Origin of the sequence: Caulobacter hibisci (genome assembly GCF_016135805.1) — a bacterium.
Lineage (GTDB): Bacteria > Pseudomonadota > Alphaproteobacteria > Caulobacterales > Caulobacteraceae > Caulobacter > Caulobacter hibisci.
Window position 1 is genome coordinate 1 of the sequence record NZ_JADWOX010000002.1, and the last position, 54,959, is coordinate 54,959.

56 protein-coding genes (1 of these 56 running past the window's edge) are annotated in these 54,959 nt (G+C 70.0%); 37 read left to right on the plus strand and 19 right to left on the minus strand.

Annotated elements, in window-relative coordinates:
* The 3 genes from I4Q42_RS03295 to I4Q42_RS03305 form a co-directional block, all read left to right on the plus strand.
* On the plus strand, window positions 1-209 hold a 209-nt coding region (locus tag I4Q42_RS03295; protein WP_198574639.1), incomplete at its 5' end, for a hypothetical protein.
* A gap of 101 nt (window positions 210-310) precedes the next feature.
* Complete coding sequence (locus I4Q42_RS03300; protein WP_198574640.1) at window positions 311-1,696, plus strand: HEPN domain-containing protein; 1,386 nt, start codon at window positions 311-313, stop codon at window positions 1,694-1,696.
* Between the two features lie 203 nt (window positions 1,697-1,899).
* On the plus strand, window positions 1,900-2,430 hold the full coding sequence (locus tag I4Q42_RS03305; protein ID WP_198574641.1) for an antirestriction protein ArdA: 531 nt from the start codon (window positions 1,900-1,902) through the stop codon (window positions 2,428-2,430).
* Between the two features lie 191 nt (window positions 2,431-2,621).
* Here the strand turns inward: I4Q42_RS03305 and dinB are convergent, their stop codons facing one another.
* Window positions 2,622-3,722 carry a DNA polymerase IV gene (gene dinB, locus I4Q42_RS03310; RefSeq protein WP_198574642.1) on the minus strand — a complete coding sequence of 367 codons (1,101 nt, stop codon included), beginning with the start codon at window positions 3,720-3,722 and terminating at the stop codon, window positions 2,622-2,624.
* A gap of 637 nt (window positions 3,723-4,359) precedes the next feature.
* On the opposite strand from dinB, the gene I4Q42_RS03315 reads away from it, so the two are divergent.
* A complete protein-coding gene (locus I4Q42_RS03315; protein WP_198574643.1) occupies window positions 4,360-5,172 on the plus strand; it encodes a hypothetical protein in 813 nt (270 codons plus the stop codon).
* A gap of 223 nt (window positions 5,173-5,395) precedes the next feature.
* Here the strand turns inward: I4Q42_RS03315 and I4Q42_RS03320 are convergent, their stop codons facing one another.
* The 6 genes from I4Q42_RS03320 to I4Q42_RS03345 form a co-directional block, all read right to left on the minus strand.
* Entirely contained in the window at window positions 5,396-6,358 is a 963-nt protein-coding gene (locus tag I4Q42_RS03320; RefSeq protein WP_198574644.1) for a DUF6236 family protein, read from the minus strand.
* Window positions 6,359-6,421: 63 nt separating this feature from the next.
* Entirely contained in the window at window positions 6,422-8,323 is a 1,902-nt protein-coding gene (locus tag I4Q42_RS03325) for a hypothetical protein (protein WP_198574645.1), read from the minus strand.
* Window positions 8,323-8,895, minus strand: coding sequence for a hypothetical protein (locus I4Q42_RS03330; RefSeq protein ID WP_198574646.1), 573 nt, complete (start codon window positions 8,893-8,895; stop codon window positions 8,323-8,325). Before I4Q42_RS03330 ends, I4Q42_RS03325 begins: the two co-directional genes overlap by 1 nt.
* Window positions 8,862-9,989, minus strand: coding sequence for a dsDNA nuclease domain-containing protein (locus tag I4Q42_RS03335; protein WP_198574647.1), 1,128 nt, complete (start codon window positions 9,987-9,989; stop codon window positions 8,862-8,864). The genes I4Q42_RS03330 and I4Q42_RS03335 overlap by 34 nt, the downstream gene beginning before the upstream one ends.
* A 544-nt stretch (window positions 9,990-10,533) precedes the next feature.
* Complete coding sequence (locus I4Q42_RS03340; RefSeq protein WP_198574648.1) at window positions 10,534-11,019, minus strand: cupin domain-containing protein; 486 nt, start codon at window positions 11,017-11,019, stop codon at window positions 10,534-10,536.
* Window positions 11,016-11,969 (minus strand): alpha/beta fold hydrolase, encoded by a 954-nt coding sequence (locus I4Q42_RS03345; protein WP_198574649.1) that lies wholly within the window; start codon window positions 11,967-11,969, stop codon window positions 11,016-11,018. The genes I4Q42_RS03340 and I4Q42_RS03345 overlap by 4 nt, the downstream gene beginning before the upstream one ends.
* A 203-nt stretch (window positions 11,970-12,172) precedes the next feature.
* On the opposite strand from I4Q42_RS03345, the gene I4Q42_RS03350 reads away from it, so the two are divergent.
* The 8 genes from I4Q42_RS03350 (at window position 12,173) to I4Q42_RS03385 (ending at window position 22,013) form a co-directional block, all read left to right on the plus strand.
* Window positions 12,173-15,208, plus strand: a complete 3,036-nt coding sequence (locus I4Q42_RS03350; protein ID WP_198574650.1) for a sensor histidine kinase — start codon at window positions 12,173-12,175, stop codon at window positions 15,206-15,208.
* Between the two features lie 31 nt (window positions 15,209-15,239).
* Window positions 15,240-15,884 (plus strand): response regulator transcription factor, encoded by a 645-nt coding sequence (locus tag I4Q42_RS03355; protein WP_332873011.1) that lies wholly within the window; start codon window positions 15,240-15,242, stop codon window positions 15,882-15,884.
* A 159-nt stretch (window positions 15,885-16,043) separates the two neighbouring features.
* A complete protein-coding gene (locus tag I4Q42_RS03360) occupies window positions 16,044-16,670 on the plus strand; it encodes a DUF4129 domain-containing protein (protein WP_198574652.1) in 627 nt (208 codons plus the stop codon).
* Window positions 16,667-17,878 carry a hypothetical protein gene (locus I4Q42_RS03365; protein ID WP_232792840.1) on the plus strand — a complete coding sequence of 404 codons (1,212 nt, stop codon included), beginning with the start codon at window positions 16,667-16,669 and terminating at the stop codon, window positions 17,876-17,878. The genes I4Q42_RS03360 and I4Q42_RS03365 overlap by 4 nt, the downstream gene beginning before the upstream one ends.
* Window positions 17,865-18,821: an AAA family ATPase gene (locus I4Q42_RS03370; RefSeq protein ID WP_408611045.1), complete on the plus strand. Its 957-nt coding sequence runs from the start codon at window positions 17,865-17,867 to the stop codon at window positions 18,819-18,821. Before I4Q42_RS03365 ends, I4Q42_RS03370 begins: the two co-directional genes overlap by 14 nt.
* Window positions 18,818-20,131 (plus strand): DUF58 domain-containing protein, encoded by a 1,314-nt coding sequence (locus I4Q42_RS03375; protein WP_198574654.1) that lies wholly within the window; start codon window positions 18,818-18,820, stop codon window positions 20,129-20,131. Before I4Q42_RS03370 ends, I4Q42_RS03375 begins: the two co-directional genes overlap by 4 nt.
* Window positions 20,128-21,135, plus strand: coding sequence for a stage II sporulation protein M (locus tag I4Q42_RS03380; protein ID WP_198574655.1), 1,008 nt, complete (start codon window positions 20,128-20,130; stop codon window positions 21,133-21,135). Before I4Q42_RS03375 ends, I4Q42_RS03380 begins: the two co-directional genes overlap by 4 nt.
* Complete coding sequence (locus I4Q42_RS03385) at window positions 21,132-22,013, plus strand: RDD family protein (RefSeq protein ID WP_198574656.1); 882 nt, start codon at window positions 21,132-21,134, stop codon at window positions 22,011-22,013. The genes I4Q42_RS03380 and I4Q42_RS03385 overlap by 4 nt, the downstream gene beginning before the upstream one ends.
* Before the next feature lie 21 nt (window positions 22,014-22,034).
* On the opposite strand, the gene I4Q42_RS03390 is transcribed toward I4Q42_RS03385, so the two are convergent.
* Both I4Q42_RS03390 and I4Q42_RS03395 read right to left on the minus strand, forming a co-directional pair.
* Entirely contained in the window at window positions 22,035-22,820 is a 786-nt protein-coding gene (locus I4Q42_RS03390; RefSeq protein ID WP_198574657.1) for a glycerophosphoryl diester phosphodiesterase membrane domain-containing protein, read from the minus strand.
* Between the two features lie 75 nt (window positions 22,821-22,895).
* The gene (locus tag I4Q42_RS03395; protein WP_198574658.1) at window positions 22,896-23,600 is read right to left on the minus strand and encodes an ArsR/SmtB family transcription factor; all 705 of its coding nucleotides are present in this window, start codon (window positions 23,598-23,600) and stop codon (window positions 22,896-22,898) included.
* Between the two features lie 72 nt (window positions 23,601-23,672).
* On the opposite strand from I4Q42_RS03395, the gene I4Q42_RS03400 reads away from it, so the two are divergent.
* A complete protein-coding gene (locus I4Q42_RS03400) occupies window positions 23,673-25,040 on the plus strand; it encodes an MFS transporter (RefSeq protein ID WP_198574659.1) in 1,368 nt (455 codons plus the stop codon).
* 433 nt (window positions 25,041-25,473) lie between these two features.
* The gene (locus tag I4Q42_RS03405) at window positions 25,474-26,529 is read left to right on the plus strand and encodes an alpha/beta fold hydrolase (RefSeq protein ID WP_408611046.1); all 1,056 of its coding nucleotides are present in this window, start codon (window positions 25,474-25,476) and stop codon (window positions 26,527-26,529) included.
* Window positions 26,530-26,575: 46 nt separating this feature from the next.
* Here the strand turns inward: I4Q42_RS03405 and I4Q42_RS03410 are convergent, their stop codons facing one another.
* Together I4Q42_RS03410 and I4Q42_RS03415 are read right to left on the minus strand one after the other, a co-directional pair.
* Window positions 26,576-26,899 carry an antitoxin YezG family protein gene (locus I4Q42_RS03410; RefSeq protein WP_198574661.1) on the minus strand — a complete coding sequence of 108 codons (324 nt, stop codon included), beginning with the start codon at window positions 26,897-26,899 and terminating at the stop codon, window positions 26,576-26,578.
* A gap of 39 nt (window positions 26,900-26,938) precedes the next feature.
* The gene (locus tag I4Q42_RS03415; RefSeq protein ID WP_198574662.1) at window positions 26,939-28,072 is read right to left on the minus strand and encodes a DNA/RNA non-specific endonuclease; all 1,134 of its coding nucleotides are present in this window, start codon (window positions 28,070-28,072) and stop codon (window positions 26,939-26,941) included.
* 158 nt (window positions 28,073-28,230) lie between these two features.
* Between I4Q42_RS03415 and I4Q42_RS03420 the strand changes: the two genes are divergently transcribed.
* From I4Q42_RS03420 to I4Q42_RS03430, 3 genes are read left to right on the plus strand one after another with little or no spacing between them, the layout of a single operon-like run.
* Window positions 28,231-29,946 carry a LysM peptidoglycan-binding domain-containing protein gene (locus I4Q42_RS03420; RefSeq protein ID WP_198574663.1) on the plus strand — a complete coding sequence of 572 codons (1,716 nt, stop codon included), beginning with the start codon at window positions 28,231-28,233 and terminating at the stop codon, window positions 29,944-29,946.
* A 55-nt stretch (window positions 29,947-30,001) separates the two neighbouring features.
* Entirely contained in the window at window positions 30,002-30,391 is a 390-nt protein-coding gene (locus tag I4Q42_RS03425) for a hypothetical protein (RefSeq protein WP_198574664.1), read from the plus strand.
* Entirely contained in the window at window positions 30,388-30,909 is a 522-nt protein-coding gene (locus I4Q42_RS03430; RefSeq protein ID WP_198574665.1) for a hypothetical protein, read from the plus strand. The genes I4Q42_RS03425 and I4Q42_RS03430 overlap by 4 nt, the downstream gene beginning before the upstream one ends.
* A 38-nt stretch (window positions 30,910-30,947) precedes the next feature.
* On the opposite strand, the gene I4Q42_RS03435 is transcribed toward I4Q42_RS03430, so the two are convergent.
* The 5 genes from I4Q42_RS03435 to sctU form a co-directional block, all read right to left on the minus strand.
* The gene (locus I4Q42_RS03435; RefSeq protein ID WP_198574666.1) at window positions 30,948-31,451 is read right to left on the minus strand and encodes a hypothetical protein; all 504 of its coding nucleotides are present in this window, start codon (window positions 31,449-31,451) and stop codon (window positions 30,948-30,950) included.
* A gap of 28 nt (window positions 31,452-31,479) precedes the next feature.
* On the minus strand, window positions 31,480-32,247 hold the full coding sequence (locus tag I4Q42_RS03440; RefSeq protein WP_198574667.1) for a DUF6683 family protein: 768 nt from the start codon (window positions 32,245-32,247) through the stop codon (window positions 31,480-31,482).
* Between the two features lie 102 nt (window positions 32,248-32,349).
* The gene (locus I4Q42_RS03445; protein WP_198574668.1) at window positions 32,350-33,015 is read right to left on the minus strand and encodes a hypothetical protein; all 666 of its coding nucleotides are present in this window, start codon (window positions 33,013-33,015) and stop codon (window positions 32,350-32,352) included.
* Window positions 33,016-33,110: 95 nt separating this feature from the next.
* Window positions 33,111-33,482 (minus strand): flagellar biosynthetic protein FliO, encoded by a 372-nt coding sequence (gene fliO / locus I4Q42_RS03450; RefSeq protein WP_198574669.1) that lies wholly within the window; start codon window positions 33,480-33,482, stop codon window positions 33,111-33,113.
* A 30-nt stretch (window positions 33,483-33,512) separates the two neighbouring features.
* Window positions 33,513-34,634 (minus strand): type III secretion system export apparatus subunit SctU, encoded by a 1,122-nt coding sequence (sctU, locus tag I4Q42_RS03455; RefSeq protein WP_198574670.1) that lies wholly within the window; start codon window positions 34,632-34,634, stop codon window positions 33,513-33,515.
* 438 nt (window positions 34,635-35,072) lie between these two features.
* Between sctU and I4Q42_RS03460 the strand changes: the two genes are divergently transcribed.
* The 12 genes from I4Q42_RS03460 to I4Q42_RS03515 are packed head-to-tail and all read left to right on the plus strand — an operon-like array spanning window position 35,073 to window position 45,933.
* Window positions 35,073-35,597 carry a lytic transglycosylase domain-containing protein gene (locus I4Q42_RS03460; RefSeq protein ID WP_332873012.1) on the plus strand — a complete coding sequence of 175 codons (525 nt, stop codon included), beginning with the start codon at window positions 35,073-35,075 and terminating at the stop codon, window positions 35,595-35,597.
* Between the two features lie 13 nt (window positions 35,598-35,610).
* Window positions 35,611-37,632 (plus strand): flagellar biosynthesis protein FlhA, encoded by a 2,022-nt coding sequence (locus I4Q42_RS03465; protein WP_198574672.1) that lies wholly within the window; start codon window positions 35,611-35,613, stop codon window positions 37,630-37,632.
* A 13-nt stretch (window positions 37,633-37,645) separates the two neighbouring features.
* On the plus strand, window positions 37,646-39,562 hold the full coding sequence (gene sctC, locus I4Q42_RS03470) for a type III secretion system outer membrane ring subunit SctC (protein WP_198574673.1): 1,917 nt from the start codon (window positions 37,646-37,648) through the stop codon (window positions 39,560-39,562).
* A 4-nt stretch (window positions 39,563-39,566) separates the two neighbouring features.
* Window positions 39,567-40,739, plus strand: coding sequence for a SctD/MshK family protein (locus I4Q42_RS03475; RefSeq protein WP_198574674.1), 1,173 nt, complete (start codon window positions 39,567-39,569; stop codon window positions 40,737-40,739).
* Window positions 40,740-40,781: 42 nt separating this feature from the next.
* Window positions 40,782-41,087, plus strand: coding sequence for a hypothetical protein (locus I4Q42_RS03480; protein ID WP_232792841.1), 306 nt, complete (start codon window positions 40,782-40,784; stop codon window positions 41,085-41,087).
* A gap of 27 nt (window positions 41,088-41,114) precedes the next feature.
* Window positions 41,115-41,513, plus strand: a complete 399-nt coding sequence (locus I4Q42_RS03485; protein ID WP_198574675.1) for a hypothetical protein — start codon at window positions 41,115-41,117, stop codon at window positions 41,511-41,513.
* A 9-nt stretch (window positions 41,514-41,522) separates the two neighbouring features.
* Window positions 41,523-42,266 carry a type III secretion system inner membrane ring lipoprotein SctJ gene (gene sctJ, locus I4Q42_RS03490; protein WP_198574676.1) on the plus strand — a complete coding sequence of 248 codons (744 nt, stop codon included), beginning with the start codon at window positions 41,523-41,525 and terminating at the stop codon, window positions 42,264-42,266.
* Entirely contained in the window at window positions 42,263-42,832 is a 570-nt protein-coding gene (locus I4Q42_RS03495) for a hypothetical protein (protein ID WP_198574677.1), read from the plus strand. The genes sctJ and I4Q42_RS03495 overlap by 4 nt, the downstream gene beginning before the upstream one ends.
* Window positions 42,829-43,425: a FliH/SctL family protein gene (locus I4Q42_RS03500; RefSeq protein WP_198574678.1), complete on the plus strand. Its 597-nt coding sequence runs from the start codon at window positions 42,829-42,831 to the stop codon at window positions 43,423-43,425. Before I4Q42_RS03495 ends, I4Q42_RS03500 begins: the two co-directional genes overlap by 4 nt.
* Window positions 43,422-44,756: a FliI/YscN family ATPase gene (locus I4Q42_RS03505; RefSeq protein ID WP_198574679.1), complete on the plus strand. Its 1,335-nt coding sequence runs from the start codon at window positions 43,422-43,424 to the stop codon at window positions 44,754-44,756. Before I4Q42_RS03500 ends, I4Q42_RS03505 begins: the two co-directional genes overlap by 4 nt.
* Window positions 44,753-45,241, plus strand: a complete 489-nt coding sequence (locus tag I4Q42_RS03510; protein WP_198574680.1) for a hypothetical protein — start codon at window positions 44,753-44,755, stop codon at window positions 45,239-45,241. Before I4Q42_RS03505 ends, I4Q42_RS03510 begins: the two co-directional genes overlap by 4 nt.
* Entirely contained in the window at window positions 45,238-45,933 is a 696-nt protein-coding gene (locus I4Q42_RS03515; protein WP_198574681.1) for a hypothetical protein, read from the plus strand. The genes I4Q42_RS03510 and I4Q42_RS03515 overlap by 4 nt, the downstream gene beginning before the upstream one ends.
* Before the next feature lie 203 nt (window positions 45,934-46,136).
* On the opposite strand, the gene I4Q42_RS03520 is transcribed toward I4Q42_RS03515, so the two are convergent.
* Together I4Q42_RS03520 and I4Q42_RS03525 are read right to left on the minus strand one after the other, a co-directional pair.
* On the minus strand, window positions 46,137-46,805 hold the full coding sequence (locus tag I4Q42_RS03520) for a hypothetical protein (protein WP_198574682.1): 669 nt from the start codon (window positions 46,803-46,805) through the stop codon (window positions 46,137-46,139).
* Window positions 46,806-46,820: 15 nt separating this feature from the next.
* Window positions 46,821-47,051 carry a hypothetical protein gene (locus tag I4Q42_RS03525; RefSeq protein WP_198574683.1) on the minus strand — a complete coding sequence of 77 codons (231 nt, stop codon included), beginning with the start codon at window positions 47,049-47,051 and terminating at the stop codon, window positions 46,821-46,823.
* 80 nt (window positions 47,052-47,131) lie between these two features.
* On the opposite strand from I4Q42_RS03525, the gene I4Q42_RS03530 reads away from it, so the two are divergent.
* The 8 genes from I4Q42_RS03530 (at window position 47,132) to I4Q42_RS03565 (ending at window position 54,238) form a co-directional block, all read left to right on the plus strand.
* A complete protein-coding gene (locus I4Q42_RS03530; protein ID WP_198574684.1) occupies window positions 47,132-48,193 on the plus strand; it encodes a sensor histidine kinase in 1,062 nt (353 codons plus the stop codon).
* The gene (locus I4Q42_RS03535; protein WP_198574685.1) at window positions 48,190-48,831 is read left to right on the plus strand and encodes a response regulator transcription factor; all 642 of its coding nucleotides are present in this window, start codon (window positions 48,190-48,192) and stop codon (window positions 48,829-48,831) included. Before I4Q42_RS03530 ends, I4Q42_RS03535 begins: the two co-directional genes overlap by 4 nt.
* Window positions 48,828-49,832, plus strand: a complete 1,005-nt coding sequence (locus I4Q42_RS03540) for a FliM/FliN family flagellar motor switch protein (protein ID WP_198574686.1) — start codon at window positions 48,828-48,830, stop codon at window positions 49,830-49,832. Before I4Q42_RS03535 ends, I4Q42_RS03540 begins: the two co-directional genes overlap by 4 nt.
* A 6-nt stretch (window positions 49,833-49,838) precedes the next feature.
* Window positions 49,839-50,501: a type III secretion system export apparatus subunit SctR gene (gene sctR, locus I4Q42_RS03545; RefSeq protein ID WP_198574687.1), complete on the plus strand. Its 663-nt coding sequence runs from the start codon at window positions 49,839-49,841 to the stop codon at window positions 50,499-50,501.
* 13 nt (window positions 50,502-50,514) lie between these two features.
* Complete coding sequence (gene sctS / locus I4Q42_RS03550; protein WP_198574688.1) at window positions 50,515-50,787, plus strand: type III secretion system export apparatus subunit SctS; 273 nt, start codon at window positions 50,515-50,517, stop codon at window positions 50,785-50,787.
* A complete protein-coding gene (gene sctT / locus I4Q42_RS03555) occupies window positions 50,784-51,584 on the plus strand; it encodes a type III secretion system export apparatus subunit SctT (protein WP_198574689.1) in 801 nt (266 codons plus the stop codon). The genes sctS and sctT overlap by 4 nt, the downstream gene beginning before the upstream one ends.
* Window positions 51,585-51,832: 248 nt before the next feature.
* Complete coding sequence (locus tag I4Q42_RS03560) at window positions 51,833-52,633, plus strand: DUF1521 domain-containing protein (RefSeq protein WP_198574690.1); 801 nt, start codon at window positions 51,833-51,835, stop codon at window positions 52,631-52,633.
* Window positions 52,634-52,726: 93 nt separating this feature from the next.
* Window positions 52,727-54,238, plus strand: a complete 1,512-nt coding sequence (locus tag I4Q42_RS03565; RefSeq protein WP_198574691.1) for an adenosine deaminase family protein — start codon at window positions 52,727-52,729, stop codon at window positions 54,236-54,238.
* Window positions 54,239-54,387: 149 nt separating this feature from the next.
* On the opposite strand, the gene I4Q42_RS03570 is transcribed toward I4Q42_RS03565, so the two are convergent.
* Window positions 54,388-54,959 carry the 3' end of a glycosyl hydrolase 115 family protein gene (locus I4Q42_RS03570; protein WP_198574692.1) on the minus strand. Its footprint extends 1,909 nt past the window's final position, so the window shows 572 of its 2,481 coding nt (coding positions 1,910-2,481); the start codon falls outside the window, past its right edge — the gene reads right to left on this strand; the stop codon is at window positions 54,388-54,390.

Below are 54,959 nucleotides of genomic sequence, written 5' to 3' on the forward strand. Positions count from 1 at the left end.
ATATCATCGTCGCCAAGAACAACTGGCCCGAGTTCGCCGCTGCCTTCCGTTGCCCGCTGAACCTGCGCGTGTCCCTCCTCCGGCTCTACAACATTCGCAATGATGTGGCCCATTCGCGCCCTCTGGGCCTGTCGGACATCCTGTTCGCCATGACCGAAGGCGGATTGATCTTCCGATGCTTGGGCTTGCCGATCGAGTATCGAACCTAGCTTTATCCTAGGCAGGGGCGCAGTTGTCGCCCGGGTGCGCCGATCGCTAAGGTAGCGCTCTGTCCGGGCGCAACGGCGTAGCCTCAGGAGGGCGAGGCGCGATGATCTTCAAACCTAAGCAGCGCACAAAGCTGCTGGTGTCGTTGAAATATGCGCTTGAGCAGGCCGATGTGATCGGCAACCGCTCGCTGCCTGCGGACTCCGCGAGACGCTTTGAAGACGCGCTTGGCGCACTCGATCTGGCCGATAGGGAGCGCCTGCGCACCTACATCAGCGACGCCCCGATGACTGAACTGATCTACGGCTTCTTGCTGCCAAGGTTTCGTCATTTGGAGCCCACGCCGGACAGCCGAGCGCCCCTGTCCTCCATCCCCGAGTTTTCCAACCTCGATGCGCTCGCCGAAGAGATCGTCGTGGCGATGGAGACGCTCCCTTGGTCATACCGCTTCACCATGGAGCTTCCGGCGGCGGTGTCGGCTCGACTACCTCTGGACTTTGCCTGGGATCTTGGCGACGGCGTCAGCATCGCACGCGGCAAGGGCGTCGCGGGGCGCTATCTGGATCCCGACCCGCGCGATCGGGGAGAGACGACGCCGATCTTCCCCTTGGCAGGCGCCACCAAGGCTCAGCTGCTGGTCGGGGTCGAAGGGGTCGTCAACGTCTGGCAGGGAACCCGGCCTTACTTCCTGGGGTTGGACCGCACCAAAGCGATCCTCGGCTTGATGCTGGCTCTGGAGTTGACCGCTTATTCGATCCCCGAATGGGACCGGGAGGAGACCTACGCCAAGGCGCACATCTTCCAGCGCCAAGCTGACGACACCTATCGTTACGAGACGTCCGCACACTTTGGCCGGGCGCTCAGCGATACGATCCTGACCCTGTCGATCGGTCCCGGAGCCGATGTCACCTCGCGCGCGGCATGGGGACGCACGATCGGAGGAAAGATCAGCGCAATCAGCCGTGTCCTGCGCGCGCCTGAGGCCACGCGCGAGCGGCTGCTGCTCGGCGCACAGTGGTTCTTTGAAAGCCGCGGCGGCGACAGCCAACTCCTCTGCTTCATCCAGACCATGGTCTGCCTGGAGATCCTGGTCGGAGAGGAGCTGAAAGGCGACCAGCCCAAGCTTGGGATCAGCGAGCTGATCCGCAATCGCGTGGCCTACCTGATCGGCAAGGACATGACCGAGCGCAACCATATCCTGGAAACCTTCGGGACGATCTACAAGGTGCGCTCGGAGATCGTCCATCGCGGGCACAGCCGTCTCACGCCCGAACAGGAGCGCCACCATGCCACGCTACGCAGCTATTGCGCCCGCGTGCTGCGCGCCGAAGTCGCGTTGCTGAGATCTGAAACCGATCCGCCCGATGATCACTGGTTGGACGATCTGCTTGGCGATCCTGGCGCTGATCCGCTGAAGGGGATGTACGACGCCCGCAGGGCCAAGGCGTTGTTGGACGCGCTCACGGCGCAACTGAAGGCTCCAGCCTAGCAATCTGCGGCTTGCGGCGATCGTCCACGGCAAGGATTGGGGCTCCGCCCCGAGCGCGCTTCGGATCGGCTTCCGCCCAGCTTCGACCGGCCTTGCGGCCGTCCTGCAGCCGGGTCCCCGCGAAGCCGTCCCTCCGCTTGCACCCCCGGTCTCGCCGACGGGCAAGGGTTCGATGTCGAACCCCTGCCTTGAGGATGAGGACCATGGGACAAGCCGCTGAAACCCTTGAGCCCCGCGTCTATGTCGCCTGCCTTGCGGCCTATAACGCCGGCCGCCTGCATGGCGCCTGGATCGCCGTGGACGAGGACGCCGACGCCGTGCGCGAGGCTGTCGCCGCAATGCTGGCTGCCTCGCCCGAGCCGGGCGCGGAAGAGTGGGCCATTCATGACCATGAGGGCTTTGGCGGTGTGGAGGTCGGCGAGTTCGCCAGCCTCGATCGCGTGGCCGCCATCGCCGGGTTCGTCCGCGCCCGTGGGCGCTTGGGGGCCTTGGTGCTGGAGCACCTGGGCGGTGACCTCGACGCGGCGGTGGAGGCCCTAGAGGAGCAGTACCAGGGCCAATACGCTTCCCTGTTCGAGTGCTTCCAGGCGCGGACCGAGGAAACTGTCGAAATCCCCGAGGCCTTGCGCTTCTACATCGACTACGAGGCCATGGCCCGCGACGCGGTGGCGGGCGGCGAGGTCTTCACCCTCGAGACCGCCCATGACGAGATGCACGTGTTCTGGACGCGCTGAGGCGCGCCCTAGGGCGCCCTCTATTGGGCTAGCGCAGGATCAGCAGCAATGCCGCCGCCACGGCCAGGGCCGCCGCCACGGCCAGGGCCGCCAGCGCGGCCAGGCCCGTCCATCCGGCAGGGGTGAGCAGGCGGGGATCGGGCGTAGGCGAGGGGGCATGGAACGACCCTAGAGCAGGCGGGAACGGGTGGCTAGGCGAGCAGCGCCGGCTGTTCGACGGCGGTGGCGCTGACGGCCTCGAAATTGGAGACGGTCACGCCCAGGAGACGAATGCCCAGGCGGGCGGGTAGGACGCTGGAGACGAGGTCGCGGGCCATGCGGCGCAGGGCCGCCGGATCGGTCACGGCGCCGCTGGCCGAGCGGCTGCGGGTGGCCTGCTGGAAGTCGGCGTATTTGACCTTCACCGTCACCGTGCGCCCAAACGCCTGGGCGCGCGCGCACCAGCCATGGACCTTTTCGGCCAGGGCCTCGACCTCGGCGGTGATGGTCGCCGGATCGGTCAGGTCGGTCTCGAACGTCGTCTCGCTGCCCGAGGACTTACGCACCCGGTCGGCATTGACCGGGCGGTGGTCCTCGCCCCGCGCGATCCCGTGAAACCACGGCCCGGACTTGCCGAAATGCTGGGCCAAGAACGCCATCGACTGGCGGCGAAGGTCCTCGCCGGTCTCGATCCCCAGCCTGCGCATCTTGGCCTCGGTGACCGTGCCCACGCCGTGGAAGCGGCCCACCGGGAGCCCCGCGACGAAGGCCTCGCCCTTGCCTGGCGCGACCACGAACTGGCCGTTGGGCTTGTTCTGATCCGAAGCCAGTTTGGCCAGAAACTTGTTGTAGGAAATCCCGGCCGAAGCCGTCAGGCCGGTTTCGGCGAGGATCCGGGCACGGATCTCGCGGGCGGTGTCGGTGGCGGTGGGCAGGCCCGCGCGGTTGGCGGTCACATCGAGATAGGCCTCGTCCAACGACAGCGGCTCGATGGCGTCGGCATAGTCGGCGAAGATCGCGTGGATCTGGCGCGACACGGCCTTGTAGACTTCGAACCTTGGCGGGGTGAACACCAGCTGCGGACACAGGCGCAGGGCGGTGGTCGAGGGCATGGCCGATCGCACCCCAAACTTGCGCGCCTCGTAGCTGGCGGCCGCCACCACGCCGCGTCGCGCGCCATGGCCCACGGCCAGGGGACGGCCGCGCAAAGCCGGATCATCGCGCTGCTCAACCGACGCGAAGAAGGCGTCCATGTCGATATGGATGATCTTGCGCGGGGGCGATCCTGGGTCGGGGCGCGGGTCTGGGGTCATCTCGACTCCATCTTAGCACGCCATGGGACGTGGCGCGAACGGAACATGAACAAACTCTGACTGTCCGTTCAACGCGCCAGGCGCCGTAGGGCGTGTTGCGAACCCGGCGCGCAGGGTGTCGGTCCAGGCCTCCTTAGTGCCGCCAGCGGCAGGCCTGACTTATGCTCAAAATGAGCCTAAGGGTAGGCTTCGCTCTGTGGTGCTGGGCACGCATTCCTCCTGGAGGGAACGATCGCATCAAGTCTCTGCTGGATCCTGTCGGCCCTCGCTCATGGCCTTCTCCTCCTCACCCTCGAGACGTTGGTCTCCTATGCGTGGAGTAAGATCATGACCCTGACCGCCTTGACCCAAAAGTTGCTCCGTAGTTCCGTTGAGTTCTTCAAGAAGCTGATGCTTCACTCGATGATCGCGGCGATCGCGTCCATCTGACGGCCCCAGGCGCCTCCGGCGCCGGGGCCGTTTTGCTGTAGGCGAGGCGCTGTGGACGCCCGCCATCTGGCGGGATCACCGAGCCGGCGAGCGACGCCTGCGCCGACGTCAATCCCAGCAAGATCGCCGGCCCGGCGACGCCCAGGCACGCCGGGGTTAGGGGGAAGTGGTCTGCCCTAACCTAGGCGGGACGGGCTATGATGGTCGGATGATAAGCAACGATTGGACCAGGCAGGCGCTCAACGCATTAGCCAGCGCGGCGGCGGACGAGGTGGCTTTCACGTTTCCTGCCAGGCAATCGGCGGCGGCGGGCGCGTTCGTTCATCACCACACCGGTGCTTTCGGGGTGCTCCTCACAGCGACCAGCAGCGCCGTTTTCGCCGACAACGCCGCCCATGTCGCGGCGGCGATCACCAATGGCGACAGCCAGTTGCCCAAGGGGTTTGATCCCCACGTGCCGCTCCCCAACGCGATCGGGCCGCACCTGCGGAAGCTCCAAGCCATCCAGAGCCAGCTTTTCGAGATGGTCTATATTCGGGTGGCGGACAATCTGATGACCTATGTCGTCGACGTGATGGCCGAGTGCATGCGCGCGCAGCCAAACCTTATCCGATCGACCAAGGACAGCGTACCGACCGACGTCCTTTTGAACTACGACAGCATGGACGAGTTGAGGGCCCATCTCATCGAGCGAAAGCTGTTGGGCGTCGCCTATCTTGGCCTGGAGGGTCAGTGCGACTGGCTCCATACCCATCTCGGCGTCAGCGACCTGAGGAAAATTCCCGCCTTTCCAAGCGTCGTCGAGCTGATCGAAACCCGCAACTGCATGGTGCATAGCCGCGCGAAGGTTGGCGAGAAGTTCCTGCGGGCGCTGCGCCCGTTCGGTGTTGTGGCGACCAAGGGTCAGCCCCTCGAGGTCTCCATGGATGACCTCTTCGTCGTCGGAAGGGCGGCCGTGGAATTTGCTCGGCACATCGACGAGCAGGTGATTGCGAAGTTCGATCTGGCCCCGTCTCGGTAAGTCATCGCGGCCAAGGCTTTCGGAGCGCAGGGGGGGGGGCGGCAGACGTTGCGGCTGGCGCGCGCTCGGCCCAGGTCGCCCGGCTCCGGGCCGCAGTCCTACAAGGTCGCCAGAACGTCGCTCAGGTCGTAGCGCTGGTGGGCGATCTGGTGCACCGCCTCGCCCTCGCGCCGATGGGCACGAGCCGGCGTCCGCCCCACCGCCGCGCCAGCCTAGCTGGCCTTCAATCAAGCTCGTGACGGATGGCGCCGAAGTAGCGAAACGGTGACCGCGTCTCTTCGCGCTTGAGGCCGGCCGTGGTTTCGATCTTAAGGCCAGCGGCGGCTGCACCGAGCAGGGCCAGTACCGGCGCTGCGACGGGCAACTCGATGGGAAGGGCCGTGGCAGCCACGGTCGTCGCCCCCGCCGCGGCGAAGGCCTTAGTCCAGTTCATCGAGATAGACAGGTCCGCCACGGCCTTGCGGTTGTTCCAGCCCGCGACGGTCTTGGTGTAGCGGGCCAGCTCACTGTCGAAGCGCTCGATCTCTGTGCGGATCGCCGCCCGGTCCAAACCGTTCGCCGCGATCTTGGCGCACAACTCGTCGATGTGCAGTCGCAGGCTTGTCAGGTCCTCGCGATAGCGCCGGCGAAAGGCCAGAATGTCGTCGACGGGCAAAGCGCGGCTGGGCACGATGAAGGCGCGTTGCAAGTCCAGGCGAAAGCCCAGGCCAGGTTCCAGCTCGTAGCCGGGGATCAGCGCCTGCCCGTCCTGTTCCCAGATCGCCCAACCGCCTGGGTCGCGCGCGTTGAGCTTCTGATAGACCATGAACGGGATCAGGGCCGGATAGGCTGAGCCATCCTTTCCGAAATCGACGAACGAGCGCTGTACGTGCGCTTCCAGCGCATCGGTCTCTAGCAAGGACCTGGGGCGGCCATGGAGCAGGCCGTTGGGGACATCCAGGCGCTCGAAATAGACGAGTGGAACCGCCAGGTCGGCCACGAGCTCGGCCTCCGCATAGCGCTGGTTCGTGCCGCCCTCCTGGGTGGGCAAGTCGATCATCGCCAGGACCGCGCCACGCTCGCCGCGCTCCAGGCCTTGGGTGATGAGTTGCACCTCTGCCGTGGAGCGCAGTTTCTTGGCTTGTGCGCCTTGCCCATCCCCGGGCTGGCGCCCGCCGGTCCCATCCTTGCCGTTTCTAAGCTTCATGGTTCCCCCACGCGCGGCTTGCGCAACAGTAGAGCATGCTGTCAGGGTTTTGCGTCCGGCGCGCTAGCGCCACACGTCGCGCAAGGGAATGAAATGAACCGGCTCCGAGGTTGGAAAATCCCGCGCGGTCAGGATCACCTGGACGGGGGCGATTTCCTGCTGCGCGGCAAGCTCGACGAAGGGACGCAACACCACGCCCATTGGCGTGCGCAGTCCCGCGCCCTTGGCGATATCGGGGAAGGCGTCTAGCACCGCCAAGCCAGGATAGTGGGTGCCTGGCCGCCGCATGAGGTCGAGCAGCGCATACTGGTAGGCAAACGAGAAGTAGATCGTCAGCGTCCCGCCCAGCTGCGTCTTTGCTGGTTTGCCGTCGATGAAGAAATTCGTCTTGCGATCGCTCACCCGAACCGTCACCGCGCCGCCCTTGGTCCAGGTCTGCGGATCCATCGCCCGGATACGGTTGAGGTAGGTTGTGAACCCTTCGCTAAGCCAGTCGGAGGCGGACTCGAAGGATGCGCCCTCTTCATGGGCGGCCACGCGAGCCTCAAGGTCGAGAGCTTCGCGGCGGAGCTGGTCAATACGAGCGGAGAAGGCGTCTCGCTCCCGCAGCGGGTCGTAGAGACGGTCGAGGCTTTGCTTGCGGGCGCCCAGGCCGCCGATCTTCTGGTCAAGCAGCGCGACGCTCTCGGGCACCAACTGGCTGGCGTTCGCCTGGAAGGGGCGCAGCGTCGTTTCCAAGGCTTCGAGCGCTCTTTCCAGAAGTGTGACCTCTCTTGCCCGGTCAGTCAGCTCGCGCTGGGCGGCCGCAATAAGCTCTCCGGCCTCCGCGACTTCTTTGGCGATCTGTTCCTGTTCGAACTTCAGGCGCGCTTTGGCCGTGGCGTCCGAGCCGTCTTCGGAGGCCAGCGCCTGGTCGCAGAGAAAACAGCAGCCGGGCTTGGCGTGGCGGGCCTCGACCGACTGGTCGCAAGCCGGGCAGTGGGTGATGCGCAGGTCAGAGAAAATCGATGCGGAGACTTCGGCTCGGGTCAGGCGTTCGCGTTCTCGGCCAAGGGTTTGGCGATAGTCACGCAGTTCGGTGAGGCGACGCTCCAGTTTGGCGACGGCGGATACGGCCGCTCCGCGGTCCGCGAGCACTTCGGCGCGCCGGGAAAGAAGGGCCTGGAGATCGTCTCGGCCAAGATCGACCAGCTGTCGTATCCTTTCGAGCTCGGCTGAGCGATCCACGATCAGTTCGCCAATTTCGGCATCCAGTCGGCGCTTGGCCGTTTCAATCGACGCTTCGGTCAGTCCGACCTGCAATTCCTGTTCAGCAAACAGGCCCGGAGCGATCTGCTGGACCAGTTGGAAGAAGAAGTCCTTGCGGTTCTCCGCCCGAGCAATCTCGCGCCGCTTATCCACCAGCTTGGCAAGATCCTCGGAAAAGAGCTTTTCGGCCAAGCCGAGGAACTGCAAGAGCACCGCATGCTGTTCGCTATCGGGCTGGCGAGCCACCAGCTCGTTCCAGAATTCCTGGCGCCGATAGATGTGTCGATAGATCGAGCGCCAACCGAGCGTTGGCCAGGTGCGTTCGCTTGAAGCTGCGCCTTGCGGGTATCGCAACTCAGGGATCTGCAGGAGTCGGAGCAGGAGGCTCTCGGCCTCGGGGGCGGATATTCGCTCGTTGTCGATCAGAAGGACCGAGCGCGCCCCGTCCTCATCCCACTGCCGGGAAAGAACCAGGCGTCGATCGCCGGCCGTCATGTCCGCTGAGACGCCCTTGTACTTGCTCACGATGACCGGGTCGAACCGCGTTTTGGCGGAGTCGGTTTCGAACAGGAGGAAGTCCAGCATCTTGAGCCAGGTGCTCTTGCCGGAGTTCTGTTGGCCCACAATGACATTGACGCCCAGCTTGAACTTGAGGCTTTCGTCCTCGCCCTCGCGAGGGGTGCGCGTCAGGGTGTGGATGACCAGTCGGGAGCGCATCAGCCCTCGCTTCCAATAATGTGGCCGAGCGGCCGATCGCTGACGTCTTCGCCGAAGGTCTGGTAGATCAGGTCCTTCAGCTCATTGCCGGTACGAGCGCCGAACGCCTCGTTGACCTGCCGCATATGGGCGACGAGAGGGGCGAAGGACGGCTCTTCGAGCAGTTTGCGGGCGAGCTTTTTTCCGGTCTTGGTCAGAGCCAGGTGCACTGATTTTCCCGGTTTGCTCACCGCGATCAGGGCGCGGGCCTCCAGGAAGGCCAGGACGTGATAGTAGCGCTTGTCCCAGGGGCCGTAATGGTGTCGCACCATGGCCGCCTCAATCGGTGCGCCCTCGACGCCCTGACCTTGGACCACATTGAAAAAGTCCGGATAGCGGATGAAGAAGTCCAGCTTGGCCATTTTGGTCAAGCCTCGAACCTTACCGCTGACGCCGCAGGTCAGAAGGAGCAGGAGGAGGCGTCCAGCATGGAATTCCAGCACGTCGTCCGCCAACAGCGGAAGGGCGGCTGGGCGGGAGGCGTGATGTCTCAGCGCCTTCATGCGCGCGCCGGAATAAAGCGATGACGACACCGTTCGGCCGCCACATACATCACAGCCTGCAGCGCGCTTAAGGTAGCTCCAGGAAAGCTTGTTTTCAAAGCGGCCAGCGCGTTCAGGCAGGCGCCGTGAAAGGCGACGCCATTGACCGCAAGCGCGCCGCTGTCGAGCTGGCTTAGCAGGTGGTTCAACGTGGCGATGGCCTCGGCTTCCATCTCCGCGGTCCCGCTGTCGGCCATGTACTTGGGGTCCAGCTCGCGCTGCCGGTAACGGCGGCGCAGGTCCTCGGCCGTATCGATCACGCCGGTCTCGATGCCGGCGTCATCCATCTTTCGGCGCATGATCTCGCCCGCCTTGTTGGACGAAATGCCCTTCACTTCGGCGATCTGGCCCCGCATCCATTGCAGGAAAAGTTCTCGCCCCAGTTTCTTGGCCTCCGCGCCGTCACGCCAACGGGGGAGGGACGCCTTCATCATCCGACGCAGGACGCGTTCGTAGAGATCCTTTCGCTGGTCCGAGAAAAGCACTTCGCCTTGCTTTTCGAGCCAGGCGTCGAGCATCTTGAGGTTGGCGTTTTCCAGCGCTGTTGCGGACTCGGCGACCTCCCAGACCAGATCGCTCACCCAGTGGGAGGCCGATCGTCCACGAGGCGAAGCGATATCGCCAAGCCGTTCGCAGACGTCGCGATGCAAACCTAGCATGTCCGGCTTGCCTAACTTCCGTTCGTCGTGACCGGTCGGCAGGCGAAGGAGTGCAAGGTCCGAATGGACGCCGACACGGGTGACGAGCCGGAATGTGCAGGGCTCGGCGCAACGATCATGAGCCAAGGATTTGGCGGCTATCGACGAGGAGCCACCGCTGCACAACATCGCCATCGACCAAAGCTGGTCGGGATTGTCGGATTTGACCTGAACGAGTTCGACCGCATCCACGCCATCACAATTCCAGATCAGAGTGATGTCGTCTTCGGCCTCGCACCACACCTCTTTCAGGCTCGGATCTTCGAGCATGATCAGGCAGTACTTCGCGGCCACGTGATCTTGGTAGATGAAGCCCGTGCGGGCGATTGAGCCACCTTCCTCGAGGGGCGCGAGCGCCCAGATCGAGGGCAGGACGTCCAGCTGCATTCCGACTACTTCCCCCGCGCCGCAAAGCAGCGCCCCTGATCAAGTTGATGCAGCCAGGGGTTTAATGTCAACGCGCCCTCAGCAATCCAAGCCTGCGCGGGCAGACGCTCACGATCGACGATGTCAGGGGCAATCCAGAACATGAAGTCCTCGGAAAGACGCCGGCGGATGGCGATGGACGGCCCTGGACGATCCGCAAACCGTAGGTAGGAACTGGGGTAGAGCTACGCCGTTTGAGCCGAAATATATGATTAGAAACAGCTATTTACATTTTCGTGGCAGACTCCGTCTCCGCCAACCCCCTTCCCAATTCCCTGATTATTAAAGACAAACCCCTTTTGGGGCGGCATTTCTCGCGAGCGCTTGCGCATCAGCGTGCCGGCCTCGGGCGCCCGTCGCTTGGCGCGACGGTCAGGCCGGACGGCGCATCGATTCGATTTTCCAGAAAAGGGCCCGCTGGTGACCGCGTATCCGCAGAAGGCTGGCTCCGAAGGATGATCCCCGGGCGTGGAAGCCCGGGGATTCCCTGAAGGGAAGGCGTGGATCAGGGCTTGGGCGCGTCGGCGGCCTCGACGTAGTCGGTGCTCGTCGGGCCGAAGCCGAAGATGTAGACGCTGGCCGGCTGGTCGTGGGTCTGGGCGAAGTGATCCACCCCCGCCGGCTCGGTGTAGAAGCTGCCCGGGGGCAGTTCCTTGACCAGAGGATCGAGGTTCTTGGCGCCGTAGCCGAAGAACCAGACGCCCGAGACCACCACGGCCGTGCGGCTGTCCTTGTGGCTGTGGGCGGCGATCCGCGTATGGGGCGGCACCCGGATCTCGATCGTGTAGGGGCCTGACTTGGTCGGGTCGCCGTAGAGGATCGTGGTCTTGATCCCCGCCACGCCGGAGGTGCCGGCGCCGGCCCCGCCCTTGGCGAGGGCGGCGATCTCCGGCGGCGTCAGGCGGATGGACGGATCCTCGGCCCGGACCGGTCCGGCCAGGGCGACGGCCGCCAGGGCCGCCGCGCCGACCAGCAAGCGCGCCGCGCTCACGACTTGGGGTCCTTTTTAGCGTCGAGAAACTCGTGGACGATCTTCACCGTCGCAGTCGGGTTCTCTTCCATGATCCAGTGGCCCGAGGCAGGGATCACGCCCTCTGTGACGTCGCTGGCGGTGTAGCGCATGACCGCGGCCATGGTCAGGCCGAACGACTTCTCGCCGCCCAGGGCCAGGACGGGCATCGGCAGCTTGCCCTTCTCGGCCAGGATCGCCTTGTCGTCGATGGCGTCCTGGTCGAAGGCGGCGAACTGCGAGAAGCCGGCGTGCATGGCGCCGGGCAGGGCGTAGAGCTTGGCGTAGTGGACGCGGGCGCCTTCGGAGAACTTGCTCGGGTCGGCCGAGAACTCGTTCCAGAAGCGGTCGAGATAGATTCGCTCGCGACCGGCCACCAGCCGCTCCATGTCCGGGCCGCCGAACCGGAAGTGCCACAGCAGCGGGTTCTTGAGGATCTCCTCCCACGGGCCGATGCCGGGCACCGGGGCGTCGATCAGCACGAAGCGGGTCACCCGCTCGGGGTGCTGCATGGCGAAGGCGTAGCCGACCATGTTGCCGATGTCGTGGGTGACCAGGTCGGCCTTGTCGATCTTCAGGGCGTCGAGCACCCCGGCCACGTCGCCGGCCTGGGTCTTCTTGTCGTAGCCGCCGGCGGGACGCGACGACAGGCCAAGGCCGCGCAGGTCGGGCACGATGACGGTGTGGTCGCGGGCGAGGTCCGTCGCCAGCGGACCCCACATGTCGCCGGTCTCGCCATAGCCGTGCAGCAGCACGACCGCCGGACCCTTGCCGCCGACGCGGACGTGGATCGTCGCGCCGTTGGCGGGGATCTCGCTGATCTTGAACGAGGCTGGGAAGGGCGGCGGCTGGGCCTGGCTTGGCGAGGCGAAAGCCAGTCCGGCCAGGGCGAGGCCGGCCGCGACGGGGGCGGCAAGAGCGGTGCGGATCATCGGTGTCTCTCCGGAAGCATGCGGCCGACGTCCCTCGGAGTCTCCGCGATTTCCGATGACACTGTTATGCCGGCGTGCTTGAGCCTCAAGGCCAACCGGGGGGCGAGCTTTTACCCGGATGGGTATGCGACAGCGGCGGCATTGGGCGCAGTGTGCTGGTCAGGCTTGCGTCTGGTCCAGGGGCCGGTTTTCCAGGGAACTTCATGACCGACCGCGCAAAGCCCCGACGCCAAAAGCCTGGCCATCGCCTGCGATCGGCCTTCGCCGCGTTCCTGATCCTGCTGACCGCCGCGCCCCAGACGCTGGCCCAGCCCGAAGCATTGGCGATCACGCAGTTTCGCCATACCGCCTGGAAGGGCGCGGTCGTCGAGCCGGGCCGGATCAACGACATCGTCCAGTCCAGGGACGGCTATCTGTGGCTTTCCGGAACGGACGGTCTGGCGCGGTTCGACGGCGTCTCGTTCGACACCTTCTCTCCGGCGACCGACGATCCCACCGTCTCCTACGGCGTCGCCCAACTGCTGCAGACCCGGGCCGGCGAGCTGTGGGTCGGTCGGATGCAGGGCGCGGGGGTGTCGGCCTTCCGCGACCGCCGCTTCGTCTCGACAGGCATGCCCGATCCGTCGCGGCAGATCATCGATCTCGACCAGGACGAGGACGGGGTCGTCTGGGCGGCCAATGCGCGGCCGACGCGATCGTTGTCGCGGTTCAGCGAAGGGCGCTGGGAGGAACTGGGTCCGAGCTGGGGCATGCCCGACGGCTGGGTCTTCTCGCTGCTGGCGGCGCGGAACGGCGTGCTCTGGGTCGTCACCATGGACAAGCTGGCCTTTCTGCGCCGGGGCGCGCGCCGCTTCGAGGTGACCGACGCCAAGGTCAGCAGCGGCGCGGGATTGGCCGAGGACGCCGAGGGCCACGTGTGGATCTCAGACCAGGCCGGCACGCGCCGCTTGCCCGACTATCCGTCGGGAAGGACGAGCACGCGAGGGCTGCCCGACTATCCGCCGCTCGATTTCCATCGGCGCACCAAGATCACCTTTGCCCCCGACGGCAGCCTGTGGGGCGCCACGGAGTCGGCGGGCCTGTTCCGCATCTCCACGCCCAACGGCCGGGGCGTGACGAGCACCTTCGGGGTCAAGGACGGCCTGACCGACGACCAGATGACGATCGTCTTCGCCGATCGCGAAGGGACGATCTGGGCGGGCGGCGCGCGCGGTCTCAACGCCTTCGTGGCGCCCAGCGTGGTCGAGGAGCCGCTTATCCCATCCGGAACGGACGAGAATTACATCGCCGAGGACGGGCGAGGCCTGGTCTATGTCAGCGGCGGCGGTGCGCTGTTCGTGATCCGGCCCAACCAGGCCCCGGTCAAAATCCGCCAGGGCCTGCCGCGCAACATCCACCTGTGCGGCGGCGAGGGCAGCGCCTTCCTGCTGCATGACGGCAAGGTGGACGAGATGCGCGACGGCCGCACGGTGCGGACCTTCCCGATGGACCAGTCGCGGGAGTTCTTCATCTGCACCGTCAGCGGCGGCGGCAAGCTGTGGGTGTCGTCCAACGACCACAAGCTGGCCATGCACGACCAGGCCGGATGGCACGACCGCCAGACGCTCACCAGCGGCGTCGACGAGCAGTTCGCCGTCGATCGCCAGGGCCGGCCGATCGTCATCAGCGGCTTTTCCAGCCTGACCCGCATCGACGGCGAAAAGACGACGAAGTGGACCCCAGAGCAGCTGAAGCTCGGCCGCCTGACCTTCGTCCACGACGGCGCGGCCGGCCTGGTCGTCGGCGGCTCGGCCGGCCTGGCGCGGTTGGGCGGGGGCAAGACTGAGCACATCGACGTGCGTCGCCATCCCTGGCTGCGCAATGTCCGCTACATGCTGGAGACACCCGACGGCGAGGCCTGGCTGTTCACCTTTTCCAGCATCGTGCGGCTCTCGGTCGCCGACCTCAACCGGGCCTTCGCCCATCCCGACGAGCCCATCCCGCACCGGGTGTTCGACGAGCTCGACGGCCTGACCAGCGGTTCGGCGCGCTATGACGGGGTGCGGGCGGCGCGGGGCGGCGACGGCCGCCTGTGGTTCCTGGGCACGGCCAGCGTCATGCGGATCACGCCGGGCGACCTGGTCCGCAACGACACCCCGCCGCCGATCGTGATCCGCTCGGTGACCGCCGGCGGTCGCCCGGTGGCGACGACCGGGCCGCTCACCCTGCCGGTCGGGGTCAGCAGGCTGCAGATCGATTACGCCGCGCTCAGCCTGCGCACCCCCAGCCGGGTGCGCTTCCGCTATCGGCTGGCGGGGATCGACGACGCCTGGGTCGAGGCCGGGTCGCGCCGCACGGCCTTCTACAACAACCTGCCGCCGGGCCAGTATCGGTTCACCGTAATCGGGACCAATGACGACGGGGTCTGGAACACCATGGGCGCCTCGCTCGAGGTCACCGTGCCGCCGACCTTCTGGCAGTCGCGCCTGTTCTTCGTGCTCTGCCTGCTGGCCTTCGCGGTCGCGACCTGGCTGCTCTACCGCGTGCGGCTGCGCACGGTGACGGAAAGAATCCGTGCACGGATGAACGAGCGCCTGGCCGAGCGCGAGCGCATCGCCCGCGAGCTGCACGACACCCTGCTGCAGGGCGTCCAGGGCCTGATCCTGCGCTTCCAGCTGCTCGTCGAGGACCTGCCGCGCGAACAGCCGCAGCGGGCCCCGCTGGAGCAGGCGCTGGACGCCGCCGACGAGGTGCTGGGCCAGGCGCGCGACCGGGTCCTGGACCTGCGCGCGGTCGACCGGGCCGAGGACCTGGAAGTGGCGCTGTCCAAGCTGGCCCAGGCCCACGGCCGCGAGGGCGGGGCGCCCGTCGGCGTCTTCGTCGAGGGCGCGCCGCGGCCGCTGGACGAGATCGCGGGCGAAGAGGTGCTGGCGATCGTCGGCGAGGCGGTCGCCAATGCGCGCGCCCACGCCGGCGCGGGCTGCATCGAGATCCGCGTCGTCTTCGGCCCGCGCCGACTGATCGTGTCGGTGGTGGACGACGGGCGGGGCATCGCGCCGGAAATCCTGCGCGACGGCGGACGGGCGGGGCACTTCGGGCTGGCCGGCATGCGGGAACGGGCCAGAACCCTGAGTGGGCGCTTCAAAGTCGATAGCCAGCCGGGCGCCGGAACGCGCATAACCGTCACCGTCCCCGCGCGAACGGCCTATGCGCCGCGCCCGTGGTCATCGTGGCGCGACGTTCTGGCGTGGAGGCCCTGACATGGGAAATCCTCAGATAGGAAATCCTGAGGTGGACGTCCCGGGCGCCTGCGTCGCGGACGTCATCCGCGTGCTGGTGGTCGACGATCATCCGATGCTGCGCGACGGCATCGTCGGCCTGGTGGACCGCCAGTCCGACATGCGGGTGGTCGGCGAGGCCGCCGACGGCCTGCAGGCCCTGGAGGCCTTCCACCGGCTGCGGCCGGACCTGACCCTGATGGACATCCAGATGCCTGGCCTGGACGGCGTGGCGGCGATCGAGCGGATCCGCGGCCTGGACCACCGCGCGGCCGTCATCGTCCTGACCACCTATCCCGGCGACACCCTGGCCCTGCGCGCCCTGAAGGCCGGGGCCAGCGGCTATCTGCTCAAGAACTGCATCCGCAAGGAGCTGCTCGACACCATCCGCAGCGTCCACGCCGGACGGCGGATCCTGGCGCCCGAGATCGCCCAGCAGATCGCCCTGCACGCCCTCGAGGAGCCGCTCACCGAACGCGAGCGCGCCATCCTGCTGCAGGTGGCCGAAGGCCGCGCCAACAAGGACATCGCCCGGCGCATGTCGGTGTCGCCCGACACCATCAAGGCCTGCCTCAAGACCATCTATCTCAAGCTCGACGTCGGCGACCGCACCCAGGCCGTCGTCGCCGCCGTGCGGCGCGGCTACATCGAGATCTAGCCCGAAAAGACGGCGCAAGCCGCCGCGAACGGGACCCAGGCCGCGAGAGCCGTCGGTTGCGGGTGGTCAAGCTCGCGCGGCGATGTAAAGTTGAGTCGCAGGTTTGTGAGCGCGATGGTCTTTCCGACCGGTCGCGAAGCGATTGTGGGTACCGGGGGCGTGACGGTTTCGAGAGTGAAGGGGGACGACGCGGTCGCCGCGGCGCACGCACGGCTGGCGCGCGACTCCGGATTCCAGTTCGACCCCACGGCCTTCACGCCGATGAAGGTTCCCGAGTGGCTGGCCTATGTCGCCAAGGGGATCGCGTTCATCGAGCCGGCCCTGAAGTGGATTTTCTGGGGAGGGTTGGCCGTTCTGGCCGCCTTGATCCTCTACGCCATCGTTCGTGAGATCCTCCGGCTGCGCGCGCCGACGGCCAAGCCGGCCAAGGCCGTGGTGCTGGACGAGCCGCCCTGGCGTCCGGACAGCGGCGCGGCGCGCGACCTGCTGGCCGCCGCCGACGAACTGGCGGCGCGGGGCCTGTTCATGGAAGCCGCCCACCTGATCCTGCTGCGCAGCGTGCAGGACATCGAAAAGCGCCGCCCGCGCGCCGTGGGGGTTTCGCTGACCGCCCGCGAGATCGCGGCCCTGCCGGCCCTGCCCGAGGCGGCCCGTCCGGCCTTTGTGGGCATCGCCCGCCTGGTCGAGCGCGCCCTGTTCGGCGGACGCCCGGTCGATGCGGCCGACTACGCCGCCTGCCGCGGCGCCTACGAGGCCTTCGCCCTGCCGGAAGGATGGCGCGGATGAACCGGCCCGCCCGCATGTTCTCGCCGATCTCGGTGCTCGTCGTGGTGCTGGTCGGCGTCGTCTCCCTGTCGGGCCTGGCGGTGCTGTCGGCCTACGCCCCGGAACTGCGCAAGGGCGACGACGGCGGTGTCCACGCCCTGTCGCGGTCCTCGAACGGGTTCGGGGCGATCGTGCGCCTGCTGCACCTGATGGGGCGGCCGGTGGTCACCAGCCGTGGCGAGCTGTCGGCGTCGGCGGAGGAGGGGCTGCTGGTCCTGACGCCGGCCCTGGGCATGTCGCCCGTCACGCTGGACCGCGATGACCATGTCGGCCCGACCCTGATCGTCCTGCCCAAGTGGCGCACCGCGCCCCTGGCCAAGCACCGGGGCTGGGTCACCACCTTCGGCGCCGATCAGTCGCCCGAGGTGCTGAACGTCCTGCCCGAGCCGCTGCGCAAGGGGACCAGGCTGGTCGCCGGCAAGGGCAAGCGCACGGTGCGGCTGGCCCGGCCGTCGGGCGAGGCCTTCGGCGCGCCGGTGACCATAGAGACCCCGCGCACGCTCGCGGGCCCGGGCTGGCAGCCGGTCGTGGTCGACCAGGACGGCGGCATCGTGCTGGCCACGCGCAGCGACAGCTGGACCTATGTTCTGGCCGATCCCGACTACCTGAACACCCAGGGGCTGAAGACGCTGAGCGGCGCCCGCACGGCCGTGGCCATGCTCGACCTGATCCGTGACGACGAGGCGCCGATCGTCTTCGACGTGACGCTACACGGCTTCAAGCGCACTCGCAGCCTGATGCGCCTGATGCTCGAACCGCCGCTGCTGGGCGCGACCCTGGTCGCGGTGGCCGTGGCGCTGCTGGCCGGCGCCCAGGCCTTCGCGCGGTTCGGTCCGCCGCTGCGCTCGCGCCGCGCGGTCGCCCTGGGCAAGGCCGCCCTGGCCGACAACACCGCGGGCCTGATCCGGCTGGCGCGCCGCGAGCATCGCATGGCGCCGCTCTATGCCCGCCTGATCCAGGTCTCGGCCGCCCGGGCCATCGGCGCCCCACGCGGGCTCGACGGCCCGGCCCTCGAAGAATTTCTCGATCGCGTCAGCCGAACCATCGGCGCGACCCACGTCTATTCGGCCCTGGCCGAGCGGGCGCGGACGGCCTCGCCGTCCGACCTGATGGGCGTGGCGCGCGATCTCTACAATTGGAAGCAGGAGCTTATCCGTGGACGTCAGTGAAGTCGGTGCGCTCGCCGCGCGGATCCGGTCGGAGATCGGCAAGGCGGTGGTGGGGCAGGACGGGGCGGTGGACCTGCTGCTGACGGCGTTGTTCGCCGGCGGCCACGTGCTGCTGGAGGGCCCGCCGGGCACGGCCAAGACCCTGCTGGCCCAGAGCTTCGCCCGCACCGTCGCCCTCGACTACGGCCGCATCCAGTTCACGCCCGACCTGATGCCCGGCGACGTGATCGGGGCCAACCTGTTCAACTTCCAGACCTCGACCTTCAGCCTGACGCGCGGGCCGGTGTTCTGCGAACTGCTGCTGGCCGACGAGATCAACCGCACGCCGCCCAAGACCCAGGCCGCCCTGCTTGAAGCCATGCAGGAGCGCCACGTCACGATCGACGGCAAGTCGCACCCGCTGAGCCCGCGCTTCACCGTTGTCGCCACCCAGAACCCGATCGAGCAGCAGGGCACCTATCCGCTGCCCGAGGCCCAGCTCGACCGCTTCCTGTTCAAGCACGTGCTGGACTATCCCAGCGCTGCCCAGGAGCGGGCGATCATCGTCGCCCACGGCTCGCGCACCGGCCAGATGGATCCCAAGAGCTTCGGCGTCGAGCCGGTGGCGGCGCGGGCCGCCATCGACGCAGCCATCGAGACCGTCGCCCAGGTGCGCCTGACCGACGAGGTCGTGGGCTACATCGTCGACCTGGTGCGGGCCACGCGCGAGTCCACCGACATCGAGACCGGCGCCTCGCCGCGGGCCGGGGCCATGCTGGCCGTCGCCGCCCGGGCCCGCGCCGCGCTCGACAGCCGTGACTATGTGATCCCCGACGACGTCAAGGCCCTGGCCGCGCCGACCCTGCGCCACCGCCTGATCCTGTCGGCCGCGTCCGAGATCGAGGGCCGCAAGGTCGACCAGGTGCTCACTGGCCTGGTCGAGCGCGTGGCGGCGCCCCGGTGATCTATCCCACGCGCCGCGCCGTCGTCGCCGTCGCCGCCGGAGTTCCGGCGGCGCTGGTGATCGGCGTGCTCGCGCCGTCAGGTTGGCTGGCTGGCCCTTTGTGGGTCGCGGTCATGCTGCTGGCCATGGTCGCCGACGCGCTGTCGGGCGGCTCGCGCTCGCGGCTGGCCCTGGACGCGCCGGAGCGGCCCTTCCTGTCGGTGGCGCGCACGGCGCCGATCGCCTTCATCGCTCGCTTCGGCAAGGGCCTGACGCCCCGCCGGGCCGAGGCGGCGCTGGACGCCGACGACCGCCTGGGCCTGCAGCCGCGGTTCGCCCGCGCCCAGGTCGATGCGCGCGCGGCCGCCTTCGACTTTTCCCTGACCCCCGAACGGCGCGGCGAGGGCAGGCTGCATCGGCTGTGGGTGCGCTGGACCGGGCCGCTGGGCCTGGTGTGGCTGCAGAAGGCCTTCGCCCTCGACATCGACGCCCCGGTCGGGACCGACCTGCAGAGCGTGCGCGAGGACGCCGTGCGGATGCTGGCCCGCGACGCGGTGATCGGCAGCAAGACCCAGATCGACCGGGGCGAGGGGACCGAGTTCGAGTCCCTGAAGGAATTCCAGACGGGCATGGACCCCCGGTCCATCGACTGGAAGCAGTCGGCGCGGCACCTGCACCTGCTGGCCAAGGAGTTCCGAACCGAGCGCAACCACCATGTGATCCTGGCCATGGACAGCGGCCGGGCCATGTGCGAGCCGGTCGCCGGCGCGCCCCGGATCGACCGGGCCATCAACGCCAGCCTGCTGCTGGGCTACGCCTGCCTGCGGGCCGGCGACCGGGCGGGGTTCTACGCCTTCGACTCCGCGCCACGACTGCTGACCGGGGTGGTCGGCGGGCTCGACGCCTTCAAGCAGTTGCAGCACGCCGCCGGCCGCATCGACTATTCGGCCGAGGAAACCAACTACACCCTGGCCCTGAACACCCTGGCGGCCAAGCTGCGCCGTCGCTCGCTGGTGGTCGTCTTCACCGACTTCACCGACCCGACCGCCGCCGAGCTGATGATCGAGGCCTCGGCGCGGCTGCTGCGGCGCCACCTGGTGCTGTTCGTGGTCATGCAGGACGAGGAGCTGGAGACCATGGCCGCCGCCGAGCCGTTCGAGCCGGCCGACGTCTCGCGGGCGGTGGTCTCCAGCGACCTGCTGCGCCAGCGCGAGGCCGTCATGGTCCGCCTGCGCCGCATGGGCGCCCACATCGTCGAGGCCCCGGCCGGGCGGATCGGTCCGGCCCTGATCAACGCCTATGTCGAGCTCAAGCGGAGGGATCTCCTGTGATCGACGTCAAGGTCGACGGACGCCTCAAGAGCCAGCGTTTCCGCCAGGAGCGCGAGGCCGACTGGCGCAGGCTGGAACGGCTGATCGACAAGGTCGAGAAGGGGGCGATGTCCAGCCTGTCCGACGAGGAGATCCTGGCCGCGCCGGTGCTCTATCGCTCGACCCTGTCGTCGCTGTCGGTGGCGCGGGCCACCTCGCTGGACCGCGGCATGATCGATTATCTCGAGACGCTGAGCGCCCGGGCCTATTTCTTCGTCTACGGCTCGCGCGAGACCCTGCGCGGCCAGCTGGGCGGCTTCTTCGCCCAGAAGTGGCCGGCGGCTGTGCGCGGCCTGTGGCGCGAGACCCTGGTCAGCGTGGCCCTGCTGGTCATCGGCGCGCTGGTGGCCGGCTGGCTCGTGGGGCAGGAGGCCGACTGGTACTACGCCTTCATGCCCAAGGAGATGGCGGGCGGCCGCGATCCGGCCGCCACCACCGAGATGCTGCGCTCGACCCTGACCGGGGCCAAGAACAGCGACGGGCTGTCGGCCTTCGCCACCTTCCTGTTCACCCACAACGCCCAGGTCGCCCTGCTGGCCTTCGCGCTCGGCTTCGCCCTGGCGGTGCCGTCGGCGGCGCTGGTGCTCTACACCGGTGCGACCCTGGGCGCGTTCCTGGCCCTGTTCATCAGCCGCGGCCTCGGCGTCGAGGCCGGCGGCTGGCTGGCGATCCACGGGGTGACCGAGCTGTTCGCCGTCAGCCTGGCGGGGGCGGCCGGCCTGCGGATCGGCTGGGCCGTGGCCTTCCCGGGCGAGAAGAGCCGGCTGGACTCGGCCGCCGCCGCCGGACAGCACGCCGCCACGGTGATGGGCGGGGTGGTGGTCATGCTGTTCTTCGCCGGCCTTCTGGAAGGTTTCGGGCGGCAGCTGATCGTCGCCACCCCAGCCCGCTATGCTGTGGCCGCAGCCAGCGCGCTGATCTGGGGCCTCTACTTCTATGGACCGCGCCGGAGGGCGAAGACGTGAGCGACGCCGCGACCGTCAAGCTGACGCGCTCGTTCGTCACGCCCGAGGGCGTCGACCTGCGGCTGCAACTGGCCGACGCCGGCCAGCGCGCCGGCGCCTTCCTGCTGGACGCAGCGATCATGATCGCCGTGCTCGTGGTCGCCTCGCTGCTGATCGGCCTGCTCGGCGTCGGCGCCCTGGCCGCGGCGGGCCTGAAGGGCGGCGAGGTGATCGCCGTCCTCTGGCTGCTGGGCTTCTTCCTGCTGCGGAACTTCTACTTCATCGGCTTCGAGCTGACGGCGGCCGCGGCCACGCCGGGCAAGCGGATCATGGGCCTGCGGGTGGCCGCGCGCGACGGGGGACGGCTACGGCCGGGCCCGATCTTCGCGCGCAACGCCATGCGCGAGCTGGAGGTGTTCCTGCCGATCGCCCTGCTGTTCTCGCCCGGCGTGGAGGGCGGCGGCGGGGTCGAGGGCTGGATGTACTTCCTCGGCCTGTCCTGGGCGGGGGTGTTCGTGTTCTTCCCGCTGTTCAACAAGGACCGCCTGCGGGCCGGCGACCTGATCGGCGGCACCTGGGTGGTCCGCGCGCCCAAGCGCAAGCTGATCCGCGACATGGCCGACGAGGGCGCCGAGCGCCTGCTGCGCTACGACTTCACCCCTGCCCAGATCGACGCCTACGGGGCCAAGGAGCTGCATGTGCTCGAGGACGTGCTGCGCCAGCGCGACCGGCGCACCATGCGGGCGGTGGCCGACCGCATCGCCGGCAAGATCGGCTGGGTCCGCGGCGCCAGCGAAGACGACTACGACTTCCTCAGCGCCTACTACGCGGCCCTGCGCAAGCGGCTGGAGGCCAGGCTGCTGATGGGCGTCCGGCGCCGCGACAAGCACGACGCCTGACGTCCGGTCAGCGGCGGCGGGTCAGTCGAAGACCGCCGCGGTCTGGTCGGGGGCGGCCCCTTCCTTGTTCGTGCGCAGTTCGTAGTAGGTGGCCGACACGCCGGCGGCGATCACTACGCCCTGGACGCCGTTCACCAGGGCCGAGATCAGGACGAAGACCACCAGGCCGACGCTGAGCTCGGCGTTCTGCAGGGCGAAGACATTGCCGGCGACCGCGCCCAACGGCGTGCCGATGGCTTGGATGATCAAGCTCAGAATGATGGACGCGATGAAGTAGACGACGAACAGGCCGAAGATCGGCCAGCGGCTGCCGCGGGTCAGGTCGCGACTGCGCCCCAGGCTGGCGAACACGCCCTTCTTCTCGACCACCAGCGTCGGCGCCGCCACGGTCCACATCACGCTCAGGATGATCCCCGGCACGACCAGCAGCAGCATGCCCAGCCAGATGCCCAGAGTGGCGATGATGGCCAGGCCGATCAGCGGCAGCAGGAAGCGCAGGCCGCTCGACGCCGCCTCGCGGGGGGCGACCGGGGCCCCGTTCAGCGTGCCGACCGCGGCGCGCACCACCACGCCCTGCAACGCGAAGCTGCCCAGGCCGGAGATGATCGCGCCAATGACGATCCCGGCCGGGGCCACTGTGCCGCCGGAGGCGATCAGGCCCGACAGCGTGCCCACGAGCGAGGGCGCGGTCACCAGCAACAGCGCCCCGCCGCCGAACAGGCCGATGTTGTCGACGATCACCTTGAAGGTGTTCTGTATCACCCGCCCGAAGTCGAACCGACCTCCGGCGCTGTCTTGGTCCGCCATGTCGTGAATACCCCCTGTAAGCTGAAACAACGCGCTCAAGCTTAGAGGGCGTCGAGGCGCTTACAATCTCCAATTTTACGCGGCCACGCGGCCGTCGTCGTCGAGATCGACGCCCAGTCGCGCCCGCAGTTCGCGGGCGCCTTCCGGCGTCAGGCGCACGGCGCGGCCTTGCGGCGCCTGGGCCAGCCAGCCGCGCGCGGTCATGGCGTCGAGCAGCTTCACGCCCAATGGCCCCGCCAGGTGGTGGCGACGCTCGGTCCAGTCCAGGCACTGGCGGGCGACGCCGCGCGGGGAGGCGAGGGCGGCGACCTCGACGCCCAGCTCGGCGAACCAGGCCGTTCCGGCTTCGGTTACCGCATAGAGCTTGCCGTCCGCAGGCCGCAGCAGATCCTGTTCCTCCAGCGCCTGGGCGACCTTCACCCCCAGCCGTCCCGCCAGGTGGCCGTAGCAGCAGCGGGCCTCCCGCAGGGCGCGGGCCTTTGGCGAGCGCGGGATCTCCAGCGAGCGCACCGGCGCGGCGATGGCCGACAGGGCCTCGATGGCGTGCGCCACCTCGGCCGAGGCCAGGCGATAATAGCGGTGCCGGCCCTCGCGCTCGACCGCCAGCAGGCCGCCCTCGACCAGCTTCGACAGGTGATTGCTGGCCGCCTGGGCGCTGACCCCGGCCGCCCAGGCCAGGGCGCCGGCCGGCTGAGCGCGCCCGTCCTGCAGGGCCTGCAGCATGGCGGCGCGGACCGGGTCGCCGATCAGGGCGGCGGGGGTGGCGATATTGGCGTCCATGGCCTCACTCTAGACCCATCGCCGGCCCGATTGTTCATCGTTGCGTGTAGCATTGGGCGTCCCGATCGGCGCATGACGAGGCCCATGAGCATCGAGTCCTCCCGCCTGCCTTGGATCACGGCCGCCGCCAGCTTCGGCTTCCTGGTCACCCAGCTGGACGTGACCATCGTCAATGTCGCCCTCGACGCCATCGGCGATGGTTTCGGCGCGCCGACCGCCCAGCTGCAATGGGTGGTCGACGCCTATGTCCTGGCCCTGGCGGCCATGCTGCTGTCGGCCGGCGCGATCGGCGACCGGGTCGGACCCCGGCGGGCGTTCCTGGCGGGGCTGGTGCTGTTCGGCCTAGCCTCGGCCGCCTGCGGTTTCGCGACCAGTCCGCTGGCCCTGATCCTGGCCCGTGCGGCCCAGGGGGCGGCCGGGGCGCTGCTGATCCCGCCGTCCCTGGCCCTGATCGCCCGCGCCGCCCATGGCGACGACCGCCGTCGCGCGGCCGCGGTGGGCTGGTGGACCGCCGCCGGCGGCGTCTCGATCGCCGCCGGACCGGTGCTGGGCGGCCTGCTGGTCGAGAGCCTGGGCTGGCGCTGGGTGTTCTTCGTCAACCTGCCGCTCTGCGCGATCGGCGCCGTCCTGACCCTGCTGGTCGCGCGGGAGGCGCCGGCCAAGCCCAAGGTCCCGTTCGACCTCGTCGGCCAGGCCCTGGCCGCCGCCGCCGTCACCCTGCTGGTCGGCGGGCTGATCGAGGGCGGCCATCGCGGCTGGAGCGGCGCGCCGCTGGCGGCCCTGGTCGCGGGCCTGGTCCTGGCGGTCGGCTTCGTGCTGTTCGAGCGCCGGGCCCCCCATCCCGCCATGCCGCTTTCCGTCTTTCGCCGCCGTCCGGCCTGGAGCGCGGTGGTGGTCGGCTCGGCCCTGAACTTCACCTATTACGGCCTGATCTTCGTGCTCGGCCTCTACATGCTGCGCGTCCTGCACTGGGCGCCGGCCAAGGCGGGCCTGGCCTTCCTGCCCCTGACGGCGACCTTCATCGTCTCCAATCTGCTGAGCGGATCCCTGGTCGGCCGCTTCGGGGCCAAGGTCGTGACCAGCGGCGGCGTGCTGGTCGCCGCCTGCGGCTACGCCCTGACCGCGCGGCTGGGGGCGGGCAGCGATCTGCTGGACATGCTGCCGGGCTTCGCCCTGATCCCCGGCGGCATGGGCCTGGCCATCCCGGCCCTGACCAGCGGTCTGCTGGCCAGCGTCGACCGCCACGACGCCGGCGCGGCCTCGGGCGTGCTCAACGCCTGCCGCCAGGTCGGCGGCGCCGCAGGTGTGGCGATCTTCGGGGCGCTGGCGGGGGCGGGCATGGTCACGGGCCTGCGGACCTCGGCGGTGGTCGCGGCGGTGATGCTGGCCGGCGCGGCCGCGGTGCTGCTGGCCCCGGCGCGGAAGGCTTCAGACCGCTAGTCTCGGATGCTCTCCCTCTTAGACAGGGGTTGAAGAGGGCAGCTCATCACTCATTGCGGACGTCGGGGGCGAGAACCCTCTCTCTTAGAGAGAGGGAGGGGCCCATCGCGCAGCGATGGGAGGGTGAGTGGTTACACCTTCAGCCGGCGTGCCGGCACATCGCCTGCAACAGCGCCAAGATCGTCCAGGGGCTTCGCCTACCCTCTCACCCTCCCACGCCTTGCGGCGCGGGCCCCTCCCTCTCTCCATGAAGAGAGGGGTCGAAACCGCTTTCAAGGCGTGTGGTCGCGAACAAGCTCTGAGCCGAGGTCCATTATATGAAGTTGGCCGTCCTGGTTTCGACTTCGGCACAAGCGCCTGGGGTGATAAGCGCCACCAAGCACGCGCGTCCATTCTGGGCGATGAGCGGCGTCTTGGGGGCGACATGAGGGTATTGGGTTTCGCTGCGGCGTTGCTGCTGTCCTGGGGCGTCGTCGGGGAGGCCCGCGCGACGGAGCTTAGCCCAGCATGTCGAACGCGGGGCCAGCCCATCAACGAGTCCGGCTTCATCACCCTTGGCGGTATCAAGCAGTGGGTGACGGTCGAGGGACACGACTGCGCCAATCCGGTGGTGCTGATCGTCCACGGCGGTCCCGGTAACCCGAACACCCCTTTCGCCCACGCCCTGTTCGGCGAGTGGGCAAAGGACTTCACCGTCGTCCAGTGGGACCAGCGAGGTTCGGGCAAGACCTATGGGGCCAACAAGCCGGCCGAAGACGAGGCTTTGACCCTCCAGCGCCTGACGGCCGATGGCGTCGAGATGGCCCGCTATGCGACCCATCGCTTCGGCAAGCGCAAGGTCATCATCATGGGCGGCTCCTGGGGCTCGGCACTGGCGGTCAACATCGCCATGGCGGAGCCGGACCTATTCAGCGCCTATGTCGGCACGGCCCAGCTTGTTAACTACCAACTGGACATGGCGGCGAGCTACGCCAAGACCCTTGGTCTGGCGCGAGCCGCCGGCGACACGGAGTCGATTGGCAAGCTGGAGGGTCTCGGCGCCCCGCCGTGGACCAATCCCCGTGCTTTCGGGATCCTGCGCCGCATCACCCGCAAGTACGAGGCTCTGGCGACCGACGCACCGCCCAAGGGTTGGTTCACGTTCGGCCCCGGCTACGACACCCCGGCTTACGAGGCCGACTACACCGCCGGCGAGGATTATTCCTTCCTGAACTTCGTCGGCCTCGCCGGCGACGGCATGGGGCCGAAGATCGACTTGCGCAGGCTGGGAACGGCGTTCGCCATGCCAGTCTACATGCTGCAGGGCGAGGCGGATCTGGTGACCCCTTCGGAGGTTTCTAAAGCGTATTTCGACGATCTGACCGCGCCGAAGAAGGTGTTCGTGCCGCTCGCCCGTACGGGGCACGACCCCAACCAGACGATGATCGACGCACAACTCGCCGCTCTGGAGCAAGTTCGCGGCGAGGCGATGGCGAAGGACAGACCGTGAGGCGCTCAGCTGCGCAGCGGCGCCGTCTCGCCCCAGAGGGCAGCGATCATGACGCCGCCGCGTAGTCGTACTTGAGGTCGAAGGCCCCGTCGGACTTCAGCGAGAACACCGCCTTCGACCACGGCTCGTGGGCGCTGGAGGCGGTGATGCGGTGCAGGTTGCGCAGCGCCTTCGAGACCGAATAGTCCAGCTTGCGCACGTCGAGGTCGTCGACCTCGCCGCCGGCCTTGGTGTAGTCGCCGGTCAGCCCCACCGAGCCGTCGATCACGTCGACATGCAGGCGAATCTCCGACCAGGGCTCGGCCACGGTGTCGGCCAGGGCCTGGCCGACGTGGCGGTAGATGCCTTCCGGAGTGTCGATGTCGGCCATGGAAATCCTCCGCCGCCCAATCTAGTCGTTGAAGCCAATCTAGTCGTTGAAGAAGGTTCGGGTCGAGGGCTTGCCGTCGATGACGTACTCCACCCTGAACGCCTCGGGCCGCTTGGAGTCGCCGTCGAACACCGCCTTGATGTCGACGTCGACCGCCTTGCCGTCCTTGAGGGCGGCGGCCCATTCGTTCTCCATCACCTTCCAGCCGCTCTTGTTCAGCGCGCCGTCCATGGCGTGGTAGTTGATCTGCTCGCCGGGGCCGTTGAAGATCGCCGCGATCAGGTGGCCGCCCTCGTCGCCGGCGACCCCGTCCTTGACCCCGTTCTCCTGGCCGGCCTTGGACTGCTGGTAGCCGTTGCGGTCGGCGTGCTTGAGGTCGAGCGTGCCGACGACCTGCTCTACCCGGCCCTTGGCGTCGGTGTGATAGGTGTAGCGGCCGCTGACCACATAGTCGGTGTTGGCGGCCAGAGGCCCGTTCAGCTGGGCGTTCCAGCCGCCCTTGGCGCCTTGCTCCAGCTCGACGCGCGGCCGGGCGCTCAGGGCCTCGTCCAGCTTGCGGCTGGCGGTCTCCAGCGTCTGCCGGGCGCTGTCGGGCAGCTTGTCCAGCGGCAGGGCGTCGATGGCGCCCTTCAGCTTCTCCAGGGCCGGCTTGGCGGCCGCGGCGAAGGCGCTGTCGATCTTGGCCAGGTCGGCGGCCTTGCTCACCGTCTCGGCCCACTTGCCGAGCTTGCCCAGCTTGGCGGCGTCGCCGATGTAGGGAACCATGCTGACGGCCGACAGGCCCGCGCCCAGGAAGTCGCCGCGGAACAGCGAGATGACGCCGTTGGCGCCGTCCGAGATCGGGGTCGGGTCGACCAGGCCCACGACATCCAGCGCCATCTGGCCAAGATCGAGGATCAGTTCCTGCCGCTGGGCCGCGGCGGCCGCATCGACGTCGTCGGCCAGGCGCTTCTGGTCGGCGGGCGACAGGCCGGCCTCGATCTCGGCCCGCAGGTTCTGGGCCTTGGCCGGGTCCGACTTGGCGATCTCCGACAGCTGGCCCGCGAGTTCGCTGGTGTTCAGCTGGCCCCCGGTGCGGCTGGCGGCCACCAGGCCGGCGGCTTGGCTCGCGCCGCCGGCCGTGCTCGACGCGGCGCGGCCGGCGGCGGAGTCGACTGCGTTCAGGGCGGACATGGAAAGCCTCCGTTGCGCCTTGGCTGGCGTCACGATGGCGGGGCGGGCGGCCCTCCGGATAGCTGGGGGCGTCCCTAGCTAGGGATGTCCCTAGTTATGCGGCGCGTGGGGCGGGTCTAGCGTCCGGTCAGCAAAGCGTCCGTACCAGGAGTGCCCCGATGACCGCCGTGTCCCTCAACACCCAGTCGTCCGTCTCCGGTTCGGGCGGCGGCGGCCGGTCGAACGACTATGTCGTCAAGTCCGGCGACACCCTGTCGGGCATCGCCGAGAAGCATGGCGTGTCGCTGGAGGCGGTGATCCGCGCCAATCCGCAGATCGCCAATCCCAACGCCATCCGGCCCGGCCAGGCGGTGACCCTGCCGACCGGCGCGGCGGCGGAGGCGCGCAGCTACACCGTCGCGTCGGGCGACAACCTGTCGAACATCGGGGCGCAGTTCGGCGTCTCCTGGCAGGCGCTCGCCCAGGCCAACGGCCTGACCAACCCCAACCTGATCCATGTCGGCCAGGCCTTGCAGATCCCCGGCGGGGGAACGGCCGCGCCAGCCGCGACGGCACAGGCGGCGACGCCCACGACGAGCGGCCAGGCGACCGGCGTCCTGCCGTCGACCGAAGGCCTGAGCCAGGCGCAGAAGTACGCGCTCTATTCGGGCTACGTGAACGCCTACGGCGACGCCCAGGCCAAGGCCGACCTGGCCGCCGGCAAGCAGGTGATCCTGGGGCTGCGCACCGAGACCAGCCTGTCGGCCAACGGCGGCAAGGGCGCCTATGACGATCGCGTCGTGGTGCTGCAGCAGGGCGGCCAGGTTCGCGAGTTCGCCGCCAGCACCGAGCCCTCGGTCCAGTACGACGGTCGCTACGGCGCCGATTTCGACGGCGATGGCCGCAAGGAGCTGGGCCGCATCGCCGAGGGCACGGTCACCTTCCAGAAGAGCACGAGCTCGACCCTCGGCGACGTGCTGCGCCCGACCGGGAGCCACGCCGTCCAGCGCGACACCAACCACGACGGCCGTATCGATGCTCGCGACGCGCGCGGGACCGGCGTCAGCACCGACAACTCGTTCCTGTTCCACGCCGGCGGCAACGGCAACACCGGCTCGGCCGGCTGCCAGACCCTGAAGCCGGCCGACTTCCAGGCCTTCTGGAGCGGCCTGTCCGACCAGAAGAGCTTCAACTACGTGCTCGTCAACGTCGATCGCCAGGGACCGCCCGGGACCGTGACCGCCGCCACCCCGGCCTCCGACGACGCCCGCATCGGCGCGCTGTCGGAGCGGTACGAGACCGGTGGGCGCGGGCCGGGCACGGTGTCGTCCGGGACCGGCGATCCGGGCGGGGTGTCGTACGGCACCTATCAGCTGGCCGGAAACCGCAACCGGCCGCAGGAGTTCCTCGCCGCCGAGGGCCGTGCGTGGGCCGCCGAGTTCGGCGGCGCCGCGCCAGGCTCGGCGTCGTTCACCGCCACCTGGAAGGCTATCGCCGCCCGCGAGCCCGAACGCTTCGAGGCCGCCCAGCACGACTATATTCAGCGCACGCACTACCAGGTGCAGCTCGACACGGTGAGCGCCGCGACGGGCCTGGACCTCTCGACCCGCTCGTCGGCGATCCGCGACGTGGTCTGGTCCACCTCGGTCCAGCACGGGCCCGAAACCGGCGCCATCGTCAAGGCCATGGCCCGGGTGGAAGGGCAGGGGCTGTCGCCGGCCGACGGCCAGGCCTACGACCGCGCCCTGATCAACGCCGTCTATGACGAGCGCGGCAAGCGCGACGCCGGCGGGGGACTGGCCTATTTCACCAGCGCCTCGGCCTCGGTGCAGGCCTCGGTCGCCAACCGCTTCGCCAGCGAGCGTCGCGACGCCCTGGCCATGCTGGGCCAATGAGAACCGCCGCCGCGGGCCGGCGTTGAAGATCTGGTCCGTCTGGATGAACCCGACGATGAAGCTTGCTCCCCCAACCCTCATCGCCCTCGCGCTGGCCTTCGCCGGCTGTGAGCGACCGGCGGCGGCCGTTCCCCCCCTACCCATGGCCGCCGCCGGGACCGCCGAGGCGTCGCAGGCGCCCAGGACGATCGCGCCGGGCGACCGCGTGGCTGACCTGGCGGCGGCGCTGCCGGACGCCCGGCTGACCATCCTCGACGGCTATCCGTGGGCGCGGTTCGCTATCGCGCGGGGCGGCAAGCGCCTGGCCGTCGTGCAGTTCGACGGCGAGAACGAGGAGCTGGCCGACGGCCGCAACAGCCAGCAGGCGATCGGCGCGCAGGTGGGCTGGAGCGCCCTCAAGCCGGGCCTGCGGGTGGTCAAGGTCGAGCCGGGAGCCGCGTCATGATCCGCCCCGTCGAGCGCGCCTCGGCCACGGACTTCTCAGCGTCGACGCCGACGACCACGGCCGCCCGGGCGGGGGTTGCGCGGCTGGCGCTGGAGGCCATGGCCACGATCGCCGGCGCGGCCCTGGTCGATCCGCTGCGCGGCGGTGACCGGGGGCAGGCGGCCGCCTTCGTCTGGGCCGAGCACGGCCAGTCGAGCCTGGCCCAGGTGGGCGGCGACCTGCGGGTGCTGGCGGCCCAGAGCGGCCAGTCGGTGGCCGGCCGGCTGTCGGCGACCTCGCCGGTGGACGCCGGCCGCATCGAGCGGGTGCTGGCCGACTTCGCCCGTGAACTGCGCGCCCAGGCCGCCGACCGGCCGCACCTGACGCCGCCCAACATCGTCGAGCCGCTGATCCGCTCGATCGCCGCCGGCCTGCAGCGCGAGCCGGGGCCGGGCGCGGCGCGCGGCGATGTGGTGGAGCAGTTCGTGCGCATCATCGACGGCGCCATCCAGGATCTGCGCGGCGCCCCTGGCGCCTGACGAGGCCCCGGTCGGTCAACCGCAGCCCGCGCCGGTCGTCACGGCGCCAGCGACCCGTCCTCGCGCTCGACGGCCGAGGGGGCGACGTCGACGCCGCTGGCCAGGTCGGCCGGCGGGCGATCGCCCTGGCGGTAGGGCGACAGCAGGGCGTCCAGCTGGCCCTGGGCGCGCAGCCTGTCCAGGCTCTGGACGTGCGAGGCGGTGGCCTGCTCCTCGGCGCAATGCTCGTTGGGCGTCTCGATGGCCGCGTCGGTCGTCTCGGCCACGGTGTCGGTCACCCCGCCGACCACGCCGCCCAGCAGGCCCCCGAGTCCGCCCCCAAGCCCGCCCTCGATCAGGCCGCGCTCGAGCGCGCCGCGCTGGGCCGGCGGCATGGTCGCCAGGGCCGCGCGCACCTCGCCCGGCGAAGCGCCGGCGAAGGCGGCCAGGTCGAGGCGGCCGGTGTCCTGGAAGTCTTCCGCGGCCCGTTCGGCTCCGCCGCGACCGGCGCACTGGGCCGGCGAACGGAAGGCGGCGGGGGCGGCGAGCGGCTGGACGGTCATGGCGATCTCCGGGGCGGAAAGGCGGCGATCAGCGCCGCACGAAGCCGTTGTCGGTCAGTTGCAGCTGGCGCAGGTCCACGCCCATCTCGTTACGGAAGCGGGCCACGGCGGCGTCGCCGATGCGGCGTAGGTCGTTCTGGTCGTTGCGCTTGAGGGCGTCGAGATAGGCTGCGTGCTGGACCAGGAAGTTCAGCATCAGCACCTCCGACATCTCCTGCCGCTGGGGCTCGTTCAGCCGCGCATAGGCGGGGTTGGAAGCCATGATCGGCCGCACCTGGGCCCGCACGGCCTGGGCCTGGGCGCGGTTGTTGTCGCCGCGGTTGGCGATCACCCAGTTGAGGATCCAGTAGCCGGCCAGGGAGTCGGCGGCGTCGCCCGGCCGCAGGCCGTCGGCGGCCACGATCTGGGCCCAGTTCTTCACCGGGTCGCGCCGTTCCATGGCCGCGGCGACTTGGCGGCCGCCGTCGGCGCCGGCCCGTTCGGTCATGTAGTCGGCGAACTGCTTGCGCACCCGGGCCGCCACCTGCGGCGAGGCGCGATAGCTGGTCGAGGCGCTGGCCCCGGCCACGCCGCCCTGACGCAGGCGGGCCGAGGCGGCGTAGCCGGACGGGCGGCGCGGCGCGCTGCGCGACTGCTGCACGCTCTGGGAAATGACGTTGTTCATCGCCGAGGTCTGGAGGCCGCCGGCGCCGATCGTGGTGCCCATGTAGCCGAGGTCGGGGAAGCCCTGGGCCTGGCCCTGGCTCGCCGCCAGCACCAGCGCCGCTCCGGCCAGGATCGCGATCTTCAGTCTCATCCGCCTGCTCCGATGCTGCCTCGAAATATTCAAACCGCCCGGCTGTGACGACAAAAGGGCGGGTGGCGTTCGCCACCCGCCTCAATTCCAGGTTTCAGACCATTAGCCCTTGCGAGCCAGCTGGGCCGAAGCTTCGCCGATGGCCTTGATGGAGTTGTTGAGGGCGTTGGAGACCATGCTGATCTCTTGACCCAGGGCCTGGACCTCGGCCGAAAGCTGGCCGTACTTCTCGCCCTTGGCCGAACCCATCTGCTGGGTCTTGTCGGCCATCTGGCCCATCTTCGAATCGATGACCTTGCCCATCGCTTTGGCGATGGCGACCAGCAGGCTGTCCTTGCCGCTGCCGCTGACGCTTTCGTCGCTGGCGGCGTCTTCACGGCTGCGGTTGGCCGCCTCGTTGGCCTGGGTGACGATGTCCTGGATGTTGGACTGGGCGCCGCGCTCGATCTCGCCGGCTTCGAAGGCGCCGCCGCCGATGGCCGAGGACAGGCCTTCCGAGGCTTCGGTCAGGTTCTGCACCGCGCCGCCCGCGTCGCCCGCCGCGCCGTGGAAGGCGGCCTGGGCCACGTCGATCACGCCCTGGGGCAGGCCCAGTTGTTGGCCCAGCTGCTGCAGGACCTGGTCGCCCACCGCCAGCAGCACGCTCTTGAGCGCGGTGGTGACGAGCAGGGAGGCCCCGCCGGTCGCGACGCCCAGGGCGCCTTGCAGCGCCAAGCCGGCGATGCTGCTGAAGAGATTGCCGCCGCCGCCGATACCCAGGAAAGACATGTGATGCTCCTTCGATTTTCCGGTTTTGCTCGGAGGGCCTTTAGGAGCAGCGCTCCGTCGCCCGGCGGATTGAGACAACCATCTGCGGCCGGCGGTCAGTAGTCGGGTCGTTCCCTAGCTAGGGTTTTCCCTATCAGCCGGCGCATCGCCATCGACGGCTGGGCCGCGCGCATCCGGGCCTCGTCGGCGGCGCGGGCCTCGGCGGCGATCTCCTCGGGCGTGCGGGTGCGGCGGTCGAGCACGGTGATCTGGCCGGCCGTCACCCCCAGCAGGAACACCTCGTCGCGATAGGCCACCAGGGTCAGCCGCTCGCGCTGGCCGACGGGCAGGGCTCGCAGGTAGCGGATCTGGTCGTCGCTGGCCGGTCCGGCCTGCACCCGCTTCAGCAGCTTCAGCGAGAAGAAGGCCAGGCCCAGCACGATGGCCAGGGCGAGGGCGACGGTCAGCAGGTCGAGGATGGCGCTCACGAGGGCTCCGGTGCGGGGTCGGGTCGGGGTTCAGGGCAGGGGCGGGAAGGTCGGGCCCGGCGGCGGCGCGTCCGGAGCAGGGGCGGCGGCCGCCTGCTCGTCCTTGAGCCGCCGAGCCCACAGGATCACCTCGGCCACGGCGGCGAACAGGTCCTGGGGGATGATGTCGTCGACGGCGGCCTTGTCGCGCAGGGCGCGGGCCAGCTCGACATTGCGGATGATCGGCACGCCCTGGTCTTCCGCCGCCTCGCGCATGGCCTGGGCGATCAGTCCCTCGCCCTTGCCCAGCAGCACCGGCACGGCGTGCTCGGCCGGATCGTAGGCCAGGGCGCAGGCGATGTGGGTGGGATTGACCACCAGCACCGAGGCGTCGCGGGCGGCCTGCACGGCGTTCTGCTGCGCCCACTCCTGGTGCAGCTGCCGACGATGCGACTTCACGTGCGGATCGCCTTCGGAATCCTTGGATTCCTGGCGGATGTCGCGCCGGCTCATCTTCATCTTCTTGGTGAAGCTGAAGCGCTGGTAGGTCAGGTCCAGCAGCGACACGAAGACGAACAGCACGGCCACGCCGGCCAGCAGCTGGAAGGTCAGGCCGCCATACGCGCCCAGCGCCCCGTTGGCCTCGCCGGCCGGCAAGGCCAGCAGCTTGTCGAACGACAGCGCCACCACGAACCAGGTGAACAGGCCCAGCAGCAGGGTCTTGGCCAGCGACTTGGCCACCTCGAACAGGTTGTCGAGGCTGAACATCCGCTTGAACCCCTCGCCGGGGTTCATGTGCGACAGCTTGGGGCTCATCTTTTCGAGGGTAAAGACCGGCCCGACCTGGGCGAATTCGGCCAGCATGCCGAAGATCGCCACCGGGACGAAGGTCATGGCTGTCAGCACGATGAACACCTTGCCGCTGGCGGCGGCGACGATCGGCCAGGCCTCGACGAAGGGCTGGTCCATCACGGCGAACACCTCGTCGAACAGCCCGCCCAGGCGGTCAAAGGCGTAGCCGGCGGTCATCGCCCCCAGCAGCACCCAGATCCCCAGCACCGCGGTCGAGGTCAGGTCCTTGCTCTTGGGCACGTCGCCTTTCTTGCGGGCGTCCGAGAGGCGCTTGGGCGTCGGCTTTTCGGTCTTGTCGCCGCCGTCGTTCTTTTCAGCCATAGCGTGTGTCCGCCGATGGTCGCGAAGAGCTTCGCAGCCCTGATGTCGCCCGGGTTGCCGACATTGATCTCGATAATGGCCAAAAAGAGGCGAGCTTGGCCATAGTAACCCGTAAGCTGAACCATAGAATATGTTGTCCGTAATGCAGTATACTGAGTATGAAAATTGTTTTCATTACGAGGTTGACAGGATTGATCCCCGAAAGTTAGCTTTTGAATGGGTAGTATGCATAGGCGGGGCGCTGCATAGAGGGACAAATTTATGCGCAAGTTCCGCGTAATGGCGTACGGCGTGCTTTTAATCTTGTTTTCATCGAGTGCAGTGTTCGCTTATGAATGCGAGACTGATGACGGCCTGAAGTTCAGCAGCGCTCTTCCGATCAACGAAAAATTCTCGTTGGCGCGGATAGATTGCGTCGCTGAAACACAACCAGCAGGGGTGTCCGAGCAGCTCCGGCTCTATGACGGACCTCAACTCGCCAGCGCCGTTATCTCGGCGGGACGAGTCGCTCCGGCCCCGGTCGTCCTGTCCCGCACCGCCACCGGCCCGACCCTCTACGCCCCCCTCGTGGCCGCCGCGGGCCGCGACTTCGATATCGATCCGGACCTGCTGCGGGCCGTGATGCACGTGGAGTCGCGGGCCAATCCGAGGGCGCTGTCGCCCAAGGGCGCGCGGGGCCTGATGCAGATCATGCCGGCCACGGCCCGGCGTTTCGGCGTGCGCGATCCCGACCTCGAGTTGGGCGACCCGATGGTCAATATCCGCACCGGCGCGGCCTATCTGAAGACCCTGCAGGGCCATTTCGGCAACGACCTGGAGCTGGTGCTGGCGGCCTACAACGCCGGCGAGGGCGCCGTGATGAAGCACGGCCGCAAGATCCCGCCCTACCGCGAGACGCAGGGCTACGTGACCAGCGTCCTCGACCGATACCGCGGCTTCGTCTCCGCGCGCGGCGGCTTCTGAGGACCACCTTCCGATGAGCGTCGAAAGCTATCTCAAACGCCTTCAGGGGCGGCCGCGCCAGGGCGTCGTCGCGCGGTTCAGCGACCTTTTCCTGGTGGCCGGGGTCGTGGCGATCGTCGCCCTGATGATCCTGCCGCTGCCGGCCCTGGCGCTCGACGCCCTGGTGGCCATCAACATCTGCTTCGGCGTCATGCTGCTGCTGGTGGCGATCTACATCTCGACCATCGTCGAGTTCTCGGTGTTCCCCAGCCTGCTGCTGATCACCACGCTGTACCGACTGGCCCTGTCGATCGCCACGACCCGGATGATCCTGATCGAGGGCCACGCCGGGCACATCATCGACACCTTCGGCACCCTGGTGGCCGGCGGCAATCTGGTGGTCGGGCTGGTGGTGTTCCTGATCATCACCGTCGTGCAGTTCATCGTCATCGCCAAGGGCGCCGAGCGGGTGGCCGAGGTGGCCGCGCGCTTCAGCCTCGACGCCATGCCGGGCAAGCAGCTGTCGATCGACAGCGACCTGCGCTCGGGCATGATCGACAAGGACGAGGCCAAGCGCCGCCGGCGCGTGCTGGAGATGGAGAGCAAGCTCCACGGCAGCCTCGACGGGGCGATGAAGTTCGTCAAAGGCGACGCCATCGCCAGCATCATCATCGTGGTCATCAACCTGCTGGGCGGCCTGGCCATCGGCATGCTGCAGCAGGGGCTGGAGTTTGGCGCGGCGATCCACAAGTACTCGATCCTGACCATCGGCGACGGCATGGTCACCCAGATCCCGGCCCTGCTGGGGGCCATGGCCGCCGGCCTGATCGTCACCCGCACCACCGACGAGGACAGCGAGAGCCACCTGGGCGACGCCATGCGCCGGCAGTTCGCGGCCAAGCCCCGGGTGTTCCTGGTCGCCGGCGGTATCTGCTGGCTGATGGCTCTGGTGCCGGGCTTCCCGTTGGTGATCTTCCTGCTGCTCGGCGGGGCGGCCATCGTCACCGGCGCGCTGCTCGACGTCGATCTGCGCGCCCGGCTGACCAGGAAGATCGCCCCCGCCCGCGCCGCGGCGGACGAGGCCAAGGCCTCGCCGGCCGCCGCCCGCACCCGGATCCAGGAAGCCCAGCCGGTGGTGCCGCTGCTGCTGGAGCTCGACGGCGACAACGTCCGCCGCCACGAGGGCGCGGTCCTGACCCGCGGCCTGGAGGAGGTGCTCGAGGAGTTCGAGCTGCGCCTGGGCGTGGCCCTGCCGCGCGCCTCGTTCCACTACGGCGAAGGCGTTCCTGGCGAAGGACGGGGCGCGCCGCGCTGGCGGCTGCTGGCCTTCGAGGCCCCGATCGGCGCGGGCGAGCTGTCCCATCCGGCCGACCTGTCCGAGCTGCAGGACGCCGTGCGCCAGGCCCTGCGCCGCAACGCCGGCCTGTTCGTCGGCATCCAGGAGGCCAGCAACCTGCTGACCCGGGCCGGCGCCGACTATCCCGAGGTGGTCAAGGAAGCCGCCCGCGCCCTGCCTCTGGCCCGCATCGCCGAGGTCATGCGGCGCCTGGCCGAGGAGGAGGTGCCGCTGCGCAACCAGCGCGACATCCTCGAGGCCCTGGCCGACGCCGGCCAGCGCGAGAAGGACCCGTTCGCCCTCACCGAGTTCGCCCGCGTCGCCCTGCGCCGCCAGATCAGCCACCGCTACGCCCCCGACGGCGCGCTGAAGGCCGTCGTGCTGGAGCCGCCTCTGGAACAGCACCTGCGCGAGGCCATCCGCACCGGCGGCGGCGCCCAGCAGCTGGCGCTCGATCCCGACATGGCCCGCCGCGTCACCGACGCCATCCTCGACAAGGTCGACGAAAGCGGCGCGAGCGTCGTCCTGGCCGCCATCGACCTGCGCCGGCACGTGCGCAAGCTGGTCGAGGCCCGCCGCTTCGACCTGGGCGTCCTGTCGTTCCACGAACTGCTGCCGACCCTGAAGCTCGACGTCGCCGGCCGCGTGGCCTTCCCGCGCGAGCCCCTGAGCATCGTTCCCAACGATCCCGAACCGCCGCCCGCGTCGGCGGCCGCCTGAGCCCGGAGACAGAATGTCCCTTTCGAAGGATTCCGCCTGCGTTCGTCGTCGTCCCGCTCGCAGGGGCGTCGCGGCCGCCGTCGCCGCGGCCGTCCTGGCCGTGGCCGCGCCGCAGGTCCAGGCCGGCGAGGTCCCGTTCGGCGGCCGGTCGGTCGACCTGACCGCCCGCGAGCAGCCGATCGCCCAGTTCCTGCAGAACTTCTACAATCAGGTCGGCGTGCCGGTGATCGTCTCCTCGCAGGTGGCCGGCACGATCAACGGCGTCTTCCGCGGGCCGGCGGCCAAGATCGACGCCGACATCGCCAAGGCCTTCGACCTGGTCACCTATTACGACGGCGGGGCGGCCTATGTTTACACCGCCGCCCAGCTCTCCAGCCGCAGCTTCCCGATCTCGGGCTCGGCCTCGCGCCGCGTCGATCGCGCGGCCCGCCAGCTGGACCTGCTCGACGGCCGCAACACCCTGCGTCCCACCGGCGACATGCTGGTGGCCACCGGCGCGCCGCGCTTCCTGCAGCAGGTGGACGAGCTGGCCCGCGGCGGCGCCCAGGCCGAGGCCGCGTCGCCGACCCTGCAGTATCGGGTGTTCTACCTGCGCTACGGCTGGGCCGACGACGTCAACCTGACGGTCGGGGCCAAGCAGGTGACGATCCCGGGCGTGGCCTCGATCATCCGCTCGCTGGTCAGCACCGATCCCAACGAGCGGGTCGGCGCCGTCGCCCGCAGCGAGACCCCGGTCCCGCCCGCCGTCCAGGGCCTGCGCGGCCAGGGCCTGGCCACCCTGGGCACGCCCAATCCCGGCGGATCGTTCTACGGCGGCCAGGACGGGCAGGGGACGCTCGGCACGCCCCTCGCCAACGAGCAGACCGGCGTCTACGTCCCGCCCAATCCCGTGCGGATCCAGGCTGACTCGCGGCTCAACGCGGTCATCGTCCGCGACGTCGCCGAGCGCATGTCGGCCTATGAGGAGCTGGTCCGCGCCCTCGACGTCGAGCCGCAGCTGCTCGAGGTCGAGGCGGCGATCATCGACATCGACACCACCAAGGCCCGCGACCTGGGGATCAACTGGCGCTTCGACGACGGCAATGGCGGGGTCCAATTCGGCCGCGGCCCCAATGCGCCGTCGGGCCTGGAGGACACCAACCTCACGCGCGGAAACACCTCGCCCAAGCCGTATCTGGGCCTGGTGGCCTCGACCATCATCGGCAACGGCGACTATTTCGCCGCCCGGCTGAACGCGCTGGAGACCGAGGGCGTGGCCCGGGTCGTCTCGCGGCCGCAGATCGTCACCCTGTCGAACGTCGAGGCGGTGTTCGAGAACAGCCGCGACTTCTACGTCCGCCTGGCCGGCGAGCGCGACGTCGACCTGTTCAACGTCACCGCCGGCACCACCCTGCGGGTCACGCCCCACGTCACCCGTGACGGCAACCAGACCCGGATCCGCATGCTGGTCAGCATCGAGGACGGCTCGCTGACCAACGCCAGCGTCGACAACATCCCCGTCGTCCGCCGAGCCGCCCTCAACACCCAGGCCCTGATCGTCGAGGGTCAGAGCCTGCTGCTGGGCGGCATGACCGTGCAGTCCGACACCACCGGCTCGTCCAAGGTGCCGGTGCTGGGCTCGATCCCGGTGCTCGGCAACCTGTTCAAGGTGCAGCAGCGCAGCAGCGGCCGCATCGAGCGGATGTTCCTGATCACCCCGCGCCTGGCCTCGATCGGGGCCGCGCGCTCCACCACCCAGGCCGGGCTTCGCTACGACGCGCCGGCCTCCGGCTTCGAGAACGCGCCCCTGCCGGCCGCGCCGAAGCTGCCGGCCGACCGCAAGCCGCCGCCCAGGTCCGCGCCCCGCGCCCCCGCCCAGCCCCTGACGCCGCCGCCGCCTCCGCCGCCTGTCGCGGACGGCACGATGAAACCCATCCCCAATCCGAGCTAGGCCCATGACCGATCAAGCCCTGCTGCCCGACGAACCGATCGAGATCCCCGCCGCCGTCCCGCTGGAGGCCCTGGTCCTCAAGGTGCTGTCCGGCCGCGTCGCCGGCGCCCTGCTGCCGCTGCCGCTGGGCGAGACGGCGACCCTGGGCCACGGGTTCGACGCCGACATCGTCCTGCGCGACGCCAGCGCCCGGGGCGTCAGCGTGCGCCTGACCGCCGGCGAGGAGGCGGCCGAGATCGAGGTGCTGTCCGGCCAGGTCGAGATGCTGGGCCACCGCCTGGAAGCGCCGGCCCGGGCCGTTCTGCCCTGCTACGTGCCGCTGATCGTCGGCGACAACGCCCTGGCCCTGGGCGTCGAGGAAAGCCCCCGCTGGCGCGAGGCCGAGCGGCTGCTCACCACCGCCGCGCCCGCCGACCCCGCGACGCCCGAGGCGGAAACCTTCGCGGAGGACGGCGCCAGCCTGCTGCGCCGCGCGCTCGATCGCGGGGTCGAGGTGGTGGGACGCACGCCGCATCTCGTGCCGGCCCTGGTGTTCGGCGCGGCCCTGGCCTGCGTCACCTACGCCGTCGCCAACGTCCCGCAGTTCCGCGGCCGCGAGGCCAGCCCGTCGAAGGTCCACGCCCTGCTGCGCCAGGAGGGCTACGGCGCCCTGGCCGTGCAGCCGGAGGAGAACGGCAAGCTGGTCATCGCCGGGGTGCTGAACCGCGACGCCGAGAAGGCCCGCCTGACCCGCCTGGTCAGCTCGCGCGAGCTTCCCGCCCGGGTCGAGGTCGTGACCAGCGAGAGCCTGGCCCAGAACGTCGAGGACGTCTTCCAGGCCAACGGCCTGGCCGCCACCGCCCGCCCCAACGGCCTGGCCCGCGTGCAGGTCCAGGTGACCGGCCCCGCCGAGGACGTGGCCAAGGTCGAGAAGATCGCCCTCCACGACGTCAAGGGCCTGCGCGGCCTGGCCGTCGAGCGGGCCGGCGGCGGCGACCGCTTCGGCCAGGTGTTCGACCAGGGGCCCGGCAAGCGGGTCGTCTCGGTGGTCGGCGGCGAGGCCGGCTACGTCGCCACCGCCGACGGCGCCCGCTACTTCGCCGGTTCGATGCTGCCCACGGGCGATCGGATCATCGGCGTCGAGAGCCAGGCCGTGCTGGTCGAGAAGAACGGCGAGACCACCCGCCTGATGTTCTGAATGCGAAGCTGAAACCCCAGGAAAATCAAAGGAGAAGCGACAATGTCCGACAGCATCACCGGCTATGGCGGCATGTCCGTGGCCCCGGCCCTCAGCGGCGCCAACAACAAGAACCGCCCGGGCACCTGGTTCGAGGCCATGGCCCATGCCTGGGGCCAGGTGCTCGACTCCCAGGCCGTGAAGATCACCGAGCTGGCCGAGCAGATCGGCCCCGGCGGCGAGGACAAGCCCTCGGTCATGGCCATGCTGACGGCCGAGAGCCTGCGCATGAACTTCATGGCCAATTCGGAAAGCACCTCGGTCGACAGCGTCGGCCGCGCCCTCGAAACCATGGCCCGCAAGAACTAGCGGCCTCTTTCCCGGAAAGGGGACGCCATGTCCTTCGATCCCGTCTCGGCGGCGGCCCTGGTCGCCCCGCAGGAGGCCGTCCAGGTCTCCCAGGTCGGCTACGGCGCCAGCCTGACCGACGCCGTCCAGTTCCAGAACGCCCTGCACACGGCCGGGGCGTCGGCGACCTCGGGCGTCTCCGGCCCCGAAGCCCTGGCCCCGGCCATGAAGGGGGTCTTCAACCAGCTGGAGTTCGTCAACAGCCAGGCCTCGAACCTGGCCGCCCACGCCAAGGCCGCCGAGGCCAAGGGGGCGGCGATCACGCCGGGCGAGATGATCGGCCTGACCGTCCAGTGCCACGAATTCATGTTCAACTGCCAACTGACCTCGAACATCGCCAACCGCACGTCAGACGGCCTGCAGCAGCTGTTCCGGCAGCAGGCCTAGGGGGCGGCGATGCGCAAGATCCTGCCGGCGGTGCTGGTCGCCGTCGCCCTGGGCCTCTCGGCCTGCGCCGAGAAGGAACTCTATGGCGGCCTCACCGAGCGCGAGGCCAACGAGATGGTTGCGGTTCTTCAGAACGCCAACGTCTCGGCCTCCAAGAGCAGCAAGGACGGCAAGGTCTGGGCGCTGAAGACCCGGGCCGAGCAGTTCTCCTCGGCCGTGGCCGTGCTGCACGACCAGGGCTATCCGCGCGACAAGTTCGAGAGCCTGGGCGAGGTCTTCAAGAAGGAGGGCTTCGTCTCCTCGCCGATGGAGCAGCGGGCCCGGCTGATGTACGGCCTGAGCCAGGAACTCAGCCAGACCATCTCGTCGATCGACGGGGTGGTGCAGGCCCGGGTCCACATCGCCGTGCCCGAGGCCGATCCCCTGGCCGAGGAGCAGAAGCCGTCCTCGGCCTCGGTTTTCATCCGCCACAACCCCGATGTCGACCTGTCCGGCCAGGTGGGGTCGATCAAGGCCCTGGTCACCAACTCCATCGAGGGCCTGCCCTACGACAAGGTGACGGTGGTGATGTTCCCGGCCAAGCCGGTGATGACCGCCGTCCAGCCTTCGCCGATCAAGTCCTTCACCATGCCGGCCATCGCCATCCTCGCCGCCATCGGCGGGGTGGGGGCCTATGTCTTCAGCCGCACCAACCGGGGCAAGCCGCGCCGCAAGCTGCGCACCCTGGTCGAGCCGGGGAGCCCCGCCGCATGAGCGCCCGGGCCGATCGCGAACGGCTGGCTTGCCAGGCGCGGCTGCTGGCCACCATCGGCGCGCCCGCCGAGGTCGGTCCTCGCGCGGCCCGGCTCGGCCGCCGGCTGGCCGGACGGGCGGCGGCGCCGGCCCGCTTCGACGATGTCGCCGCCATGCCCGACTGGGCCGGCTGGCCCGCGCCGCGCCGCGAAAGCCTGGCCGATTTCGCCGCCGCCTGCGCCTGCACGGCCGCCTTGCAGCGCTGCATCGACGGCCGCCGGCTGGCCCGGGTCGCCCGGCGGATCGGCGAGCCGGCCCTCGACGCCATTCTCGCCACGCCCCCCGGCCTGGTCCCGGTCCTGCCCGAGGCCGCCGCCGCCCTTGGCGAGGATGCTTCCTTCGCCGCGCTCGGGGCTGGCGTGCTGCTCTGCGAGGTCGGAAACCGGCCGGCTTCCGTCGAGCGGCTGAGGCCGCTGTTCGCCGCCGCTCCCCTGACGCTCGACGTCGAGCGCGGACGCAGCGTCGCCCATGCCGCGCGCGGACTCTTCATGGCCTTCGAGGCCGGCGCGCTGGAGGCCGCCGCATGACCTATCTGCTGCTTTCCTCGGGACCGTCGGCGGCCCTGCTGACAGACCAGCCGGTGATCCGCCGCGAGGACGTCGGCGCGGTGCGCGACGCGGCCGAGCTGACCGCCGCCCTCGAGGCCCTGCGCCAGGCGACCCGCGAGGCCGCCCTGCGCGACGGCTTCGCCCAGGGCCATGCCGAGGGAACCGCCGCCGCCGCCCGCGAGACCGCCCAGGTGCTGGCCGGCGTCCACGCCGCGCTCCAGCTGGAACGGGACCGCCTGCGCGCCAGCGCGGGGACCCTGGCCCTCGACATCGTCCGCCGCATCGCCGCGGGCCTGGCGTCCGACGAGGTTCTGGCGGCCCTGGCCGAACAGGCCGCCCGCGACCTGCTGCCGGAAGAGCCGATCCGCGTCCGCGTCGCGCCGGAGGCGGCCGGCGCGGTTACCCGCCGGCTGTGGGCGATCGACGCCCGCATCGAGGTAGTCGCCGACGCCGACCTGCCGGCCGGAGATTGCGTGCTCGACACCTCCTCGGGCCGCACCCATGCCGGGCTGGAGACCCAGCTTCGCGCCCTGGAAGCGGTGTTCGCCTCATCCAACGAGGCCGCCGCATGACCCTGGAAGCCGCCCCCGAAGTCTTTGGCGACACCCGCCTGCGCGACGTCCTGCGCGGCGCGCGCACGGTCGAGCGGCGCGGCCGCGTGGCCCAGGCCTTCGGCACCACGGTGCGGGCCACGGGCCTGGACGTGCGCATCGGCCAGGAGTGCGAGATCGTCGACCGCGCCGGCGGCCCCTCGGTCAAGGCCCAGGTGGTCGGCCTCGACGGCGGCGCGGCGATCCTCACCCCGCTGGCGCGGCTGGAGGGGGTGGCGGTCGACGCCGAGGTCGTGGCCGGTCCGCGCCGCAGCGAGATCGGCGTCGGCGACGGCCTGCTGGGCCGGGTGCTCGACGCCCATGGCGAGCCGCTGGACGGCCTGGGTCCGGTCACCGGCCTGCTGCGGCCGTTCCCCGTCTATGGCGAGGCCCCCAATCCCCTGGCCCGGCCGCCGATCGCCCGGCCGTTCGCGACCGGGGTGCGCTGCGTCGACGCCCTGCTGACCACGGGCGAGGGCCAGCGCGTGGGCCTGTTCGCCATGGCCGGCGGCGGCAAGTCGACCCTGCTGGGCATGTTCGCCCGCCACGCCCGCAGCGACGTCAACGTCATCGCCCTGATCGGCGAGCGGGGCCGGGAGGTGCGCGAGTTCCTCGACGACTGCCTGGGCCCGGAAGGCCTGGCTCGCTCGGTGGTCATCGTCTCCACCTCCGACCGTCCGGCCATGGAGCGGGTGCGCGCGGCCCATGTCGCCACCGCCATCGCCGAAGGGTTCCGGGCCGAGGGGCGCCGCGTGATGCTGCAGATGGACAGCGTCACCCGCTTCGCCCGCGCCCTGCGCGAGATCGGCCTGTCGGTGGGCGAGCCAGCCGTGCGCCGGGGTTTCCCCCCGTCCGTCTTTGCCGAGCTGCCGCGCCTGTTCGAGCGGGCCGGGGCCATCGAGGGCGGGGCGATCACCGCCTTCTACACCGTGCTGATCGAGGACGAGGAGGGCGGCGACCCGGTGGGCGAAGAAGTCCGCTCGATCCTCGATGGCCACATCTACCTGTCGCGCAGGCTCGGCCAGGCCGGGCACTATCCGGCCATCGACGTCGCCGCCAGCCTCAGCCGCGTCTTCCCGCGCGTGGCGTCGCGCGAGCAGCAGGCCGCCGCCTCGAAGGTGCGCGGCTGGATGGCCAAGTACGCCGACATCGAGTTCCTGCTCCAGATCGGCGAGTACAAGCCGGGCGGCGATCCCCTTGCCGACGAGGCCATCGCCCGCCGCGCGGCCATCACCGACCTGCTGCGCCAGGACGCCCACGAGGCCGTCGGCCACGAGGCGGCGCTGGCGGCCCTGCTGGAGACCGCCGCATGAGCGCCGCCCGCGGCCAGGTCCAGGCTCTGACCCCGGTCGTCCGCCTGCGCGAGCGGCGGGTCGAGAAGGCCCTGCGCGAGGCGGGCGAGGCGCGGGCCAAGGTCGCCTACGCCGTCGCCGTTCTGGAAGCCCGCGACCAGCGGATCGCCGCTCACGACACCGCCAGGGCCAGGCTCGACGACTGGTTCGCCGGCGGGCTGTCGGGCGCGGCCCACCTGATCGAGTTGGCCCTGGCCCGGCGCGAGGCGATCGTCGCCGCGCGCGATGCGGACCAGGCGCTGCGCGACCAGGACGCCGTGGCCCTGGATCTGGCCCGCGAGGATCTCGCCGTCGCCATCCACGCCCTGGCCCGCGCCCAGGGCCGCTTCGACGCCATGAGCGGCCGCCTCGACCTGGCCCGCGCCCTGGTCGCCGCCGACCGCGAGGCGCGCGAGCAGCTGGAGATAGAGGACGCCGGCGGGCGCCGGTTCAGGAGCCTGCGATGACCGTCATCCGCGACAACGCCGCCGACCGTGTCGATACGCCCAGCGTCCGGTCATCGTCCTCGGAGCCGGCGACGCCGTGGCGTGGCGCCGACTTCCAGGCCGCCCTGCAGCAGGCCGCCGAGCGTCGGGAGCCCCGGGCGCGCGACAGTCAGCCTCGCGAGCCTTCTTCTCGCCAGCCCGCCCGCACCGAGCGCCAGGCGGAGGCCGAGCGCGAGGACGACGAGGACGGCGTGGTGGATCTTTCGGCCCTGCTGGGCCCCGCCCGCGAATTCCAGGACCTGTCGGCGTCGTCGGACGCGACCGGGGTCGACGCCCTGGCCGGCCTGTCGCGGTCAGGCGGGGAAGCGGTCGCCATCCCCGTCGCCGCTTCGGGCACGGTGGGGGCGGCCGAGATCGAGGCCTTCGCCGCCGCCATGGAAAAGGCCTGGCTGGCTGCCGGCGGCGACCGCAAGAGCCTCGCGCTGGGCCTGGCCGACAAGGCCTCGCCGCTGACCGGCCTGGGCCTGTCCCGCGCCCCCGACGGCGCCCTTTCCCTGACCCTGGCGGCCCGCCCCGACGCCGCGCCCGAAGTGACCAAGGCCCTGGAAGCCCTGCGCAAGCGGCTGGAAGTCCGCGGCCTGGCCCTGGCCGACCTGTTCGTCGAGACCGACGACGGCCTCGACCCGGAAAGCCTGATCCGGAGGGTGCGGTGACGCAACGCGCCTTCCCCCAACACTCCCGTCATTCCCGCCCTTGTGGCGGGAACCCCTCTGTCAGCCGCAGGTGCGGATGGGGCGGCGTGCTCAGCACGCCGCTTGAACTGCCCTTGCGAGCGGAACGAGGGGTTCCCGCCACAAGGGCGGGAATGACGGGAAGAAAAGGGAGCGGCTCCAACTACGCGTCGGGCCAACCCACCCTACCGAAACGGCAGCCCGAACCGCCCCCGATCGGCCTGCGCCGCGCGGGCCACGGCGCGGGCGACCTCGGCGGGCGGATCGCCGGCCGCCCAGCGCTCGGCCAGGATTTCGATCAGCCGGCGGCTCTGGGCGTTGTGCAGGCCTTCGGTCGGGTCGGCGGCGTCGGCCCGCAGCTTGTCGACATACAGAGCCGCCGCCTTGGGCGAGGCCGAGACCAGATCCAGAAGATAGGTCGCCGCCGTCTCGAAGGCCTGGGCGTCCAGCGGCGCGTCGGCGATGTCGCGCACCAGCCAGACGCACAGGAACTCCAGCGGACCGACCTTGCGGCTGTTGCTCAGCAGCGGGCCGCCGCCGCCAAAGCCCGGAAAGGCGGTGGAAAAGCCGCCCGCGCCCCAGGCCGGCACCCGCGCGGCGGGCAGGCGGGCGGTCAGCAGGGCCTGGGCCAGGGTGTCGGCGACCAGCGCCTTGACCTCCGGCTCGCCGAAATGGGCGACCGCCGCCAGCAGCTTGGCGAAGCCGGGATAGAGCGCGTCGCCCAGGTCGAGGCAGACGCGCTCCAGCACGTCGACGCGGCGGTCCAGGCTGTCCTGGCCCCGCAGGCCCTCGACCAGCGCCTGGGCGGCGCCGAACCAGTCGGGCTCGGACTTGAGGATGCGATCGGCGGTCACGCCGGCACGCTAGCCTCAGGAAAAGCCGTTGTCGCGGATGTCGGTCAGGTGATCGGCCACGGCGCGGGCGGCGCCGTCCAGGTCGCGGGCGGCACCGGACAGGCCGATGCGGCCGTCGTGGCGCGAGAAGCCGGAGAAGTCGCCGAAAGCCTGGGCGCGCGAAGGCTCGCCGGCCGGGGAAATCCCCGAAAGACCGTGGCTCCAGACGCCGGAAACGGACGGGGCGTCGATGCGGCTGGCGGACATGGCGAGCTCCTTCGGTCTCTCGATACGCAGATCAACGCGCCGCCGCCAGTCGGGTTTTCCCTAGGCTGGGAGAGGCTCGCATGACCGGTCTGGCCGCCCTGCTGGCTCAGTCGCCCGAGGCGCAGGCCCTGGAGGCGCTGGACCTCGCCGTCGCCGCCTTCGAGGACGCCGCCGCGCCGCGCCTGGCCTGGCGCACGGCCGCCTTCGCCCGGCTGACGCCCGATCTCGCCCCCGGCCGCGCTCCGACCGGCGGCCTGCTGGCGGCGGTCGAGGCGGCGCGGCGCGGCGAGGGCGGCCTGCACCCGGTCGCGCTCGACGGCCAGGCCTTCGAGGCCCGGGCGACGGCCGGGGAGGGGCGCGTGCACCTGATCCTCGCCAGCGCCGCCGAGCGCCAGCAGGCCGAGGCCCGCCGCCTGGCCGACCGCGAACGCCTGCTGCTGACCTCGCGCGTGATGTCGGTCGGCGAGATGGCGACCATGATCGCCCACGAACTGAACCAGCCGATCGGCTCGATCGCCAATATCGCCCGCGGCCTCAAGGCCCGGCTGTCGCGGGACGCCCTGTCGAAGGAAGAGGGCGTCGAGGCCCTGGACCGCGCCGCCGAGCAGGCGCTCTACGCCTCGGGCGTCATCCAGCGCATGCGCTCCTTCGTCGAGCAGCGCCAGCCGCAGGTCGAGCCGCTGGACCTGCCCAGACTGGTCCGCGCCACGCTCGACCTGCTCGACTGGGAGATCGCCCGCGACAAGGTCACGGCCCGCGCCCGCTTCGACGCCCTGCCGCCGGTGCTGGGCGACGCGGTGATGATCCAGCAGGTGCTGGTCAACCTGGCCCGCAACGGCCTGGACGCCATGCGCGGCCAGTCCGGCCCGCGTCGCCTGACGATCGCCGCCCGGCCCATGGACGGCAGCGACCGCATGGTCGCGCTGACCGTCGCCGACAGCGGCCCCGGCGTCGATGCGGACGCCGCCGGCCGGATGTTCTCGCCGTTCTTCTCGACCAAGCCCGGCGGCATGGGGGTGGGCCTGGGGATCTGTCGCTCGATCGTCGAACTGCACCGGGGCCGCCTCTGGCACGCCCCGGGTCCCGAGGGGGGAACCGTATTCCACATCGCGCTGCCCGCGGCGCGCCAGGAGGAGCCATGACCACCCCCTCGACACCATCCGATACGGCCGCTTTAGGGGCTGTCTGCCTGGTCGACGACCACGGCGAGTTTCGCCAGTCCGCCGCCTGGTGGCTGGAGAGCCTGGGCTATGCGGTCCAGGCCTTCGACGGCGCCCGGGCCTTCCTCGACGCCGGCGAGCCCCCGGCCGGCGCCTGCCTGCTGCTCGACGTGCGCATGCCCGACATGTCGGGGCTGGAGCTGCTCGACGCCCTCAAGGCCCGCGGCTGCCAGCGGCCGGTGATCTTCATGACCGGCCACGGCGACGTGCCCCTGGCGGTCGAGGCCATGCAGAAGGGCGCGGTCACCTTCCTGGAAAAGCCCTTCCAGGAGGCCGCCCTCGAGGCCGCCCTCGAACGCGCCTTCGCCCAGGTCCGCCCGGCCCTGAGCCCGGGCCAGGAAGCCTATGTCCGCCGCCTCGCCGGCCTGACCGAGCGCGAGCGCGAGGTCATGGCCCTGGTGGTGGCCGGCAAGGTCAACAAGGTCATCGCCTACGAGCTGGGCATCAGCCCCAAGACCGTCGAGCTGCACCGCTCGCGGATCATGACCAAGATGGAGGCCGCAAGCCTGACGCGGCTGGTGCGCATGGCCGTCACCGGCAGCGTGGACGGCGACGCATGAGCGCCGCCCTCGATCCGGCGACCGGGCAGGGGGCCTCGCCCGACCTCGCCGCCGTCGTCGCCCGCAACCACGCCCTGGCCGTGCTGGCCGCCCTGCGCGCACCGGGCCTGCTGGTCCGTGTCGCGCTCGACGCCGAGCCGGGTCCGGGTCCCTGGATCCTGTTCGGCGAGGCGGGCCCCAGCCTGCGCCTGGCGATCCGCGCGCTGTCGGGCGCGCCCTTCGCCCCGGCCGACGACGCTGAGCTGCTGATCGGCCTCGACCGCGTCGAGCCGGTCGTGGCGGCCATCGAGGCGGCGACCACCGAGAGCCTCGCGCCCCTGGGCGTCGAGCCCGAGGCCCCCGAAGGCCTGCTGGCCCTGTCGATCCTCGCCCAGACCCAGGACGGCGCGCCCTTCACCCGGCTCGTCCTGGCGGTGGACCCGGAGGTCGCCCGCGCCTGGCCCGAGCCGATCTTCGATCCCTGGGCGCTCGGCGCGCACCTGGCCGTCCCCGCCGTTGGTCCCCTGATGCTGGACGGCCCCGACCTGCCGGCCCAGACCGCCGCGGCCCTGCGCCCCGGCGACATCGTGCTGGGCCCGTGGTCGGCGACCCGCCCGGGCCTGGCCGGCCTCACCCTGTTCGACCGCCGCCTGGTCGGCCGCTTCGACCTGTCCCTTCGCCAGTTCACGCTCAACGCCATCGAGGAGCGCCCCATGGCCCCGCTCGACATCGCCGTCTCGCCCGCGTCCGATGACCTCTCCAAGGACGACATCCCCGCCGACGCCGCCCCGGTCGCGCCCGCCGACCTGCCGGTGCCGCTGAAGGTGCTGCTGGGCGAGGCCAGCCTGCCGCTGTCGGAGCTGGCCGGACTGCGCCCCGGCTCGACCGTCGTGCTGACCGGTCCCGGCGCCGACGCGCCCGCCGTGCTGCTGGCCGGCGACCGGCCCATCGCCCGCGGCCGGCTGGTGCCCATCGGCGAGGCCTACGGCGTGCTGATCGAGTCCGTCGGCGGCGAGGCCTGAGCCCCGATGGACCTCTCGCAATTCACGCCCGGCTCGGCCCTCATAACCGTCATCCTGCTGGCGCTGGCGCCGTTCGTGGCGGTGATGGTCACCTCTTTCACCAAGATCGTCGTCACCCTCAGCCTGCTGCGCAACGCCCTGGGCCTGCAGCAGGTGCCGCCCAACATCGTGCTCAACGGCCTGGCCCTGATCCTGACCCTCTACGTCATGTATCCGGTCGGCCAGCAGATGGCCGCCGCCAACCAGGGCGTGAAGCCCGTGGCCGCCGTCAGCAGCGACACCCAGGCCCTGTTCACCTATGCCGACAAGGCCAAGGAGCCGCTGCGCGAGTTCCTGATCAAGCACTCGACCGCCCGCGAGCGCGCCTTCTTCCTGAAGACCGCCCAGCGCATCAACGGCCCGGAAAAGGCCCGCGTCCTGACCCAGCGCGACTTCATCGTCGTGGTCCCGGCCTTCACGGTGTCGGAGCTGGCGGCGGCCTTCCAGATCGGCTTCCTGATCTTCCTGCCGTTCCTGATCATCGACCTGGTGATCTCCAACATCCTGCTGGCCATGGGCATGATGATGCTGTCGCCGACCACGGTGTCGCTGCCGTTCAAGCTGTTGCTGTTCGTGCTGATCGACGGCTGGGTGAAGCTCGCTCACGGCCTCGTGCTGTCCTACACCTGAGGAGGACCGCGCCATGATGAACGCCCAGGCGATCGAGCTGGTGAACCAGGCCCTGTGGCTGGTGCTGATCCTCTCGGCCCCGCCGATCGTCGCCGCCTCGCTGGTCGGGCTGCTGATCGCCGTCGTCCAGTCGGCCACCCAGCTGCAGGAGCAGACCCTGCAGTACGCGGCCAAGTTCTTCGCCATCGTGCTGACGATCTTCGTCACCGCCAGCCTGCTGGGCGGCACGCTCTATCGCTTCGGCGACCGGGTGTTCACCGAGTTCCCGGCCATGGTCCGCCGATGAACACGCCCGACTGGCTGGGCGCGATCTTCTCCAACACCATGGTGCTCGCCGTCGGCGCGACCCGGGTGGCGGCCGCCTTCATGCTGCTGCCGCTCTTGTCGCCCGAGACGGTGCCGGCCCTGGTGCGCAACTCGATCTTCCTGGCCTTCGGGATCATCGTCATCACCCTGCAGCCGCAGGTCGCCCAGATGCAGCTGCCGACGGTCCAGTGGATCCTGATCTTCGGCAAGGAGGCCCTGGTCGGCCTGGTCATCGGCTTCTTCTTCGGGACCATGCTGTGGGCCCTGGAGGCGGCCGGCCAGATCATCGACGCCAAGGTCGGGGCGACCATGGCCCAGGTAGTCGATCCGCTCAGCGGCCACCAGACCTCGCTGACCGGCGAATTCCTCGGTCGCCTGGCCAACTTCGTCTTCATGTTCTCCGGCGGCCTGCTGCTGATGGTCGGGGTGATCCTCGACAGCTATGCGATCTGGCCGATCGGCAGCCTGACCCCGGTGCTTTCCCTGCGCAGCCTGTCGCTGTTCGAGGGCGAGTTCTCGCGGCTGATGGTGATGGCGGTGATGCTGGCCACCCCGGCCCTGGTGGTGCTCTACCTGGTCGACGCCGGCCTTGGCCTAGTCAACCGCTACGCCCCGCAGCTCAACGTCTTCTCGCTCGGCCTGGCCATCAAGTCGTGGATCGCCACGGCGGTGGTCCTGGCCATGCTGACGGGCCTCGTCCAACTGCTCCTCAACGAGATCGGCGTCCGCCCGGCGACGATCCTGCAAGTGCTGCGGGCGCTGGACGGGAAGCCCTGATCCCTCTCCCCTTGCGGGAGAGGGTGGCCTCGCGGAGCGAGGTCGGGTGAGGGGTCTCTCAGAACCGTCCGCGCGACCCCTCATCCGTCGGCCTTCGGCCGCCACCTTCTCCCGCAAGGGGAGAAGGACCACGGACCTAGGGTTTTCCCTGATGGGGTACGCCCCAGCTATCTCCGCGGCCCCGCTCGGCGCCACCTTTCCTCCCAGGCCGCGAGCGGCGGCGTCGAGAGATGACAGGGGTAGGAGCGATGACCACCATCAACGGGTCCTTGAGCACGGCCGTCAACGCGGCGCTGCTGGCCGGCGTCGGCGCCGAGCTGGGCAAGTCCCTGGGCGCCTTCGGGACCATGCAGTTCACCCTCGGCGCCCTGGTCGCCGGCCTGTTCCAGGCCGCGCCCGCCCAGCCGAAATTCACCGCTACAATGCCCGAGGCCGGCAAGGCCGAGGTCGACATCGGCGACGGCTACACCCTGTCGATCAACGAGGCGAGTTCCGAGATCGTCGTCCGCGACGCCGACGGCAACGCCACCCGCGTCTGGGGCGACCCCCACGTCAGCTACAACGGCCGGCACATCGGCGACTTCTGGGGCACGACCACCCTGCAGCTCGAGAATGGCACGAAGATCACCATCAACACCGAGACCTCCAGCTGGAACAACATGACCTATGCCGAGCAGGTGGTGGTCACGCGCGGCGACCAGGCCCTGGTCATCGACGGGGTCAGCGAGCAGACCAAGGGCGACCTGTCGGTCTCGCTGGGCGGCGACGGCTACGCCCTGGACGCGGCCCATGACGACGGCCTGGTGATCCACGAGAACGACGCCGCTTCCAGCGGCTGGACCAGCAGCCTCACCGGCGAGGCCGTCGGCCAGGCCGACTTCAACCTGACCAAGCCCGGCGCCGAGCCGCTGCGCGAGGCCCTGGAGACCTTCGGCGCGGGCCTGGGCCTGTTCCTGACGGCCTGGCTGCTGGGCGCGGGCGTCTCGGCCCAGGCCGAGGCCTCGGCGAGCGCCGAGCCGGCCGATCGCTTCCCGCTGCTGGCGCTCTAGGCGGCGCGCGTCCACCGGTCCGTCCTCCGCCGCCCGTGATTTGCCAAACGCCGCAAATCATCGTCGGTAGGGGAACGGATCTGGGGGCGGACGATGCGCGCGCGAACGAAGTGGCTGGCGGGAGCTTTGATCGGGGCGGCCGGGCTGTTGACGCTCTCGCCCGCCTTGGCCGCGCCGCCGGCTGCTTCGCCCGAGGCGCGGACCTCGGCCGCCTTCGACGCGGCGCTCAAGGACCGCGCCGCCCTGCGCCTGTTCCTGCGGGCCATGCCCAAGGGCGGCGACCTGCACAACCACCTGTCCGGCACGCCCTACGCCGAGGACTTCCTGGCCTGGGCCGACGCCGACGGCCTGTGCGTGACCACCGACGTCCAGCCGGCCCTGGCGAGCGGGCCGTGCGACGCCCCCGGCCGCAAGCCGGCGCGGGGCCTCTCCAAGGCCGATCCGGGCCTCTACGCCCGGGCGGTCAACTCGCTGTCGATGCTCAACTACAACCCCGGCGCCGACGGGGCCCAGGCCTCCGGCCACGACCAGTTCTTCTCGACCTTCGGCCGCTTTGGGGCGGTGACCGAGAACAACCTGCCGGCCATGCTGGCGGTGGTCCGCGAATATGCGGCCGGCGACCGTGTCGGCTATGTCGAGACCTCGGTGAACCCGTCGGCCGTCTACGACCTGGTGTCCAAGGTTCGCGGCGAGGCGTGGGACGGCGACCTGGCCAAGGCCTTCGCCGCCCTGGAGCCGGGCATCCCGGCTTTGACCGCCAAGGTCCGCGACCAGATGGACGCCGCCGAGGCCGAGGCCGATCGCCGCCAGGGCTGCCACGCCCAGAAGCCGCGCATGGGGGCCTGCGCCGTCGTGCTCGGCTATCAGGCCTTCGCCGTGCGGGTGCAGGCGCCGCAGGTGGTCTTCGCCCAGCTGACCGCCGCCTTCGCCCTGGCCGACGCCGACCCGCGCTTCGTCGGGGTCAATATCGTCGCCCCGGAAGACAACCCGACCGCCCTGGCCGACTACCGGCTGCACATGCGGATGCTGGCCTTCCTGCACGCCCGCTATCCGAAGGTGAAGCTGTCGCTGCACGCAGGCGAGCTGACCCTGGGCCTCGTGCCGCCGCGCGAGCTGAGGTTCCACGTCCGCGAGGCGGTCGAGGTCGCCGGCGCGGCCCGCATCGGCCACGGCGTCGACATCGCCTACGAAGACGACGCGCGCGACCTGCTGGGGCGCATGGCCCGCGACAAGGTCGCCGTCGAGATCAACCTGACCAGCAACGACGTCATCCTGGGCGTCAAGGGCGCCGACCACCCGCTGCACCTCTACCGCAAGGCCGGCGTGCCGGTGGTGCTGTCCACCGATGACGAAGGCGTCTCGCGCATCGACCTGACCAACGAATATCTGCGCGCCGCGACCGAACAGGGCCTGACCTACCGCGACCTCAAGGCCATCGCCCGCGACAGCCTGGAATACGCCTTCGTGCCGGGACGCAGCCTGCGCGGCGCGCCCGAATGCGCCAAGGCCGGAAAGGCCTGCGAGGCCTTCCTGGGCGCGAACCCCAAAGCGTCGCTGCAGTGGAAGCTGGAGCGCGATTTCGAAGCGTTCGAAGCCACGCACTGACCCTCTCCCAGAGGGCTAGGTTCCAATTATCAGAAGTCATCGCCCGGCTTGTCCGGGCGACCCAAGCGCCATGTCAGTATGTGGCTCAGTCGGCTTGGGTCGCCCGCATGAAGCGGGCGATGACCTCTGGAAAGGGGGCTACTGAACTATCAGCGACACCCGCCCGCCACCGGCCGCAGCACCAGCGCATCCAGCGCCACGCCCGAATCCAGCCGCGCCACTCGCACCGTCCGCTTGCCGCCGCACAGCGTCAGGCCCGTCGCCACCTGCAGGCGGCCGTCTAGCACCCCCTCGGCCCAGGCCTTGTCGCCGACCTTGCGCTGGGCGGCGACCTCGATCGGCGGGGCGTCGTCCGCCGACACCGCCAGCCGCAGCGCCGTCTCGCCGTTCAGCGGGAAGGTCGGCAGCAGGTCCAGGTCCAGCGACCAGGCGCCGGCCGGCAGGGTCACCGCGTAGCGGAGCCCAGGCCCGGGCTCGGCCAAGGTCCGCGACGGCTCGGTCACCATGCCCGCCACCATCACCGCCCCGCCGCGCCCCAAGCCGTTCAGCCTGCGCCAGCCATCGCCGCGCACCGTCTCGGCCTCGACCACGATGACGTCCGTGTCGGCCGGCGGGGAGGGCGTCAGGCGCGTCGCCGTCGCATCGGCGGCCGGGGCGACGAACGGCCTTTGCCGGAACGAGGTCCACTGGCCGTCGGCCGGCTCCACCGCCATGATCCCGC

What these genes read in the sequence shown, in the direction of transcription:
- sctT (WP_198574689.1), top strand. Translation starts at nt 50,784, where the DNA reads ATGAACACGCCCGACTGGCTGGGCGCGATCTTCTCCAACACCATGGTG.
- sctJ (WP_198574676.1), top strand. Translation starts at nt 41,523, where the DNA reads ATGCGCAAGATCCTGCCGGCGGTGCTGGTCGCCGTCGCCCTGGGCCTC.
- I4Q42_RS03500 (WP_198574678.1), top strand. Translation starts at nt 42,829, where the DNA reads ATGACCTATCTGCTGCTTTCCTCGGGACCGTCGGCGGCCCTGCTGACA.
- I4Q42_RS03485 (WP_198574675.1), top strand. Translation starts at nt 41,115, where the DNA reads ATGTCCTTCGATCCCGTCTCGGCGGCGGCCCTGGTCGCCCCGCAGGAG.
- I4Q42_RS03445 (WP_198574668.1), bottom strand. Translation starts at nt 33,015, where the DNA reads ATGTCTTTCCTGGGTATCGGCGGCGGCGGCAATCTCTTCAGCAGCATC.
- I4Q42_RS03305 (WP_198574641.1), top strand. Translation starts at nt 1,900, where the DNA reads ATGGGACAAGCCGCTGAAACCCTTGAGCCCCGCGTCTATGTCGCCTGC.
- I4Q42_RS03325 (WP_198574645.1), bottom strand. Translation starts at nt 8,323, where the DNA reads ATGCGCTCCCGACTGGTCATCCACACCCTGACGCGCACCCCTCGCGAG.
- I4Q42_RS03440 (WP_198574667.1), bottom strand. Translation starts at nt 32,247, where the DNA reads ATGAGACTGAAGATCGCGATCCTGGCCGGAGCGGCGCTGGTGCTGGCG.
- I4Q42_RS03390 (WP_198574657.1), bottom strand. Translation starts at nt 22,820, where the DNA reads ATGGCGGACCAAGACAGCGCCGGAGGTCGGTTCGACTTCGGGCGGGTG.
- I4Q42_RS03335 (WP_198574647.1), bottom strand. Translation starts at nt 9,989, where the DNA reads ATGCAGCTGGACGTCCTGCCCTCGATCTGGGCGCTCGCGCCCCTCGAG.
- I4Q42_RS03480 (WP_232792841.1), top strand. Translation starts at nt 40,782, where the DNA reads ATGTCCGACAGCATCACCGGCTATGGCGGCATGTCCGTGGCCCCGGCC.
- I4Q42_RS03300 (WP_198574640.1), top strand. Translation starts at nt 311, where the DNA reads ATGATCTTCAAACCTAAGCAGCGCACAAAGCTGCTGGTGTCGTTGAAA.
- I4Q42_RS03430 (WP_198574665.1), top strand. Translation starts at nt 30,388, where the DNA reads ATGATCCGCCCCGTCGAGCGCGCCTCGGCCACGGACTTCTCAGCGTCG.
- I4Q42_RS03415 (WP_198574662.1), bottom strand. Translation starts at nt 28,072, where the DNA reads ATGTCCGCCCTGAACGCAGTCGACTCCGCCGCCGGCCGCGCCGCGTCG.
- I4Q42_RS03475 (WP_198574674.1), top strand. Translation starts at nt 39,567, where the DNA reads ATGACCGATCAAGCCCTGCTGCCCGACGAACCGATCGAGATCCCCGCC.
- I4Q42_RS03420 (WP_198574663.1), top strand. Translation starts at nt 28,231, where the DNA reads ATGACCGCCGTGTCCCTCAACACCCAGTCGTCCGTCTCCGGTTCGGGC.
- I4Q42_RS03515 (WP_198574681.1), top strand. Translation starts at nt 45,238, where the DNA reads ATGACCGTCATCCGCGACAACGCCGCCGACCGTGTCGATACGCCCAGC.
- I4Q42_RS03365 (WP_232792840.1), top strand. Translation starts at nt 16,667, where the DNA reads ATGAACCGGCCCGCCCGCATGTTCTCGCCGATCTCGGTGCTCGTCGTG.
- sctR (WP_198574687.1), top strand. Translation starts at nt 49,839, where the DNA reads ATGGACCTCTCGCAATTCACGCCCGGCTCGGCCCTCATAACCGTCATC.
- I4Q42_RS03320 (WP_198574644.1), bottom strand. Translation starts at nt 6,358, where the DNA reads ATGAAGCTTAGAAACGGCAAGGATGGGACCGGCGGGCGCCAGCCCGGG.
- sctC (WP_198574673.1), top strand. Translation starts at nt 37,646, where the DNA reads ATGTCCCTTTCGAAGGATTCCGCCTGCGTTCGTCGTCGTCCCGCTCGC.
- I4Q42_RS03535 (WP_198574685.1), top strand. Translation starts at nt 48,190, where the DNA reads ATGACCACCCCCTCGACACCATCCGATACGGCCGCTTTAGGGGCTGTC.
- I4Q42_RS03410 (WP_198574661.1), bottom strand. Translation starts at nt 26,899, where the DNA reads ATGGCCGACATCGACACTCCGGAAGGCATCTACCGCCACGTCGGCCAG.
- I4Q42_RS03400 (WP_198574659.1), top strand. Translation starts at nt 23,673, where the DNA reads ATGACGAGGCCCATGAGCATCGAGTCCTCCCGCCTGCCTTGGATCACG.
- I4Q42_RS03350 (WP_198574650.1), top strand. Translation starts at nt 12,173, where the DNA reads ATGACCGACCGCGCAAAGCCCCGACGCCAAAAGCCTGGCCATCGCCTG.
- dinB (WP_198574642.1), bottom strand. Translation starts at nt 3,722, where the DNA reads ATGACCCCAGACCCGCGCCCCGACCCAGGATCGCCCCCGCGCAAGATC.
- I4Q42_RS03495 (WP_198574677.1), top strand. Translation starts at nt 42,263, where the DNA reads ATGAGCGCCCGGGCCGATCGCGAACGGCTGGCTTGCCAGGCGCGGCTG.
- I4Q42_RS03395 (WP_198574658.1), bottom strand. Translation starts at nt 23,600, where the DNA reads ATGGACGCCAATATCGCCACCCCCGCCGCCCTGATCGGCGACCCGGTC.
- sctS (WP_198574688.1), top strand. Translation starts at nt 50,515, where the DNA reads ATGATGAACGCCCAGGCGATCGAGCTGGTGAACCAGGCCCTGTGGCTG.
- I4Q42_RS03510 (WP_198574680.1), top strand. Translation starts at nt 44,753, where the DNA reads ATGAGCGCCGCCCGCGGCCAGGTCCAGGCTCTGACCCCGGTCGTCCGC.
- I4Q42_RS03505 (WP_198574679.1), top strand. Translation starts at nt 43,422, where the DNA reads ATGACCCTGGAAGCCGCCCCCGAAGTCTTTGGCGACACCCGCCTGCGC.
- I4Q42_RS03315 (WP_198574643.1), top strand. Translation starts at nt 4,360, where the DNA reads ATGATAAGCAACGATTGGACCAGGCAGGCGCTCAACGCATTAGCCAGC.
- I4Q42_RS03525 (WP_198574683.1), bottom strand. Translation starts at nt 47,051, where the DNA reads ATGTCCGCCAGCCGCATCGACGCCCCGTCCGTTTCCGGCGTCTGGAGC.
- I4Q42_RS03435 (WP_198574666.1), bottom strand. Translation starts at nt 31,451, where the DNA reads ATGACCGTCCAGCCGCTCGCCGCCCCCGCCGCCTTCCGTTCGCCGGCC.
- sctU (WP_198574670.1), bottom strand. Translation starts at nt 34,634, where the DNA reads ATGGCTGAAAAGAACGACGGCGGCGACAAGACCGAAAAGCCGACGCCC.
- I4Q42_RS03345 (WP_198574649.1), bottom strand. Translation starts at nt 11,969, where the DNA reads ATGATCCGCACCGCTCTTGCCGCCCCCGTCGCGGCCGGCCTCGCCCTG.
- I4Q42_RS03540 (WP_198574686.1), top strand. Translation starts at nt 48,828, where the DNA reads ATGAGCGCCGCCCTCGATCCGGCGACCGGGCAGGGGGCCTCGCCCGAC.
- I4Q42_RS03565 (WP_198574691.1), top strand. Translation starts at nt 52,727, where the DNA reads ATGCGCGCGCGAACGAAGTGGCTGGCGGGAGCTTTGATCGGGGCGGCC.
- I4Q42_RS03530 (WP_198574684.1), top strand. Translation starts at nt 47,132, where the DNA reads ATGACCGGTCTGGCCGCCCTGCTGGCTCAGTCGCCCGAGGCGCAGGCC.
- I4Q42_RS03465 (WP_198574672.1), top strand. Translation starts at nt 35,611, where the DNA reads ATGAGCGTCGAAAGCTATCTCAAACGCCTTCAGGGGCGGCCGCGCCAG.
- I4Q42_RS03425 (WP_198574664.1), top strand. Translation starts at nt 30,002, where the DNA reads ATGAAGCTTGCTCCCCCAACCCTCATCGCCCTCGCGCTGGCCTTCGCC.
- I4Q42_RS03560 (WP_198574690.1), top strand. Translation starts at nt 51,833, where the DNA reads ATGACCACCATCAACGGGTCCTTGAGCACGGCCGTCAACGCGGCGCTG.